The sequence below is a fragment of the Streptomyces sp. NPDC058257 genome, assembly GCF_042881845.1.
Classification (GTDB): domain Bacteria; phylum Actinomycetota; class Actinomycetes; order Streptomycetales; family Streptomycetaceae; genus Streptomyces.
The window spans coordinates 394,939-450,721 of the sequence record NZ_JBHVXJ010000003.1; the positions used below are offsets into that span (position 1 = coordinate 394,939).

54 protein-coding genes (1 of these 54 cut by a window edge) are annotated in these 55,783 nt (G+C 69.1%); 23 read left to right on the forward strand and 31 right to left on the reverse strand.

What is annotated here, in order from left to right:
- The 3 genes in view from ACFVXC_RS10765 to ACFVXC_RS10775 are tightly spaced (each overlapping or abutting the next) and all read left to right on the forward strand, a layout consistent with a single transcriptional unit that may run on beyond the window.
- Positions 1 to 401: the 3' portion of a PadR family transcriptional regulator gene (locus ACFVXC_RS10765; protein WP_389903767.1), read on the forward strand. It extends 127 nt beyond the left edge of the window; 401 of the gene's 528 nt are visible here — the last part of the coding sequence; its start codon lies off the left edge, out of view; its stop codon occupies positions 399 to 401.
- On the forward strand, positions 398 to 1,084 hold the full coding sequence (locus ACFVXC_RS10770; protein ID WP_389903770.1) for an ABC transporter ATP-binding protein: 687 nt from the start codon (positions 398 to 400) through the stop codon (positions 1,082 to 1,084). The genes ACFVXC_RS10765 and ACFVXC_RS10770 overlap by 4 nt, the downstream gene beginning before the upstream one ends.
- Complete coding sequence (locus ACFVXC_RS10775; protein ID WP_389903773.1) at positions 1,081 to 3,498, forward strand: FtsX-like permease family protein; 2,418 nt, start codon at positions 1,081 to 1,083, stop codon at positions 3,496 to 3,498. Before ACFVXC_RS10770 ends, ACFVXC_RS10775 begins: the two co-directional genes overlap by 4 nt.
- A gap of 37 nt (positions 3,499 to 3,535) precedes the next feature.
- On the opposite strand, the gene ACFVXC_RS10780 is transcribed toward ACFVXC_RS10775, so the two are convergent.
- Positions 3,536 to 4,492 carry a LysR substrate-binding domain-containing protein gene (locus ACFVXC_RS10780; protein ID WP_389903776.1) on the reverse strand — a complete coding sequence of 319 codons (957 nt, stop codon included), beginning with the start codon at positions 4,490 to 4,492 and terminating at the stop codon, positions 3,536 to 3,538.
- 173 nt (positions 4,493 to 4,665) lie between these two features.
- On the opposite strand from ACFVXC_RS10780, the gene ACFVXC_RS10785 reads away from it, so the two are divergent.
- Together ACFVXC_RS10785 and ACFVXC_RS10790 are read left to right on the forward strand one after the other, a co-directional pair.
- Positions 4,666 to 5,220: a peroxiredoxin gene (locus ACFVXC_RS10785; RefSeq protein ID WP_361181899.1), complete on the forward strand. Its 555-nt coding sequence runs from the start codon at positions 4,666 to 4,668 to the stop codon at positions 5,218 to 5,220.
- Between the two features lie 15 nt (positions 5,221 to 5,235).
- Entirely contained in the window at positions 5,236 to 5,766 is a 531-nt protein-coding gene (locus ACFVXC_RS10790) for an alkyl hydroperoxide reductase (RefSeq protein WP_389903779.1), read from the forward strand.
- A gap of 82 nt (positions 5,767 to 5,848) precedes the next feature.
- Here ACFVXC_RS10790 and ACFVXC_RS10795 read toward each other — a convergent pair whose 3' ends face one another.
- From ACFVXC_RS10795 to ACFVXC_RS10810, 4 genes are all read right to left on the reverse strand, one after another.
- Complete coding sequence (locus tag ACFVXC_RS10795; RefSeq protein ID WP_389903781.1) at positions 5,849 to 7,243, reverse strand: AI-2E family transporter; 1,395 nt, start codon at positions 7,241 to 7,243, stop codon at positions 5,849 to 5,851.
- Positions 7,244 to 7,368: 125 nt separating this feature from the next.
- Positions 7,369 to 8,118, reverse strand: a complete 750-nt coding sequence (locus ACFVXC_RS10800; RefSeq protein WP_389903783.1) for a lytic transglycosylase domain-containing protein — start codon at positions 8,116 to 8,118, stop codon at positions 7,369 to 7,371.
- A 392-nt stretch (positions 8,119 to 8,510) separates the two neighbouring features.
- The gene (locus ACFVXC_RS10805; RefSeq protein ID WP_389903785.1) at positions 8,511 to 9,833 is read right to left on the reverse strand and encodes a PhoH family protein; all 1,323 of its coding nucleotides are present in this window, start codon (positions 9,831 to 9,833) and stop codon (positions 8,511 to 8,513) included.
- Between the two features lie 319 nt (positions 9,834 to 10,152).
- Complete coding sequence (locus ACFVXC_RS10810) at positions 10,153 to 10,914, reverse strand: isoprenyl transferase (protein WP_389904425.1); 762 nt, start codon at positions 10,912 to 10,914, stop codon at positions 10,153 to 10,155.
- A gap of 219 nt (positions 10,915 to 11,133) precedes the next feature.
- On the opposite strand from ACFVXC_RS10810, the gene mgrA reads away from it, so the two are divergent.
- Positions 11,134 to 12,171, forward strand: coding sequence for an L-glyceraldehyde 3-phosphate reductase (gene mgrA, locus ACFVXC_RS10815; RefSeq protein ID WP_389903788.1), 1,038 nt, complete (start codon positions 11,134 to 11,136; stop codon positions 12,169 to 12,171).
- A gap of 47 nt (positions 12,172 to 12,218) precedes the next feature.
- Here mgrA and ACFVXC_RS10820 read toward each other — a convergent pair whose 3' ends face one another.
- Positions 12,219 to 12,734, reverse strand: a complete 516-nt coding sequence (locus ACFVXC_RS10820) for a hypothetical protein (RefSeq protein ID WP_389903790.1) — start codon at positions 12,732 to 12,734, stop codon at positions 12,219 to 12,221.
- 448 nt (positions 12,735 to 13,182) lie between these two features.
- Between ACFVXC_RS10820 and ACFVXC_RS10825 the strand changes: the two genes are divergently transcribed.
- Complete coding sequence (locus ACFVXC_RS10825; protein ID WP_389903793.1) at positions 13,183 to 13,560, forward strand: DUF192 domain-containing protein; 378 nt, start codon at positions 13,183 to 13,185, stop codon at positions 13,558 to 13,560.
- 277 nt (positions 13,561 to 13,837) lie between these two features.
- On the opposite strand, the gene ACFVXC_RS10830 is transcribed toward ACFVXC_RS10825, so the two are convergent.
- A complete protein-coding gene (locus ACFVXC_RS10830; protein ID WP_389903794.1) occupies positions 13,838 to 14,266 on the reverse strand; it encodes a winged helix-turn-helix transcriptional regulator in 429 nt (142 codons plus the stop codon).
- A gap of 74 nt (positions 14,267 to 14,340) precedes the next feature.
- Between ACFVXC_RS10830 and ACFVXC_RS10835 the strand changes: the two genes are divergently transcribed.
- Positions 14,341 to 15,516: a winged helix DNA-binding domain-containing protein gene (locus ACFVXC_RS10835; protein WP_389903796.1), complete on the forward strand. Its 1,176-nt coding sequence runs from the start codon at positions 14,341 to 14,343 to the stop codon at positions 15,514 to 15,516.
- Positions 15,517 to 15,556: 40 nt separating this feature from the next.
- Here the strand turns inward: ACFVXC_RS10835 and ACFVXC_RS10840 are convergent, their stop codons facing one another.
- A complete protein-coding gene (locus tag ACFVXC_RS10840) occupies positions 15,557 to 16,312 on the reverse strand; it encodes a class I SAM-dependent methyltransferase (RefSeq protein ID WP_389903799.1) in 756 nt (251 codons plus the stop codon).
- A 35-nt stretch (positions 16,313 to 16,347) separates the two neighbouring features.
- Between ACFVXC_RS10840 and ACFVXC_RS10845 the strand changes: the two genes are divergently transcribed.
- The 5 genes from ACFVXC_RS10845 (at position 16,348) to ACFVXC_RS10865 (ending at position 20,027) form a co-directional block, all read left to right on the forward strand.
- The gene (locus ACFVXC_RS10845) at positions 16,348 to 16,794 is read left to right on the forward strand and encodes a nuclear transport factor 2 family protein (RefSeq protein WP_389903801.1); all 447 of its coding nucleotides are present in this window, start codon (positions 16,348 to 16,350) and stop codon (positions 16,792 to 16,794) included.
- A 41-nt stretch (positions 16,795 to 16,835) separates the two neighbouring features.
- Complete coding sequence (locus ACFVXC_RS10850) at positions 16,836 to 17,393, forward strand: GNAT family N-acetyltransferase (protein ID WP_389903803.1); 558 nt, start codon at positions 16,836 to 16,838, stop codon at positions 17,391 to 17,393.
- Between the two features lie 173 nt (positions 17,394 to 17,566).
- Positions 17,567 to 18,121, forward strand: a complete 555-nt coding sequence (locus tag ACFVXC_RS10855) for a hypothetical protein (RefSeq protein WP_389903804.1) — start codon at positions 17,567 to 17,569, stop codon at positions 18,119 to 18,121.
- 86 nt (positions 18,122 to 18,207) lie between these two features.
- Positions 18,208 to 19,332, forward strand: a complete 1,125-nt coding sequence (locus ACFVXC_RS10860) for a sensor histidine kinase (RefSeq protein ID WP_389904428.1) — start codon at positions 18,208 to 18,210, stop codon at positions 19,330 to 19,332.
- Positions 19,329 to 20,027: a response regulator gene (locus ACFVXC_RS10865; protein ID WP_389903806.1), complete on the forward strand. Its 699-nt coding sequence runs from the start codon at positions 19,329 to 19,331 to the stop codon at positions 20,025 to 20,027. Before ACFVXC_RS10860 ends, ACFVXC_RS10865 begins: the two co-directional genes overlap by 4 nt.
- Positions 20,028 to 20,178: 151 nt before the next feature.
- Here the strand turns inward: ACFVXC_RS10865 and ACFVXC_RS10870 are convergent, their stop codons facing one another.
- The 12 genes from ACFVXC_RS10870 to ACFVXC_RS10925 form a co-directional block, all read right to left on the reverse strand.
- Complete coding sequence (locus ACFVXC_RS10870) at positions 20,179 to 20,358, reverse strand: hypothetical protein (RefSeq protein WP_389903808.1); 180 nt, start codon at positions 20,356 to 20,358, stop codon at positions 20,179 to 20,181.
- A 591-nt stretch (positions 20,359 to 20,949) separates the two neighbouring features.
- Entirely contained in the window at positions 20,950 to 21,624 is a 675-nt protein-coding gene (locus tag ACFVXC_RS10875) for an OmpA family protein (protein WP_389903811.1), read from the reverse strand.
- Positions 21,625 to 21,627: 3 nt separating this feature from the next.
- Entirely contained in the window at positions 21,628 to 22,233 is a 606-nt protein-coding gene (locus ACFVXC_RS10880; protein WP_389904430.1) for a hypothetical protein, read from the reverse strand.
- Positions 22,234 to 22,265: 32 nt separating this feature from the next.
- A complete protein-coding gene (locus tag ACFVXC_RS10885; protein ID WP_389903813.1) occupies positions 22,266 to 22,871 on the reverse strand; it encodes a pilus assembly protein TadG-related protein in 606 nt (201 codons plus the stop codon).
- Positions 22,871 to 23,188: a hypothetical protein gene (locus ACFVXC_RS10890; protein WP_389904475.1), complete on the reverse strand. Its 318-nt coding sequence runs from the start codon at positions 23,186 to 23,188 to the stop codon at positions 22,871 to 22,873. Before ACFVXC_RS10890 ends, ACFVXC_RS10885 begins: the two co-directional genes overlap by 1 nt.
- A gap of 371 nt (positions 23,189 to 23,559) precedes the next feature.
- Complete coding sequence (locus ACFVXC_RS10895; protein ID WP_389903815.1) at positions 23,560 to 24,450, reverse strand: DUF5936 domain-containing protein; 891 nt, start codon at positions 24,448 to 24,450, stop codon at positions 23,560 to 23,562.
- Positions 24,451 to 24,526: 76 nt separating this feature from the next.
- The gene (locus ACFVXC_RS10900; protein WP_389903818.1) at positions 24,527 to 25,471 is read right to left on the reverse strand and encodes a type II secretion system F family protein; all 945 of its coding nucleotides are present in this window, start codon (positions 25,469 to 25,471) and stop codon (positions 24,527 to 24,529) included.
- Positions 25,472 to 25,571: 100 nt separating this feature from the next.
- Positions 25,572 to 26,930, reverse strand: coding sequence for a CpaF family protein (locus ACFVXC_RS10905; RefSeq protein ID WP_389903820.1), 1,359 nt, complete (start codon positions 26,928 to 26,930; stop codon positions 25,572 to 25,574).
- A gap of 10 nt (positions 26,931 to 26,940) precedes the next feature.
- Entirely contained in the window at positions 26,941 to 27,270 is a 330-nt protein-coding gene (locus ACFVXC_RS10910; protein WP_389903822.1) for a TadE/TadG family type IV pilus assembly protein, read from the reverse strand.
- Positions 27,271 to 27,614: 344 nt separating this feature from the next.
- Positions 27,615 to 29,231, reverse strand: a complete 1,617-nt coding sequence (locus tag ACFVXC_RS10915) for a CpaE family protein (protein ID WP_389903824.1) — start codon at positions 29,229 to 29,231, stop codon at positions 27,615 to 27,617.
- Positions 29,232 to 29,473: 242 nt separating this feature from the next.
- Positions 29,474 to 30,187: a Flp pilus assembly protein CpaB gene (gene cpaB / locus ACFVXC_RS10920; RefSeq protein WP_389903827.1), complete on the reverse strand. Its 714-nt coding sequence runs from the start codon at positions 30,185 to 30,187 to the stop codon at positions 29,474 to 29,476.
- Between the two features lie 93 nt (positions 30,188 to 30,280).
- A complete protein-coding gene (locus ACFVXC_RS10925) occupies positions 30,281 to 31,192 on the reverse strand; it encodes a hypothetical protein (protein ID WP_389903830.1) in 912 nt (303 codons plus the stop codon).
- Between the two features lie 247 nt (positions 31,193 to 31,439).
- Between ACFVXC_RS10925 and ACFVXC_RS10930 the strand changes: the two genes are divergently transcribed.
- A complete protein-coding gene (locus ACFVXC_RS10930) occupies positions 31,440 to 32,453 on the forward strand; it encodes a chitinase (RefSeq protein WP_389903831.1) in 1,014 nt (337 codons plus the stop codon).
- Between the two features lie 143 nt (positions 32,454 to 32,596).
- On the opposite strand, the gene ACFVXC_RS10935 is transcribed toward ACFVXC_RS10930, so the two are convergent.
- Positions 32,597 to 33,973, reverse strand: a complete 1,377-nt coding sequence (locus ACFVXC_RS10935) for an Nramp family divalent metal transporter (protein WP_389903834.1) — start codon at positions 33,971 to 33,973, stop codon at positions 32,597 to 32,599.
- A 184-nt stretch (positions 33,974 to 34,157) separates the two neighbouring features.
- Between ACFVXC_RS10935 and ACFVXC_RS10940 the strand changes: the two genes are divergently transcribed.
- Positions 34,158 to 35,510 carry a M14 family metallopeptidase gene (locus ACFVXC_RS10940; RefSeq protein ID WP_389903836.1) on the forward strand — a complete coding sequence of 451 codons (1,353 nt, stop codon included), beginning with the start codon at positions 34,158 to 34,160 and terminating at the stop codon, positions 35,508 to 35,510.
- A 162-nt stretch (positions 35,511 to 35,672) separates the two neighbouring features.
- Here the strand turns inward: ACFVXC_RS10940 and ACFVXC_RS10945 are convergent, their stop codons facing one another.
- The 4 genes from ACFVXC_RS10945 to ACFVXC_RS10960 form a co-directional block, all read right to left on the reverse strand.
- The gene (locus tag ACFVXC_RS10945) at positions 35,673 to 37,163 is read right to left on the reverse strand and encodes a GntP family permease (RefSeq protein ID WP_389903839.1); all 1,491 of its coding nucleotides are present in this window, start codon (positions 37,161 to 37,163) and stop codon (positions 35,673 to 35,675) included.
- Positions 37,164 to 37,286: 123 nt separating this feature from the next.
- Positions 37,287 to 37,700, reverse strand: coding sequence for a RidA family protein (locus tag ACFVXC_RS10950; protein ID WP_383282350.1), 414 nt, complete (start codon positions 37,698 to 37,700; stop codon positions 37,287 to 37,289).
- 7 nt (positions 37,701 to 37,707) lie between these two features.
- Positions 37,708 to 38,466: an IclR family transcriptional regulator gene (locus ACFVXC_RS10955; protein WP_389903841.1), complete on the reverse strand. Its 759-nt coding sequence runs from the start codon at positions 38,464 to 38,466 to the stop codon at positions 37,708 to 37,710.
- Entirely contained in the window at positions 38,463 to 39,518 is a 1,056-nt protein-coding gene (locus tag ACFVXC_RS10960) for a sugar kinase (RefSeq protein WP_389904433.1), read from the reverse strand. The genes ACFVXC_RS10955 and ACFVXC_RS10960 overlap by 4 nt, the downstream gene beginning before the upstream one ends.
- Before the next feature lie 193 nt (positions 39,519 to 39,711).
- On the opposite strand from ACFVXC_RS10960, the gene ACFVXC_RS10965 reads away from it, so the two are divergent.
- Positions 39,712 to 41,019: an amino acid deaminase gene (locus tag ACFVXC_RS10965; RefSeq protein ID WP_389903843.1), complete on the forward strand. Its 1,308-nt coding sequence runs from the start codon at positions 39,712 to 39,714 to the stop codon at positions 41,017 to 41,019.
- 195 nt (positions 41,020 to 41,214) lie between these two features.
- Positions 41,215 to 42,876 carry an amidohydrolase family protein gene (locus ACFVXC_RS10970; RefSeq protein ID WP_389903846.1) on the forward strand — a complete coding sequence of 554 codons (1,662 nt, stop codon included), beginning with the start codon at positions 41,215 to 41,217 and terminating at the stop codon, positions 42,874 to 42,876.
- 41 nt (positions 42,877 to 42,917) lie between these two features.
- Here the strand turns inward: ACFVXC_RS10970 and ACFVXC_RS10975 are convergent, their stop codons facing one another.
- Positions 42,918 to 43,529, reverse strand: coding sequence for a hypothetical protein (locus ACFVXC_RS10975; RefSeq protein ID WP_389903847.1), 612 nt, complete (start codon positions 43,527 to 43,529; stop codon positions 42,918 to 42,920).
- Positions 43,530 to 43,584: 55 nt separating this feature from the next.
- Positions 43,585 to 44,031 carry an ATP-binding protein gene (locus tag ACFVXC_RS10980; RefSeq protein WP_389903849.1) on the reverse strand — a complete coding sequence of 149 codons (447 nt, stop codon included), beginning with the start codon at positions 44,029 to 44,031 and terminating at the stop codon, positions 43,585 to 43,587.
- A gap of 139 nt (positions 44,032 to 44,170) precedes the next feature.
- Here ACFVXC_RS10980 and ACFVXC_RS10985 point away from each other — a divergent pair, with 139 nt between their 5' ends.
- The 4 genes from ACFVXC_RS10985 to ACFVXC_RS11000 all read left to right on the forward strand — a co-directional run bounded on the left by ACFVXC_RS10985 (position 44,171) and on the right by ACFVXC_RS11000 (position 47,831).
- Positions 44,171 to 44,986 carry a helix-turn-helix domain-containing protein gene (locus ACFVXC_RS10985; RefSeq protein ID WP_389903851.1) on the forward strand — a complete coding sequence of 272 codons (816 nt, stop codon included), beginning with the start codon at positions 44,171 to 44,173 and terminating at the stop codon, positions 44,984 to 44,986.
- Positions 44,983 to 45,246 carry a DUF397 domain-containing protein gene (locus tag ACFVXC_RS10990; protein WP_389903853.1) on the forward strand — a complete coding sequence of 88 codons (264 nt, stop codon included), beginning with the start codon at positions 44,983 to 44,985 and terminating at the stop codon, positions 45,244 to 45,246. The genes ACFVXC_RS10985 and ACFVXC_RS10990 overlap by 4 nt, the downstream gene beginning before the upstream one ends.
- Before the next feature lie 185 nt (positions 45,247 to 45,431).
- Positions 45,432 to 46,361: a hypothetical protein gene (locus tag ACFVXC_RS10995; RefSeq protein ID WP_389903857.1), complete on the forward strand. Its 930-nt coding sequence runs from the start codon at positions 45,432 to 45,434 to the stop codon at positions 46,359 to 46,361.
- A 45-nt stretch (positions 46,362 to 46,406) separates the two neighbouring features.
- The gene (locus tag ACFVXC_RS11000) at positions 46,407 to 47,831 is read left to right on the forward strand and encodes an FG-GAP-like repeat-containing protein (RefSeq protein ID WP_389903860.1); all 1,425 of its coding nucleotides are present in this window, start codon (positions 46,407 to 46,409) and stop codon (positions 47,829 to 47,831) included.
- A 104-nt stretch (positions 47,832 to 47,935) separates the two neighbouring features.
- Here the strand turns inward: ACFVXC_RS11000 and ACFVXC_RS11005 are convergent, their stop codons facing one another.
- Positions 47,936 to 48,778: a trypsin-like serine peptidase gene (locus ACFVXC_RS11005; protein ID WP_389903861.1), complete on the reverse strand. Its 843-nt coding sequence runs from the start codon at positions 48,776 to 48,778 to the stop codon at positions 47,936 to 47,938.
- 137 nt (positions 48,779 to 48,915) lie between these two features.
- Entirely contained in the window at positions 48,916 to 49,806 is an 891-nt protein-coding gene (locus tag ACFVXC_RS11010) for a serine protease (protein WP_389903862.1), read from the reverse strand.
- Between the two features lie 255 nt (positions 49,807 to 50,061).
- On the opposite strand from ACFVXC_RS11010, the gene ACFVXC_RS11015 reads away from it, so the two are divergent.
- Both ACFVXC_RS11015 and ACFVXC_RS11020 read left to right on the forward strand, forming a co-directional pair.
- Positions 50,062 to 51,273, forward strand: coding sequence for a pyridoxal phosphate-dependent aminotransferase (locus ACFVXC_RS11015; protein ID WP_389903864.1), 1,212 nt, complete (start codon positions 50,062 to 50,064; stop codon positions 51,271 to 51,273).
- 90 nt (positions 51,274 to 51,363) lie between these two features.
- A complete protein-coding gene (locus ACFVXC_RS11020) occupies positions 51,364 to 51,774 on the forward strand; it encodes a hypothetical protein (protein ID WP_383282308.1) in 411 nt (136 codons plus the stop codon).
- A 75-nt stretch (positions 51,775 to 51,849) separates the two neighbouring features.
- Here ACFVXC_RS11020 and ACFVXC_RS11025 read toward each other — a convergent pair whose 3' ends face one another.
- On the reverse strand, positions 51,850 to 53,559 hold the full coding sequence (locus ACFVXC_RS11025; RefSeq protein ID WP_389903867.1) for an Ig-like domain repeat protein: 1,710 nt from the start codon (positions 53,557 to 53,559) through the stop codon (positions 51,850 to 51,852).
- A gap of 217 nt (positions 53,560 to 53,776) precedes the next feature.
- Entirely contained in the window at positions 53,777 to 55,621 is a 1,845-nt protein-coding gene (locus ACFVXC_RS11030; RefSeq protein WP_389903868.1) for a phosphoenolpyruvate carboxykinase (GTP), read from the reverse strand.
- Positions 55,622 to 55,783: the final 162 nt, after the last annotated feature.

Sequence of the window (55,783 nt, forward strand, 5' to 3'; positions counted from 1 at the left end):
CCATGTCCCGCCTCCTGAAGAACGGCCTCGTCGAGGTCGACGGCGTAGAGACGGAGGGTGGGCCCGAGCGCAAGCGGTACGCGATCACCGAAGCCGGGATCACCGATGTCGAGCAGTGGCTCGCCACCCCGGAGAAGCCCGAGCCCTACCTCCAGTCGACCCTCTACACGAAGGTCGTCCTCGCGCTGCTCACCGAGCGCGACGCCTCGGAGATGCTCGACGCCCAGCGCGCCGAACACCTGCGCCTGATGCGCATCCTCACCGACCGCAAGCGCAAGGGCGACCTCGCCGACCAGCTGATCTGCGACCACGCGCTCTTCCACCTCGAAGCCGATCTCCGATGGCTCGAACTGGCCGCCGCACGCCTCGGCAAGCTCGCCCTGGAGGTGCGCTCCGCATGACCCCCGCAGGTTCCCTCCTCACCGCCTCAGGCCTTCGCAAGACGTACGGTCCGACGACCGCGCTCGACGACGCCGGGTTCTCCATCCATCCCGGAGAGGTCGTCGCCGTCATGGGCCCGTCCGGCTCCGGGAAGTCAACGCTCCTGCACTGCCTCGCGGGGATCGTCAAGCCCGACTCGGGCTCCATCACGTACAACGGCCGCGAGCTCACGGGCCTGCCGGACGCCGCGCTGAGCGCCCTGCGCCGCAGCGAGTTCGGGTTCGTCTTCCAGTTCGGGCAGCTGGTCCCCGAGCTGACGTGCGTGGAAAACGTCGCGCTTCCGCTGCGCCTCAACGGAGCCAAGCGCAAGGACGCCGAAGCGACCGCCCGTACCTGGATGGAGCGCCTGGAGGTCGAGGGCGTCGCCGCCAAGCGGCCCGGCGAGGTCTCCGGCGGTCAGGGCCAGCGCGTCGCCGTGGCCCGCGCGCTCGCCACAAGCCCGCGCGTCCTCTTCGCCGACGAGCCGACCGGCGCGCTCGACTCGCTCAACGGCGAGCGCGTGATGGAGCTGCTCACCGACGCCGCACGCTCCACGAACGCGGCCGTGGTCCTGGTCACGCACGAGACGCGGGTCGCCGCCTACTCCGACCGCGAGATCGTCGTGCGCGACGGCAAGTCGCGGGACATGGAGCGGGCCATATGAGCCTCGACACCCACGCCAAGGCCCGTACGGGGCCTGCGGCGCCACTCCCCGGGCACACCGCGCCGACGGGCGTCCGTGCCTGGGTCCGCGATCTCGTGATGGGCATACGGTTCGCCGTCGGCGGCGGCCGTGCGGGCTGGGCCCGCACGATCATGACCGCGGTCGGCGTCGGCCTCGGCGTGGCGCTGCTGCTCGGCGCGGCCTCCGTGCCGAGCATGCTCCAGAGCCGGGAGGACCGCTCGGTGGCCCGCTCGGATTCGGGCCAGTTCGACGGCAAGACGCACAAGCGCTCCGACTCCACCGTCCTCACGCTCTCCGCCGACACCGACTTCCGCGACTCGACGGTGGTAGGCCGTACGGTGCGCGCCGAGGGCGAGCACCCCGTCCTGCCGCCCGGCCTGACGAAGCTGCCCGCGGACGGCGAGATGGTCGTCTCGCCCGCTCTGCGCGACCTCTTGAACAGCTCGGATGCCAAGCTCCTCAAGGAGCGCTTCGACCGGTACCGCATCACGGGCACCATCGGCGACGCGGGCCTCGTCCACCCTCAGGAGCTCTACTTCTACGCCGGTTCCGACGCGCTCACCCCGGCCAAGGGCGGCCACCGTGTCACGCAGTTCGGCTACAAGGAGCCGCCGGAGCCGCTGGATCCGATCCTGATCGTCCTTGTCGTCATCGGCTGCGTGGTCCTGCTGACTCCCGTGGTCATCTTCATCGGCACGGCGGTCCGGTTCGGCGGCGACCGGCGGGACAAGCGCCTCGCCGCGCTGCGCCTTGTCGGCGCGGACGCACGGGCGGTGCGCAGGATCGCGGCGGGCGAGGCCCTGTGCGGAGCGCTGCTCGGCCTTGCCTTCGGCTGCCTCGCGTTCCTGGGCCTTCGCGAGCTGCTCGGCGTGTTCGACGTGTGGAAGGTCAGCGCTTTCGCCACCGACGTGACGCCGGTGCCCGGCCTCGCGGTGCTCGTCCTGCTGACCGTCCCGCTCACCGCCTTCGTGGTCACGCTGATCTCGCTGCGCGCCGTCTCCATCGAGCCGCTCGGCGTCTTCCGCAGCGCGAAGCCCCGCAAGCGCCGGATCTGGTGGCGCGTCCTGATGCCGGTGGCAGGCATCGGCATCCTGCTGGCCTCGGGCCGCCTCGCGGGCAGCACGACCCCGCCGGTCTACGCCATCGGCCTGGGCGCGACGCTCACCCTGGTCGGCCTTGCCGCGCTGCTCCCCTGGCTCGTCGAGGCGGCCGTGGCCCGGCTTCGCGGTGGCCCCGTGCCCTGGCAGCTCGCCATCCGCAGGCTCCAGTTGAGCAGCGGCACGGCGGCCCGCGCGGTCAGCGGCATCACGGTCGCGGTGGCGGGCGCCATCGCCCTGCAGATGATGTTCGGCTCCATGCACAACGAATTCGACCGGGTCACGGACAACGACCCCGGCCGGGCCAAGCTCCAGGTGCGCGCGGATGTCGGAAACGGCGACCTCGCCGAGCAGATGATCGACAAGTTCCGTACCACCAAGGGCGTCAAGAACGTCATCGGCACGGTCGTCTCGTACGTCGTGAAGCCCGGCGAGCTGAAGAACGCCGACGACCTCAGGCCCACCACCGAGCTGACGGTCGGCACCTGCGCGAACCTGCGCGAGCTGGCAAGGATCAGCTCGTGCAAGGACGGCGACACGTTCGTCGTGCACTCCGGGGACTCCGAGATGAACAAGTGGGTCGACGAGGCGGCCCGCCCCGGCAAGCCCGTCGACCTGAACTCCGTCAGCTGGGACGAACCCGGCCACAAGCACGTCCCGTGGACGCTGCCCGCCGACTCGCGCACGGTCAAGGCCCGCCCCGACCCGGGCGGCGACCTGCACGACGGCATCTTCGCCACCCCCGGCGCGGTCGCCCCGGCCAAGCTGGTCGACGCCTCCACGAACGCCATGATCCAGATCGATCCGGACGTGCCGGACAACGAGGAGTACATCCGCAACACCGCGGCCCGCATCGACCCGTTCCTCAACGTGATGACGCTGCGCGCGGTCGAGCGGGACAAGCAGTACGCCTCCATCCAGACCGGTCTGCAGATCGGCGCGATGGCGACGATGGTCCTCATCGCGGCGTCCATGCTGGTGTCGATGCTGGAGCAACTGCGTGAGCGAAAGCGCCTGTTGGCCGCCCTCACCGCGTTCGGCACGCGCCGCTCGTCGATGGCGTGGTCGGTCCTGTGGCAGACGGCGATCCCGGTGGCGCTGGGCCTCGGCCTCGCCGTCGCGGGCGGCCTCGGTCTCGGGCTCGTCATGGTCCGCATGATCGAGAAGTCGGTCGAGGACTGGTGGATCTTCCTGCCCCTGACCGGCGCCGGGGCCGCGCTCGTCGCGGTCGTGACACTGCTCAGCCTGCCGCCGCTGTGGCGCATGATGCGCCCGGACGGCCTGCGGACGGAGTAACTCCCTCAAACGGGAGCGGGGCGTTGCCGGTGCGGGGTCACAACACCCGCACCGGCAACGGCTTCAGGGCCCCCCTCAGGGCGGCGGCGAGCGTCTCGTACTCCGCCCCGCGCGCGGCCCCCGTACGCATCGCCAGGGCGATGCGCCGGGTCGGGGCCGGATCGGCGAAGTACCCGGTGAGCAGCTGGTTGCTGCGGCTGGTCTCGACGCGGACCGCGGTGCGCGGAAGCAGCGTCACGCCGAGCCCGCCGGCCACCAGCTGTACGAGGGTGGAGAGCCCGGCGGCGGTCGTGGTCACCGGGGCGTCCGCGCGCCCGGCCTCCCGGCAGATGTCCAGGGCCTGGTCGCGCAGGCAGTGCCCTTCGTCGAGCAGCAGCAGGTTCAGCTCGCGCAGCGCGTCGCGCGAAATCCCCTCGCGCCCGCCGAGCCAGTGGTCGAGGGGTGTGACGAGCACGAAGTCCTCGTCGAACAGCGGCATTTCGGTGACCCCCGGCACGCCGAGCGGCACGGCGAGAAGGAGCAGATCGAGCCGCCCCGCGCCGAGCCCCTCGATCAGCGACGAGGTCTGCTCCTCGTGCACCTGGAGATCGAGGTCCGGGTACTTCTGGTGGACGAGCCCGATGAACGTGGGCAGCAGATAGGGCGCCACGGTCGGGATCACGCCGAGCCGCAGCGCTCCGGTGAACGGGGCGCGCACCGCGTCGGCCTCCTCCATCAGCGCCCCGACCTCCTCCAACACGGCCCTGGCCCGCACCGCGAGGCGCTCGCCCGCCGACGAGAGCAGCACCTTGCGGGTCGTACGCTCAAGCAGGGTGACCCCGAGCGTCTCCTCCAGAGCGGACACGGCGCCGGAGAGCGCGGGCTGGCTCATGCCGATCGCGGCGGCGGCGTCGCGGAAGTGCAGATGCTCGGCGACGGCGGCGAAGGCGCGCAGCTGGGCGAGGCTCGGCTGGCGGGCGCCGCGCTTGGCCGCGGGCTTGGCACTGGTGGCCACGGCACTCCTCCTTCTCACTCGTCCCCTTTACTACCGGGACTGATAGCCAGGTCCGATCAACACGACCCACTCTAGCTATTTCCATAATCAATGCACCCTGTGCCACCATCAACACCAGTCCAACCCCCCAGGAAACTCCCCAAAAGGGATTTTCTTTGCAGCAAGGAGAGCGCGTGCTCACTGTCGGTGACAAGTTCCCCCAGTTCGATCTGACTGCCTGTGTCTCGCTGGAGAAGGGCTCGGAGTTCCAGCAGATCGACCACAAGACCTACGAGGGCAAGTGGAAGATCGTCTTCGCGTGGCCCAAGGACTTCACCTTCGTGTGCCCGACCGAGATCGCCGCCTTCGGCAAGCTGAACGAAGAGTTCGCTGACCGTGACGCCCAGATCCTCGGCTTCTCCGGTGACTCCGAGTTCGTGCACCACGCCTGGCGCAAGGACCACCCGGACCTGACGGACCTGCCCTTCCCGATGCTGGCCGACTCGAAGCACGAGCTCATGCGTGACCTCGGCATCGAGGGCGAGGACGGCTTCGCCCAGCGCGCCGTCTTCATCGTCGACCAGAACAACGAGATCCAGTTCACGATGGTGACCGCCGGTTCCGTGGGCCGTAACCCCAAGGAGGTCCTCCGGGTCCTCGACGCCCTCCAGACGGACGAGCTGTGCCCCTGCAACTGGACCCAGGGCGACGAGACCCTGGACCCGGTCGCGCTGCTCTCGGGCGAGTGAACGGAGCCTATTGACATGGCACTCGACGAACTGAAGTCCGCCGTACCGGACTACGCCAAGGACCTGAAGCTGAACCTCGGCTCGGTCATCGGCAACTCGGACCTGCCGAAGCAGCAGCTCTGGGGCACGGTGCTCGCCTGCGCGATCGCCTCCCGCTCCACCAAGGTGCTGCGCGAGCTGGAGCCCGAGGCGAAGGCGAACCTCTCCCCCGAGGCGTACACCGCCGCCAAGTCGGCCGCGGCCGTCATGGCGATGAACAACGTCTTCTACCGCACGCGTCACCTGCTCTCGGACCCCGAGTACGGGACGCTGCGGGCCGGTCTGCGGATGAACGTCATCGGCAACCCGGGCGTGGAGAAGGTCGACTTCGAGCTGTGGTCGCTCGCGGTCTCCGCGATCAACGGCTGCGGCCAGTGCCTCGACTCCCACGAGCAGGTGCTGCGCAAGGCGGGCGTGGATCGCGAGACGATCCAGGAAGCCGTCAAGATCGCCGCGGTCATCCAGGCGGTCGGCGTGACGCTGGACTCCGAGGAGTCCCTGGCGTAAGGCCCACCCCGCCTCGGGCCCGACGAGAACGGCCCCGCTCAGCAGTCGCTGAGCGGGGCCGTTCTCGTCGCGCGCCTCTGGCCTACGTCTCCGAGCCCGACGAGCGGGCCGGAGGCTCCACCGGGGCGATGTCGGCCGCCGTCGCCCCGCGCGGCTGCGGCGCCTGCTTCAGGGCCGCCTCCCGCGAGTACGCCCGCAGATAACCCACCACCGTGTTCGTCACGGCCACCAGCGGTACGGCCACCACCGCGCCGCCGATCCCGCCGACGAGGCCACCCGCGGCCACCGAGAGCACGACGGCCAGGGGATGCACCCGTACCGCGCGCCCGAGGATGAAGGGCTGGAGGATGTGGCCCTCGATCTGCTGCACCGCGAGGACCACGACCAGGGTCATCACGCCGGTGAAGACGCCCTGGGTCACCAGGCCGACCACCACGGCTAGCGCGCCCGAGACCACCGCGCCCACCAGCGGGATGAACGCGAACAGGAAGATGAAGACGGCCAGCGGAACAGCCATCGGCACCCCGAGGAAGTAGATCCCCAGGCCGATGAAGATCGCGTCGATCAGAGCCACTATCACCGTGCCGCGCACATAGGCCGTCAGCGTGCGCCACGCACGCGGACCCGCCCCCGCGATTCCGGGCCGCGCGGGCGCCGGGACCAGCTTCAGGAACCACTGCCAGATGCGCTTGCCGTCGTACAGCAGGAACAGCGTCGAGAACATCGCGAGCAGGATGCCGGTCATGGCCTCCACGATCACGGTGACCCCTTCGAGCCCCGCCGACGTCAGCTCCTCCGTGTTCGCCCCGACCGCCTCGCGCAGGCTCTTGGCGATGTCGTTGATCTGGTCCTCGGTCACGTGGAACGGGCTGGTGAGCAGCCAGTTGCGCAGGTCGTCGATGCCGTTCTGGACCTGACTGGAGAGCGTGTCCGCGTTCTCCATGACCTGCCATACGACGAACCAGCCGACCAGCCCCATGATGACGAAGCCCGATACGGCCGTGACAGCCGTCGCGAGTCCCCGCGGCAGCCCGAGCCGCTTGAGCCTGACCACGGTCGGCTGGAGCATCGCGGTGATGAGCAGCGCGGCGACGAAGGCGAAGACGACGAGCTGCACGGCGGTGATGACCTTCATCAACACCCAGAGCGTGCCCGCGAGTACGAGAAGGCGCCAGCCTGCCTCGGCCGCCACCCGCATCCCCCACGGCACCGCCGAGACGGGGTCGGGCCGCGCCGACACGGCCGGCGCGTACGCGGGCGGGGCGGGCACGACCTGCTCCTCCTGCTCCGCGTCGGTGGCCGCGTGGGCCGCCGCGTCCCCCTCGGCGGCGGCGGCAGCGTCGTCGGCGGCCGACCGCCGCGACGTCCCGGGACCGTCCTCAGGGCCGGGATAGGGCTCGTCCTGCTGCCCCATCCGCTCGCCCATCCGGGAAAGCCCGGCACCGAGGCTGCCGATCCACTCTGGCACTCGCGACATGATCCGTCCTCTTCCCCCGTCTTGCCCCACCACTCCCCCCTGGAAGTTGTCGAAATGACCGTACACGGCAGAGACCCCCCACCGAAGGACGGTGAGGGGCCTTAGAAGGTTGAGCGATCAGCGGCTCAGTACCAGTTGTTCGCCTGCCAGAAGTCCCAGGCTCCGCACGGGCTTCCGTAGCGGTCGTTCATGTAGCCGAGACCCCACTTGATCTGCGTGGCGGGGTTCGTCTGCCAGTCGGCTCCGGCCGAGGACATCTTGGAGCCGGGCAGTGCCTGGACGAGACCGTAGGCGCCCGAAGAGGCGTTGCTGGCCTGGTAGTTCCAGGTGGACTCGTGGTTGACGATGTTGCTGAAGCACTGGAACTGGTCACCGGGGACCATCTGCCGTGCCATCGCCTGGACCTGCGAGACGGAGTACGAGGACTGCTTGGTGAAGTCGCCGGCGTCACGCGTGGAGGAACGGCTGGACTTGGTCTCGGCCTGCTCCTCGCGCTCCTTCTTGGCTGCCGCCTTGTCGGCGGCCTCCTGCTTCTCCGCCTTCGCCGCGGCCTTCTGCTTCGCGATGGCCGACTCCGCGGCCTGCTTACGCGCTGCTTCAGCCGCCGACTTCTTCGCCGCCGTGTCGGCAGCCATGGCCTGTGCGTCGGCCTGCTGCGTCAGGGACGCGGTCTGTACCTGGGCCTGCTGACCCGCGGGGATGTCTGCGAGGAGCGTCGCTTCGCTCGCCGTCGCCTCGAAGTCGTTGTCGTTCGAGGCGCCCGGGGTGCTGCCCGAAGCGACACCAACAACAGCGCCGACAGTGGTGACCGCGGTGGCGGATGCCACGGCGAATCCCCGGACCGAAATCCGGCTCACACGGTTTCCTTCCAGCATCGCCCGCATAGGTGACCTCGCGGACGCAATCGTGCCCCTGGACGCTGGCCTCCGCTTGGTTCTCGGTCACGGGAGGCACGGGCCCGGTGGGCAACTCCCGTGAGGGGAGTGCCGCGTGGTGCTTCGGGCGGCATGCGACGGCCACTATGAAGTTCTGGTGTTTCCGAGTTGCGGTACCGCTGGGGGTACAGGTGTGTCGCATGCGGGGCCTGACAGGACCCAGACTCTGCCCCAGCCGGAGGCCGCAAGGCAATTCTCCGTGCCGTGTGAAAGCTCACACCTCGTTTGCCCCAGGAGTTTTTCGGAAAAGGGCGGACGCCATGACGCCGCCCGGCTAGGCTCCTTCGCTTCGCCGGGCGGCGCCAACTACCGCGTAACCAGGGTGAACTGGTTCAGATCTGTCCGTCCTCCAGCATTTCGGTCACGAGCGCCGCGATCTGCGAACGCTCGGAGCGGGTGAGCGTGACGTGGGCGAAGAGCGGGTGGCCCTTCAGCTTCTCGACCACGGCAACTACCCCGTCGTACCGGCCCACTCGAAGGTTGTCGCGCTGGGCGACGTCGTGGGTGAGGACGACTCGGGAGTTCGCCCCGATCCTGGACAGAACGGTCAGAAGAACGTTTCGCTCCAGGGATTGGGCCTCGTCGACGATCACGAACGCGTCATGCAACGAGCGCCCGCGGATGTGGGTGAGCGGGAGCACTTCGAGCATGCCGCGCGCCGTCACCTCCTCGATGACCGCCTTTCCCGCCACCGAGCCGAGCGTGTCGAAGACCGCCTGCGCCCAGGGGCCCATCTTCTCGGCCTCGGTGCCGGGCAGATAGCCGAGCTCCTGCCCGCCCACCGCGTACAGCGGCCTGAAGACCATCACCTTCTGGTGCTGTCGGCGCTCCAGGACGGCTTCGAGCCCCGCACAGAGCGCGAGAGCCGACTTGCCGGTGCCCGCCCGGCCGCCCATCGAGATGATGCCGATGTCCGGGTCGAGCAGCAGATCGAGCGCGATGCGCTGCTCGGCACTCCTCCCCTTGAGGCCGAAGGCCTCGCGATCGCCGCGTACGAGACGGACGTTGCCCTCGGCCGTGACACGGCCCAGCGCCTTGCCCTTCTCGGACTGGATGGTGAGGCCCGTGTGGACGGGCAGGTCGGCCGCTTCCGGCACATACAGGGTGTCTTCCTCGAAGAGGAGGTCCACCTGTTCCCCGGAGAGGGTCAGTTCGGACATTCCGGTCCAGCCGGAGTCCGTGATGGCGAGCTCGGCGCGATACTCCTCCGCGAGGAGGCCGACCGAGGACGCCTTGATCCTCAGAGGCAGATCCTTCGACACGACAGTGACGTCGTATCCCTCTGCCTGGAGGTTGCGCGCGACGGCGAGAATCCGTGAGTCGTTGTCCCCCAACCGGTAGCCGGCCGGAAGCACGCCGGGATCGGAGTGGTTGAGCTCGACGCGCAGTGTCCCGCCCAGATCGCCGATCGGGATCGGCGCGTCCAGGCGACCGTGCCGGACCCGGCAGTCGTCCAGCAGGCGCAGGGCCTGCCGGGCGAAGTAGCCGAGCTCCGGATGGTGCCGCTTCGCCTCCAGCTCCGTGACCACGACGACGGGCAGCACTACTTCGTGCTCGTCGAAGCGGTACATGGAATTCGGGTCAGCGAGCAGAACGCTGGTGTCGAGAACATAGGTGCGCCTGTCGGGCATGCGGCGCTTCGTGCTGGTCACCACGGAAGGACGTACCCCCTCGGATGAGGTCGGGGAGCGACGGGAAGGATGCCGGGAGAAGTCCGGACCGGTCTCGTGCCGCAGTGCGCGGGCCGAGCTCCGGCCCTCCACTTCGTCCGTACTCACCGCACGGTCGTCCTGGTGCAAAGGGCCTCCCGGGCAGACGGCCCCATGCCGCCCGCTGAGATACGACATCCGTGAATCGGATGTCGACCTGGAAGGCTTATTCCCTCGAACACGTGCAGCCATGCCAGGGCATATGACGGCGCGTCCGTGAACTCTGGGTTACTCACGCCTCACCGACATGAGCACCTCGTGGGTGTCAGCCGCCGTAGCGTCGGTGGCGGGCCGCGTAATCACGCAGCGCACGCAGGAAATCGACCTTGCGGAAGGCCGGCCAGAAAACTTCACAGAAGTAGTACTCGGAGTGGGCCGACTGCCAGAGCATGAAGCCCGACAGGCGCTGCTCACCACTCGTTCGGATCACAAGGTCGGGGTCCGGCTGACCGCGTGTGTAGAGGTGCTTGGAGATCAGATCGACGTCGACGGCCTCGGCGACGTCCTCCAGGCTCGTGCCCTTGTCCGCGTGGTCCAGGATCAGCGAGCGGACCGCGTCGGCGATCTCCTGTCGGCCGCCGTACCCGACGGCCACGTTGACCAGTATCCCGGCGTTGCCGTGGGTGGACTGCTCGGCCTCCTTGAGGACGGCCTGGGTGCGGTCGGGCAGCAGGTCCTTCGTGCCCACGTGGTGCACGCGCCAGCGGCCGTCGGCCGCGAGGCCGCGGACCGTGTCCTCGATGATGCCGAGGAGCGGGATCAGCTCCTGCTCGGGGCGGTCGAGGTTGTCCGTGGAGAGCATCCAGAGGGTGACGACCTCGACGTCCGTCTCGGCGCACCAGCCGAGGAACTCCTCGATCTTGTACGCGCCCGCCTGGTGTCCCTGTTCGGTGGTCCCGCCGGACGCCTTGGCCCAGCGCCTGTTGCCGTCGAGGATGACCCCGATGTGCTTGGGCACCTGGTCGTGGTCGAGGCGGCCTTCCACCCGGCGTGCGTAAAGTCCGTACACCAGGTCGCGCAGGTTCACTTCTGTCAGCCCCTCCATGCAGATGGCAGTCCCCGAAGGCGAAAGCCTACCGCTGTGAGGGCATGCCTCTGCTCTCGGGTGAGCGCGCCTCCGCTCTCGCGATGATCCGGGACTGGCCCTCGGAAGACCGGGGGCCGGCCCTCAAAAGATCGGCGGCTGCCCCTGGGAAGATCCGAGCCTGGACATGGGAAGATCCGGAGCTGAAGTAGCTTCGTACCCATGAACGACACGTCTCTGTACCAAGCGGCAGCGGACCGTTACGACGCCATGGAGTACCGGCGCACGGGCCGCAGCGGCCTGAAGCTCCCCGCCGTCTCCCTCGGCCTGTGGCACAACTTCGGTGACGACAAGTCCCTGGCGAGCCAGCGCGCGATCCTGCGCCGCGCCTTCGACCTGGGCGTCACGCACTTCGACCTGGCGAACAACTACGGGCCGCCGGCCGGTTCCGCCGAGCTCAACTTCGGCAAGCTGTTCGCGCAGGACTTCGCCCCGTACCGCGATGAACTGGTCCTCTCGACCAAGGCGGGCTACCTCATGCACCCCGGCCCGTACGGCGAATGGGGTTCGCGCAAGTACCTGCTTTCGTCCCTCGACGCCTCCCTGAAGCGGATGGGCGTCGACTACGTCGACATCTTCTACTCGCACCGCTTCGACCCCGACACCCCGCTGGAGGAGACGATGGGCGCGCTCGCGTCCGCCGTCCAGCAGGGCAAGGCGCTGTACGTGGGCGTCTCCTCGTACAACAGCGAGCAGACCGCCGAAGCGGCGCGGCTGCTGCGGGAGATGGGCGTTCCCGCCCTCATCCACCAGCCCTCGTACTCGATGATCAACCGCTGGACCGAGGACGACGGCCTGCTCGACACCCTTGAGGGTGCGGGCATGGGCTGTATCTCGTTCGTGCCGCTGGCACAGGGTCTGCTCACGAACAAGTACCTCAAGGGCATCCCGGAGGGCTCGCGCGCCACGCAGGGCAAGTCGCTCGACCCCGACCTCCTGAGCGACGAGGTCGTGCGCCGGCTCAACGGCCTGAACGACATCGCGGCCCGCCGCGATCAGTCGCTCGCGCAACTGGCGCTCAACTGGGTGCTGCGCGACGAGCGGATGACCTCCGCGCTCATCGGCGCCTCCAGCGTGAAGCAACTTGAGGAGAACGTGGCGGCGCTGGCCGGTCCGAAGCTCACGGACGAGGAGCTCACCGAGATCGACACGTACGCGGTCTCCACGCCCGGCACCAACATCTGGGCCGGGCGGAGCTGACGGTCACTTCCGTGTAGACGGTCGCGTCCCCTGTATAGGGGACGCGACTAGTGGGTGCGCGGGCGCTTGAACCAGGCGCCCGCCGCACCCTGGGCGAGCAGGATGACCGAGGCGGCCGAGCCGAGCAGGCCCAGGAGGCCGCCCGGGTTTCCGGAGGCGAGGCCGCCGAGCCCGAAGGCGATCTGCACGCTCATCAGGACGATGCAGGTCACGCGGACGCCGTTACCCGCGTTCTTGAACGTGAAGGCAAAGCCACCGGCCACCAGGAGGCACAGGTTCACGCCTGTGGCCGCTCCGGCCGTCTGTGGATCGCCCGAGGCCGCGATACCGATCGTGCCGAGCAGGACGAGTCCGCTGAGGACCCAGACGACTATCTGTGCGGCGCGGACGACGCCGGGCATGTTCTGCGGGACGACGGGCCCGTATCCGTATCCGTATCCATACGCGGGGTCCTGCGCCGGGCCGGGGTAACCGGGGAGTCCCGACGGGGGGTTGGCCGGATTGGCCTGGTTGGCCTGGTTGGCCTGCGGGTCATGGGGTGGCGAGGGGAACTGATTCGACATGTCCCTGACCATATCCGGAGGCTCCAGCTCCGTGCGGGGCTGGCCCGTGGCGCGGGCGGCGTGGGGACGGAGCCGGGGCGGAGCGGGGAGCGAGCCGGAGCGGAGCCGGAGCGGTGTGGAGGTCCGGCGTCCGGGCATAAAAAATCGGGCCGGTCCATGGGGGGGAGATGGACCGGCCCGAGGGGGGGTTTCCACCATAACCCTTCGTAAGTGATGCTGCGCGCATTGGCGCTCGACAACTACTCTCCGAAATCGACTGACGACTCCGGGCCCCTGCTCTCCCAACGAATTTTGGCCCCGGCGACAGATTTCGGCCCCACACGGGCTGTAGCCCACAGGAGGGACGGGGCGCGGGTGCCCGCTTGACGCGGCGGGCGTGCTGGACCTCACGAGCCGGACGGGTCGGGGCTTGACGAGCCGGGCGGGCGGGCCGCTAGCTTCGGCTCGTATGGCGACGCTTCTGCTCCCGACCGGCCGGACGATTCCCCTGGAGATCGCGGGGTCCGCCGGTGCGCGGCGGCGCGGGCTGCTCGGCAGGGACAGAGTGACCGGGGCGCTGCTTCTGAGCCCGGCGAACAGTGTGCACACGGTGCGGATGCGGTTCGCCATCGACGTGGCGTACCTGGACCGGGAGCTGCGGGTGCTGTCCGTGCGGACGATGCGTCCAGGGCGGATCGGGCGGCCACGGCTGCGGGCCGGGCATGTCCTGGAGGCGGCGGCGGGGGCGATGGCCGGGTGGGGCGTGCGCCGGGGTGCGCGGGTCGAGGTGCGGGCCGGTGATTCCGATGACCCCGGTGGCCCGGTTGGCTCCGGCGGGAAGGGATGAGGGCGAGCGGCGTCGCGCGGTCCCCTCCACCGCGCGACGCCGCACACGTGACTGGATTTGCTCACGCGAATTCGCCTTGGTCTGAACTTACGTGATGCGCGCGCCCGGATCGAGCGGGTCTCGATAACGATGCGGAATCAACGCAACCCATTTGGGGATCACTTGGGGCCATCAGGGATCACTTGGCTAACGATCGACGAGCCACGCAACCACTCACCCGGGTTTTCCGTCAGGCACTGTCCGCGCTCTACCGTCAGGCGCTGTCCGCGTTCTACCGTCAGGCGGCCGTGCCTTCCTTCTTGCACTCGCGGTTGGCCACCAGCTGCTCCATGTGCTCGTCGCCCCACACACCCAGCGGAATCAGCGCCTCGTTCAGGGACAGGCCGAGGGCGGTCAGCGAGTACTCGACCTTCGGCGGTACCTCCCGGTACACCTCGCGGTGCACGATGCCGTCGGACTCCAGCTCGCGCAGCTGCTGGATGAGCACCTTCTCGCTGATTCCGGTGATGTGCCGCCGGAGCTCGCCGAAACGGAGCGTCCTGCCCGCGTAGAGCGCCCAAAGGATCATCGGCTTCCACTTGCCGCCGACGACGTCGACAGCGGCGTCGAGCCCGCAGACGTACAGCTCCTTGCCCTCCTTGCCGCCCTCCCCCTTGCCGTTCCCCTTGCCGCTCTCCGAATTGCCCTCCGTGCCGTGCTTCGGCATGGTCCACTCCTCGTGTCCGCAGAGCCACTTACCCGATCGACAGTACCGATCGACAGTACTGAAGGAGACCTCCGATGAGCGCCCCTGCCGCTGTCACGTGGAGTGCTGCCAACGCCCGGCGCATGGAACGGCAGTTCCTTCGGACACCGGCGAAACCGGGCGAGGCCGGGCCCGGTGAAGTCGTCGACGCGATGCTCGCCGCGCAGGCACAGGTGTCGTCCGCCGCCGAGCTGTCGGTGGGGCTGCGGATGGACGGGGCGACCCGGCACGACGTACGCGACGCACTGTGGGGCGAGGAGCCGAGTCTGGTCAAGACGTACGGGCCGCGCGGCACGATCCATTTCCTGCCGACCACCGAACTCCCCCTCTGGACGAGTGCGTTGTCCGCGATCCCCGGCGGGCCGAGCCCATTCAAGGCGGGCGATCGGCTGACTCCGGCCCAGACGCAGGAGATCGTGAACGCGATCGGCGAGGCGTTGGACGGGGTCCGGCTGACCATCGACGAACTCGGCGATGAGGTGGTGGCGCGTACGGGTCCTTGGGCGGGCGAGCTGGTTCTGCCCGCCTTCCAGGGGATGTGGCCGCGCTGGCGCTCGGTCATGCATCTGGCGGGCCACCGCGGGGTGCTGTGCTTCGCGCCGAACCGGGGCCGCAAGGTGACGTACACCCGCCCCGCCTACGACTCGGGAGAGCCGCCGCTCCCCGCCGAGGTGGCCACAAGGCGCCTACTGCGGCGCTTCCTCTACGCGTACGGGCCCGCGACGCCCAGTGAGTTCGCCAAGTGGGCTGCTGCGCCGGGCGGTTGGTCGAGCGACCTCTTCGCCTCGCTGGCCTCCGCCGGGGAGATCGAGGCGGTGGAGATGGACGGGGTGCCTTCGGCGTGGGTGGTCGCGGATGACACGGAGTTCCCGGGGGACCCGGTGCGGGGCGTGCGGCTGCTGCCCTACTTCGACGCGTACGTCATCGCCTCGCACCCGCGCGAACGGCTCTTCCCCGGACGGGCCTACGAACGGGCGCTGGCAGGGGGCCAGGCAGGCAACTTCCCTGTGCTGCTGATCGACGGGGTCGTGGCGGGCGTCTGGCACCAGCGCCGCTCCGGGCCCCGGCTGACGGTCACGGTCGAACCGCTGGGCTCGCTGAGCGCCGCGCGGGAGCGGGAGCTGGCGGGGCAGGTGGAGCGGGTGGGGGAAGTGCTTGAGGGGCGGGCGGAGCTGGTGGTGGGAGAGGTGACCGTGGGCGCCCACGCGTAGGTCGTACGGTTCTTGGCGCTCGGGGGTGTTGAAGCGCCCCCTAGCGCTTCTGGGCGTCGAAGAGGTGCCGTGTGCTGTGGGCGACGAAGGGCCCCTCCGCCTCGATCCGCTCGTGCAGCTCCCGCAGCCGCGTCCCGTACCTCTCCACCGAGAAGTCCGGCACCATCCACACGACCTTCCGCAGGAAGTGGACGACGGCACCGATGTCGTGGAACTCCATCCGGAGCCGCTCGGACCGCAGGTCGACGATCTCCAGGCCCGCCGCCTCCGCCTCGGCACGCTCCCCGTCGGGGTGACGTCCGTTGCGGACTTCCTCGGCCTGGGGCCCGAGGAAGTACTCGACGACCTCGAAGACGCTGGCGGGGCCCACGTGCTGGGCGAAGTACGTCCCCCCGGGGCGCAGCACGCGCGCGATCTCGTCGAAATGCGCCTTCACCGGATGCCTGCTGGTGACCAGGTCGAACGCCTCCGCCGCGAACGGCAACGGCGCGTCCTGCGCGGAGGCCACGACCACCGCACCCCGTGGATGCAGCAGCCCGGTGGCCTTGGCGACGTTCGGCGACCACCCCTCCGTGGCGACGGCGAGCGGCGGCAGCGCGGGCGCGGAGGCGAGGACCTCACCGCCGCCGGTCTGGATGTCGAGGGACGCGGTGGCCTGCCCGAGGCGCTCCCCCATGGCGTGGGCGTACCGCCAGGAGGGCCGCTCCTCCGTGGCCCGCCCCTCGAACCAGGAGAAGTCCCAGCCCTCGGTCGGGGCCGACTCCGCTTCCGCCACAAGTACGTCGAAACTGCTCATGGAGCGATCTTCGCACCGCACGGGGCGCGATTCACGTGGATTACTCGGGTACGCCCACCACCACACCCACCCGCTCCCAGGTGGAGGACCTGCTGGACCGCGTCGGCGAGGGCGACCCCGAGCACATCGCCGCGCTGTACGCCGACGACGCGGACGGGAAGCTGAGCTGGCCGCAGGCCGAGCACGGCCGCGCCGCCACCCCGTGGATCCGCCACCGCGCCACCGGCGCCGACGCCGCCGCCCACTACCGCGAGCTCGCCGAGCATCACGTGGCCGAGGAGGCAGCGACCCGGGTCGAGCACGTCCTCGTGGACGGGGTCCACGCCGTCGTACCGGGCGGGATCCGCCAGACCGCCCGGTCGACGGCCACGCCCTACCGGGCCCGATTCGCGATGCACCTCACGGTGGAGGACGGACTCATCACGCGGCATCACGTGTACGAGGACAGCCTCGCGGCGACACAGGCCTTCGAGGACCGGTAAATCGCGGGCGCGGCAGCCGAGTTCGCGATTACCGTGCCGCGATGAGTGAACACGATCTTGTGAGGCCGCGGCTGCGGCCCGCCCGCGAGGATGACCTGGACCTGCTCGGCCGGTTCCTCACCGACCCGGAGGCCAGTGGGGAGTTCCAGTGGCAGGGGTGGCGGGACTCCCGCGCCTTTCGGCGGCGCTGGGACGAGGACGGCATGCTCGGCGATGACAAAGGCGTACTGATGGTCGTCTCCGGCGATGAGACCCTCGGCCTTGTGTCGTGGCGGAAGGTCGTGGTCTTCCGGACCTCGTACTACTGGAACATCGGCATCCAGTTGCTGCCGGAGGCCCGCGGACGCGGCATCGGCACCCAGGCCCAGCGGCTGCTGGTGCGCTACCTCTTCGCGCACACCCCCGTGACGCGCGTCGAGGCGGACACCGAGGCCGAGAACATCGCCGAACAGCGAGCGCTGAAGAAGGCGGGCTTCACCCACGAGGGCGTCTGCCGCAGCGTGTTGTTCCGGGACGGGCAGTGGCGGGACGGAGTGCGGTACGCGGTCCTGCGGGGCGACGCGGGATGGCGGGACGACGACGCGGGGCGGGCGGGGTAGCGCCATGACAGCGGCCACCGGCACCGGCCTCCGTTCACAGGCTGTGATGCGCCACGTCGGCATCTGAACGGCCTGTCTCCACCTGCGGCGGTGGGTGGTCCTTGGGGAAACTCCACCCGCGGCTCCACCCATGGGCCCAGGTGCGTACCGGCCCGTGACGACAGGCTGGATGCATGACGACAACCGACTGGATCACCGACATCGCCCTCCTCCTCATCGTCTTCCGGCAGTTGCGGGAAGGCCGCCTGGACGTCAAGTCCTACCTCATCCCCCTGGGCATCGTGTCCTACGTGGCCCAGACCTATCTGAGCAGCGTCCCCACCGCGGGCAACGACCTGGTGCTGATCGGCACGCTGGTCGCCATCGGCGCGGCCCTTGGCATAGCGGGCGGCATCTACACCCGTATCCGCAGTGTCGGCGAGCATCTCTTCATCAAGGCGGGCGCCGTCTCCGCCATCCTGTGGGTGCTGGGCATGGGGGCACGCATGGGCTTCCAGCTGTGGGTCGACCACGGCGGCGCCGACAACCTGGCCCGGTTCAGCGCCACCCACCAGATCACCACAGGAGACGCCTGGGTGGCCGCGTTCGTACTCATGGCGCTCACCGAAGTGGTCACGCGTCTTGCCACGATCTTCATCCGCGGCCGCATGGTCACCCGTGCGCAGCAGCAGCAGCAGCCGGCCGTGGACGGGCGCAGCGCGGTGGTCACCGCGGACCAGGCACTCTGAGGACGGGTTATCGTCGCGCCGTGTTCGATTCCGTCAACTCCTCCGCCCCTGGGCCGGCCACCGAACGGGAGCCCGGCCCTCGGGCCATGCCCCGGCACGACGCCCCGCTCCAGTGGGTCATCACCCTGCTGATCATCGCCATCGCGGTCGCCACTGTCCGGCCGGTGGGCGTCAGTGGCCGTGGCCTTGCCGTGGCCGCCCTGCTCGTGGTCAACTCCGTCGCCCTGATGGCCAGGCATCTGCCGCCCGGTTTCCCACCCCGGGCAGGCCTGGCCTGGCTGACCACCGGTGTCGTGGCGGCTGCCGCCCTGCTGCAGGTGAGCACCAGCGGCGCCGGCTACCTCTTCGCCTACTTGCTCACCGGCCACGCCGGCTTCCGTCTCGCCCTCAAACCGGCCCTGGCGGTCGCGGCCCTGTCCAGCCTGCTGTGCGGCGGCGTCCTGTACTTCTACCTCGGCCCCGAACACCAGGTGCTGACCTGGACCTTCGGCCTCGGAACCGGCGTCCCGGTGGTAGCCGGAATCCTGAGCCGCAGCAAACAACAGGCCGTGGAAGCGATGGTCGAGGCCGTCGACTCCACCGCGCGGGCCGCGCAGGCCGAAGCGCGGACAGCCGTGCTCACCGAACGCGGTCGCATCGCCCGGGACGTCCACGATGTCCTTGCGCACTCACTGGCCGGGATCAGCATGCATCTGGAGCTGGCGGACGCCCTGATCGACACCGGCGACCTCGACAAGGTCCGCGCGGCGCACGACAAGGCGCACAGCCTGGTCAAGGAGAGCTTGAAACAGGCCCAGTGGACGGTGCACGCGCTGCGCGAGGACTCCCTTCCGCTGCTGGAGAGCCTGACCGCCATGGTCGAATCGTCCGGTCACCGTGACGTCCTCACGGTCACCAGAACCGTCCGTGAGCTGCCGGCCCAGGTCACCCAGAATCTCCTGCGCATCGCACAGGAGGCGCTGACCAACGCGGCCCGGCACGCTCCCGGAGCCAAGGTCAGCGTGGAGTTGACCTTCGACGCCGCCTCGACCGTACTCACCGTCCGCAACGGACCCGCGACCGGCGAGGTGACCGCCGGTGTGGGCAGTGGAATGGGACTGATAGGAATGCGCGAACGCGTCGCCCTGCTGGGCGGCACCACCGCCGCGGGTCCGCTCACCGAGGGACCGGACCGGGGCGGCTGGCAAGTGGAGGCAGTGATCCCAGGATGACGACGAACGAACCGACCCAGGACCCGCAGAACTCAGCGAACTCGGAGAACCCGCAGCCGTTGAGGGTGGTCGTCGCCGATGACCAGGCCGCCGTCCGCGAGCCCTTGGCCGCGATGCTCGACATGACAGCGGACATCGAGGTCGTGGCGGTCGCCGCAGACGGCGCGGAGGTGCTCGCCGCCGTGGCCGCCGCACCGGTAGACGTCGTACTGATGGACCTGCGCATGCCTGTCATGGACGGCACCGAGGCCACCCGCCGGCTGAGCGAGGAGCACCCGCGGACGGCCGTGGTCGTGCTGACCACCTTCGCCGACGACGACTCGATCCTGGCCGCCCTGAGCGCCGGTGCCCGCGGCTATCTGACGAAGAACGCGGGGCGCCAGGACATCATCCGCGCGATCCGGGCCGCCGCGGCGGGGCAGGCCGTGCTCGACCGCGAGGTCCAGAACCGCCTCCTGGCCACCGTACGTACGCGCCCGCCGACCGGCACACAGCCACTCCCCCGGGACCTCACCCGCCGCGAACGCGAAGTCCTCACGCTCATAGGCCAGGGCCTGCCCAACCGGGCCATCGCCGAGAAACTCTTCATCAGCGAGGCCACGGTCAAGACCCACATCAACAACCTGTTCGCCAAAGCCGGTTTCCAGGACCGCGCCGACGCCGTCCGTCGCGCCATCGCGGCGGGCCTGGCATGACCCGGCCGCCCGGGGGGCGGATTGCAGGAAAGTCCCACGGGAGGCCGCATGGGGTGGGGCCGGGGTGGGGCCGGGGTGGGACTTTCGTGCAATCCGTCCCTTTCCCGGGCGTGGGGGGTGCCTTCACTGGAGCGCGTGGCCAGTCGGCCCGTCAGCTGGGGGTGACGGCGGCTGCCAGCCCGTGGGGGTTCGGGATCTTGCCGGGGCCCTGGCTGGGCCAGTCGCTCGGGGACGGACTACGCCAGTCCTCGCGTCGCTCCTCGCGCCAGCTCCCGTCGCGGCACACGTAGGAACGGGTGCGGGTGCTGAGTTCCCATTCACCCTCGTCCACGCAGGGCTCCTTCGGTTGAGGCGGGATACGCCATTGCCACCGCCACCGGCCACCAGCCTGCTCGCACCTCACTCGCGAACCGTGCCGGGTCTCGCCCGCCTTGCCCCGCTCGCTCGACCGGCAACTGGGGTTGGCCCAAACCCACTTCGCGTCCTTCTCCGGGGTCATGGTCACCGTGGGCAGCGGGCCGGGCTGTTGCGGGCAGCCGGTGGACGTCGCGCTCGGCGGCGGCTGCTCGGTACCCGCCCAGACGCACAGCATCCCTCCCTCACCCCGGGACTCGCCGGCGGAGGGCTCGGCGGCCCCGCTCCCACATGCCGTGATCAGCACCATGGCGCCGGAGCTGAACAAGACGCCGAGTATCCTTCTCCGCCTCCGCCTCATGCGGGACACGCCATTCGTGACGATTGCGCGTACGGGCTGGTTCGCCACCGCTTGAGGCGACCAGCGTGCGTCCTCCTGCATGAACGGGACCTCGCCTGAGTAGGTCCCCCGCCCGGACGCCCCGAGACTGGCAGCCGTCACGGCCCGGAGGGGGCCGCACCTCCGCCGCCCAGCGCTGGGGCCAGGGACCGTGGGGCGGCCGGACGGTCAGTCCTGACTCCCGGAAGGGGCTGTGCCCGTGTCGGCGCCGGAACCCCTCGGGAAGGACACCTCGACGCGGCGGTTCTTCCTGCGGCCCTCCTCTGAACCGTTGTCCGCGATCGGATAGTCCTCGCTGTAGCCGCGTACGGAGTACGTGACCTCAGGGCCCAAGTAGCCGGCCATCTTGTCGTGCACGGTCTCCGCGCGTTCGCGCGACAGCTTCTTGCCGTGGCTGTACGAACCGAGGTTGTCCGTGAAGCCGAACACCCGGACGTTCGTCGCCTTTTGGGCCTTCGCCTCCTCGGCGATGGCCTTGATCCGCGCGTTCGCCTCCGGATTCAGCTCGGGACTGTTCTTGGTGAACAACACCTCCGCCTGCAACGCGAACTTCACGTCCGTGTTGGTGTCCTCGCGGCGCTCCTCGCCACCGAGGTCTTCGACCACGGACTTGATGTCAAGCACCTTCGCCGGGGCCAGCGTCGCTCCGTCGGCCAGCTTCAGCCCTGGGCTGTTGGAGTCGACCTCCTGGGGCGATGTGGTGGTCGTGCTGCCTGGGGGTGCGCTGGGGTCGTCGTCAGCGAAGGCGGGGGTGCCTGTCAGGAAGACCAGGGCCGTGAGGGTGGCGGTGGCTGTGGCGAGGGGGCGGGTGCGGGTTCGTGGTCGTGGTCGTGGGTGGGCCATGAGTCACTCGCCCTCTGAGATCTCTATGGGGGCGGGGGGCATGGCACCTACCTGGAAATCGACCTTGGTCGTCTCAGCTGGAGGCGAAGGAAATTGGACGTACCAGTCGGCGGACTGGCCCGCTGCCACCCCTCCCCCGTCGAACTTAGTGCAGAGGCAGCGCCCTTCCGTATCACGAAGGACGAGGTACTTCTTCTTACCCTCTTGATCAACGAGAGCCGCCCCCGCCAAGGAGGCTCCGTTCTTGCGCAACTCCTGCTCATCCCCGCGCCAGTTGTCGGCGATCCAGAACTTTCCGCCGCCGTTCTTGATCTGACCACTGACGGTCAGAAAGCCGCCCTCATCGCGATCAGCAGAGGTGACGGTGAGCGATACGCCATCGTCACCTCGCACCTCGGCCAACACCTTGGCTGTAGTCGGCGCTTGGGGGTCATCCTTGTTCTCGTCGTCCCCACTGTCCTTTGCGGGCTTGGAGGAGGAGTTGCCACCTTCCGACTTGGGCTTGTTGTCCTCCCCTCCTCCGCAGCTGGCCACCATGAGGACCAGCCCAGTAGTGATCGCCACAGCGGTCATTGCCCTGCGGGTCTTTATGATGCGCCGAGTGTTCATCGGTACAGCTTCCTTCTTTCGTCGGTCGCTCATCAGTCGGCCAAGTGGACGGAGAAGAGAACGGACGCGTCCGGGAGATCGGCCAGGTCGAAATCATCCGGATCGATCTCGAAAGAGTCGCCGCCGTCGCACTCAAATTCCACGGCTTTCTCCGGGGCGGCCGCCGGAGCAAGATCGCAGCGCGGCTTGACGATGGCGGTGGCCTCGGCCTGGGCATGCTGAGACTCCGTGCCCGGAATGATCGAGTCACCCACCGTGTAGTTGGTCTCGATCTTCGCCCGGAAACCGGGATAGCCGTTCACTTCTGCCGACCCAAAGCCGATGACAGACGAGTCGTTGTCCGCAGCCAACGCCTCCGCCGCCCCACGGGCACCATCACCCGTGAACTTGTCGCCACCAAGCCAGTCGAGCCATTCGTCACCCTCCCCGATGGATCCCCCCAGACCATCAACGAGTTCGCCCCTGGCATCCTGTGCCGCAGCCAATGCCGCCGCGTCGGCGGCTGATTGCGCGCCATTGCGTGCAGATGCGGCCTGGGCGAAAGCGAAGAACGCAAACGCAACGAAGAGCAGAATCCCCGTCATCCAGATATAGATGGGGAGAGTCTGCCCTCGGTCACTCTGCAGAGCCTGCGGCATCAACCGCCTGTGACGTCGGTAACCGCGTCCCGAATCGCGCCGGAGATCATGCCGTCCAGGCCGATCTGATCGATCAACGTAAAGATCCCCGCGATCAAAATCATCAACCCCGCATACTCCACAAACCCAGCCCCCGCGTCCCGTTCCCTCCCCCGAACCCGGGAAGCCACGGTTACGGTCCAGTCGACCCAGACTCTGAGTACGCGATCTTTCAGCACGATGGCCCCTTCTCTCCCACCCGATACACGAACTGTCGGCACAATCAATTCCGACGTCGCTGTCGTCATAGGCAACGTACGCGAGATCACGTGACCCATCAGCCACTCTCCGCAACCAATGCCGTTTGAGACGCGCAAGTTGGCGAGTTCCCTTCCCCGGTGGCGAGGTCATCACGCACCCCGGAGGCGTGTGGCAGAGATCCGTGACCGAGCGGTCGGCGACTCGATGCGTTCCACGACTTCCCCTCCAGTGAATACCGTGAACTCGCCTTTTGCAAAGGTAAGTTGCGGGAGCAGGACCCCGATGGGGCCGCCCCCGGGGTCATAGCACCCTTCCCGCCCTTCGAGTGACTGTCCCACATCAGGTTGCAGCCGCGAAGAGGTTTCGCTGAGTGGCTTGATATCTGCTCCCGCCGCGAGGCGCACCGTACTGCTCCGAGCGCCGCCCACCGCATCGATCACAGCACCCCTCACTTCCCCAGGATCGAGCCGAAGTCCGACCCCGAGCCGAGGAACATGCCCGCCGCGATCAGGATCATCGTGGCCGGAAGCATGAAGACCAGCGTCACCATCGTCGCCTTGGGGATCGTCTTGGCCGCCCTGCGGCGTGAGTTCTGGGCGTCCGTGCGCCTCATGTCCGTGGCCAGTTGGATGAGGGTGTCCGCGATGGGCGAGCCCAGTTCCTCGCCCTGTTGCAGCGCCGAGACGAACTGCGACACCTGCTCCGACGCGTTCCTGCGGCGCAGTTCGTCGAACGCCTGGCGGCGGCTGACCCCCATGTCCATCTGGCGCAACGTGATCCTCAACTCGTCCGCCCAGGGCCCCTCGTAGCGCTCCGCCACCCGGTCGAGCGCCTGGCGGAAGCCGAGGCCCGCCGATACCACCACCGCGAGTACGTCCAGGAAGTCCGGCAGCGTGCGGTCGATGACCTCGCGGCGTTCCCGTATCGCCTGCCAGATCAGCGCGTCCGCCGCCATCACTCCGAAAGCGAGAGTGAGCAGGCCGAAGAGCGGGGAGCCGTTCGAGAGGAAGACCAGGCCCATCACTACGCCGAAGAGGCCGTACACCGCCCGGCGTGCCGCGTAGCGGTCGATCGTCAGGCCTCCCGGGTTGCCCGCCATGTCGATCCTGCGGCGCTTGGCGTCCACCCGTTTCGGGCCCATCAGGCGCAGGACGAGCGGCGCGAAGCGCATGCCCAGGCGGTCCACCGCCGAGCCCGCCGTCGAGACGCGCGTGGCTCCGATCTCCAGAGCTATCGCCAGGTCCGAGGGGAGCTTCACCTCCGCGCGGTACATGCGTACGCCTTGGCAGACGCCTGCCACCGCGAGTCCCATCACCCCTGCCAGAGCCAGTGCCAGCAACGTAGATCCCCTCCCCTCTGTTGTCTGTTGTCTCTTGCTCTCTTGTCTCTTCTCTCGTTTCTCGTCTCTCTGTTTTCTAGACTTCGATCTTGCCCAGGCGTCTGATCACGAAGAAGCCCACCGCGTACAGGCCCAGTGAGATCAGGATCAGCATCTGTCCCACCGGGGAGCCCGTCACCCTCGCCAGGGCGCCCTCATTGGAGGAATTGATCAGGAGCAGGGAGCCCAGGCCCAGGAGCGGGACCGTGAACGCCGTCGCGTGGACCTCCGAGAGCATCGTGCGGACCTCCCTGCGGGTCTCTTTTCGGTCCTCGAGGGTCTGGGTGAGGTTCCGCAGGGAGTTCACCACCGAGCCGCCCGCCTTGTTGGAGAGCACCAGGGTCGTCACGAGGACTATCAGTTCGCGGGACGGGAGGCGTTGCGCCAGTTCTCCCAGGGTGTCGTCGATCGAGCGGCCCATGCTCAACTGGTCCGCCACCATGGAGAGTTCCTCCCCGGCGGGGGCCTCCAGTTCCTCCGCCGCCATGGCCAGTGACGTGCGTAGCGCCAGGCCTGCCGCTGTCGCGTTCGCCAGGATGCGCGCTACGTCCGGGAGTTGGTTGATAAACGCTTCGATCCGCTTCTGGCGTTGCCAGTTGAGGAAGACCACCGCGCTCCATATGGCCACGATTCCCGCGATCGGGCCGAAGAACGGGGCCAGGGTCGCCGCAGCCATCAGCCAGAGCGCGGCGACTACCGCCACGACGTAGACGAAGAACTCGCCCGCCGTCAGGTCCAGTCCCGTCGCCGAGAGGCGCAGGTGGATGGAGCGGCCCAGGCGCGTGCGGCGCAGGCGTCGGTCCACTGCCGAGAAGCGGCGGCCCCGGCCGCCGGGGTCGCCCTTGCCGGGGCCGATCGACAGGCGGTCGACCAGTGCCTGGCGCTGGGCGCGCCCCGACGCGTACGTGTGGACTCCCGCGACGGCGAGTGTGCCTGTCAGGATCGTGGCGCCGAGAGCCAGGAGGGCGGCTTGGTTCGCCATCAGACGGTGGCCTCTCTCGTACGCGCCCTCGTACGCGCCCTCGTACTCCGCCTCATCCGCACACACGCCCTCGTGCCCATCCGCGCACACGCCCTCGTGCTCATCCGATCGCCTCTCGTGTGTTCAGTACGTCGATGGCCTGCGTCACGCCGAAGCCGGGCGGCACCGGCTCGCCCGCCAAGTAGAGGCGCTCCGCGACGGAGCGTGGCAGCGGCAGGTGCTCGAAGTAGCCCTGCACGCGGCGGTCCGATCCCCCGCCGCCCGGCTGGCTCGGCACGAAGCGGGTCGCCGGGGCGATCCGGAACTGTTCGCGGCCGTGCGAGACGAGGAGGACGATCTCGGCGACCTTGCGGGAGCCGTCCGCGTGCCTGGCCAGCTGGACGACCACGTCCACCGCCGAGTTGATCTGGTCCTTCAGGGCCTCGAAGGGGATCTGGACCTCCGACATCGAACCGAGGGTCTGGAGGCGCATCAGCGCGTCCTCCGCCGTGTTGGCGTGGACCGTGGCCAGGGAGCCGTCGTGGCCCGTCGACATCGCCTGGAGCATGTCGAGCGTCTCGCCGCCTCGGACCTCACCGACGATGATGCGGTCGGGGCGCATACGGAGGCTGTTGCGGACCAGGTCGCGGATGGTGATCTGGCCCTTGCCCTCGACGTTCGGGGGGCGGGATTCGAGGCGGATCACGTGGTCCTGCTGGAGTTGCAGTTCGGCCGAGTCCTCGATGGTGATGATGCGCTCGTGGGCCGGGAGGAGGCCGGAGAGCGCGTTGAGGAGCGTCGTCTTTCCGGAGCCCGTGCCGCCGCTGACGATGATGTTGAAGCGGGCCCGGACGAACGCGGAGAGCAGGAGCAGCATGTGCTCGTCGAGCGAGCCGAGGCCGATGAGCTCGTGCAGCGTGTACGCGCGGGGGAAGCGGCGGATGGTGAGCGTCGGGCCGGTGAGGGCGAGCGGCGGGATGATCACGTTCACTCGCTCGCCGGTGGGCAGGCGGGCGTCGACCATCGGGTTCGACTCGTCCACGCGGCGGTTGACCGTGGAGACGATGCGTTCGATGGTCTGCATGAGCTGGTCGTTCGACGCGAAGCGCAGCGGGAGTTGTTCGACGCGTCCGGCGCGTTCGACGAAGATCGAGTCCGGGCCGTTGACCATGATTTCCGTGATGGAGGGGTCGGCGAGGAGCGGTTCGAGTACGCCGAGTCCCAGGGCCTCGTCCACGACGCGGCGGATGAGCTGGGAGCGCTCCGAGGTCGAGAGGACCGGGCCCTCTCGGCTGATGATGTGGCCCATGACGCGTTCCAGGCGGACCCTGCGGTCCGCCGTGGTGAGGGACGACATCTCGGCGAGGTCGATCTCTTCGAGGAGCTTGGAGCGGTAGACGGCCACGAGGCCGTCGTCGCGGCTGGGGCCGCCGCCCTTGCCGGGGTCGTTCGGGGTCGCTACGCGGTCGCGGAGGCTCATTTCTTCTCTCTCAGCTCCCGTCTTCGGCGTCGTCGTTGGGCATGGTGGCCGACTTCGCGACGGACCAGCCGGCGTCCACGAAGGGCAGGAGGGTGGGGACTTGGACGGTGACCTCCGCCGTCGTCGTGGTGCCGCCCCCGCTGAGGGCGACCTGGGCGTCGAGGCTGCCGTCCATCGCCGCCAGGCCCGCGGCCTCGCCGCCCTCGCCCTGCGATGCGACACGCGCTGCCGCGCGGGCGCCGGAACCTGCCTGGTTGACGGCGTAGCCGACCAGGCCGAGCTGGATGGTGGCCAGGCCTATGAGGAGCAGGATGGGCAGGAAACCGGCGAATTCGAGCATGGATACGCCCTGGTCGTTCCAGGGGCGGTTCCTTCTCTGTCCTTGCCTACGGGGGCTCTGCCTACGGAGGCTCTGTCCCCGAGGGCTCTGCCTACGGAGGCTCTGTCCCCGAGGGCTCTGCCTACGGCGGCTCTGTCCCCGGGGGCCCTGTCCCCGAGGGCCTTGTCCCCGGGAGCAGAGCCCCCCGGAGCAGAGCCACCCGGAGTAGAGCCACCCGGAGCAGAGCCACCCGGAGCAGAGCCACCCGGAGCAGAGCCCCCCGGAGCCATCCAGCCCGCCCGGCGTGCGAGGACGAACTCGGCGGAGCCGGTGATCGGCGGTGCGCGCGAGCCGGTGGCAGCCCCTCACCCGTCCTCCCCCTCCTTCGCCGCGCCCGCCTCCCCGCTCACCGACCAGCCCGTGTCGATCCCGGGGAAGAACAGCGGGACATCCGCGTCCACGTGGGCCTTCCACACCGCGCCGTCGTCCGTGCAGGCCACCGTCGCGCCCTGCCACGCCGACGGCAGATGCTCCTTCGCGGCGGCCGTGCACGCCGCCGCTCCGCCCTCGCCCACCGCGTACGCCGCCGTCGCCGCGCGCGCCGCCTCGTCCGCGGCGTTGCCCGCGAGGGAGAACGTGTAGCCGTACAGCGCGCACTGCCACAGGAGCCCCATCACGGCGAGCAGGAGGGGGAACATTCCTGCGAACTCCAGAGTCACGGCGCCCCGGTCGCTCCCGGCGGCCCGCTTCCGGAGCGCCAGTGCGCCGCCCCGCTTGCTCCCGCCGGACGCCGCCGGGTCCACCAGGCCCAGCTCGCCCGCCAGCGCCCACAGCGCCTGTTTCACCGAGGACTTGCTGTCGAGGTCCTGCATGCGGCCCGCGTCGACCGCACCCTGAAGCTCCTTGAAGTTCGCGGGGATGGTCGTACGGGCCACCCTCGTACCCGTCACCCGTTCCACCAGGGAGGGCTGGATGTCCGCCGCCTTGCCGTGGCGGTTGACGACCGTGAGTGTCTCCTCCGCCTTGCGGATCTGGAGCCGGTCCCACAGGCGCACCATGCGCTTGGCGGCGCGTACGCAGACGACGTCCGGGGTGACCAGGAGGATGGCCTGGTCGGCGAGTTCGATGGCGGCCGCGCTGGCGCCGGTGACGTACGTACCGCAGTCGACCAGTACGACGTCGTAGCGGGTGCGCAGGGCGCTGAGCGTCTGGCGTGCCACCCGGTCGGTGATCTCCTCGCCCTGTTCGCCCTCGCCGGGGGCGAGGAGGAGGCCGATGCCGGTCTCGTGGGTGTAGACGGCGTCCTGGAGGACGCGGGGCGTGATGTCGGTGATCGTGGCGAGGTCGGCGATGGAGCGGCGGAACTGTACGTCCAGGTAGGAGGAGACGTCCCCGGACTGCAGGTCCAGGTCGAGGAGGGCGACGCTGCGGCCGGAGGCGCGGGCCGCGAGGGCGAGCTGCACGGTGGCGAGGGTCGTCCCCACACCTCCCTTGGCCCCGCTCACCGCGACGACGTGCCCGCCGCCCGGGGTCTCCCCCTGCCCGGCGTAGAGCTCCATGCCCGCGCTGCCGAGGTGCCTGCGCATGCCCGCCGACCAGGCCGCCGCCGCGTGCACCCGCTCGGCGAGCGCGTCGTAGTCGAGCGGGAAGCCGACGATGCCGCGTGCGCCGGAGTCCATCGCGGCGGTCAGCAGGCCCGGACTCGTGTCGGCGGTGATCAGGACGACGCCGACCGCCGGGAAGCGCAGGACCAGGTCGCGGATCAGGTCCAGGGCCGGGACGGGGCCGATGCGCTCATGGATGAGGACCACTTCGGGGAGCTCGTCCAGGGACTCCGCGGCGAGCCTCGCCAGGGTGTCGAGGAGAGCGGTCGAATCCGCTACGGGGAGGGCGGGCTCGGCCTCCGGCAGTTGCCCGATCAGCGTCGAGAGGGCTCGGGCTGCGTCCATGTCCCCTACGGCGGGGAGGATGCGGGTTGTCATACGACGCTCCCGGGGTCATCGGCACCGGGGCGGATGCCCCGTTCATGCCCGCTCGGCGGTAGGTGCTGACGAACAGGCCTTTCCCGCCCACGCGTCCGGGCGCCCCGCGTCACTTCCCGGACGGACAGACTCTCCCCGCCCACCCTCCCGAGCTCCCGGCAGCGCGGAGTGCTCGGGAGGGCGGGCGGAGATCCGCCGCGCTGCGGCGGTACAGACGTGCGTCGCCTCATCCGCGGGGCCCCCTACTTGTCCTCGTCGAGTGTGTAAGTCCTGTCACCCCGCGGGATGGCGCTCTCCTCGCCCTGTCCGACGAGGGCGAGCCGCACATGCGTGGCGAACGACTCCGCGTACGCGACGCGCTGCGCGTCCGCCGTGTCGAGGGCGAACGTGATCGGCACGGCCTCCGTCGCCGTACGCCGGCTGCTGCGGTCGTCCTGCTCCGGGTCGAGCGCCGTCAGCTTGCCCACGTCGATCACCTTCGCGGACTCGACGATGACCTTCGACTGGTCCTTGGCGTTGTCGGTCTCGCCCTTGAAGGTGGCGTAGATGTTCACCGTCGCGCCCGGCGTGATCTTGCCCGCGACGCCGGTCGCCGCATCGATCATGATCGCGATCTCCTGCTGCCCCGGGTCGAGTTCGGGACGGTTGACGATCATGTCCGTCTGGAGCAGCGAACCCTTCCGCAGCTCCGTCACCGCGATCTTGCCGCGCACCTGGCGGAGGTCGGTGACCGCGTTGTCCGAGAGCCAGCGCTCCGGCATCTCGACCTTCTCGAACTGGTCCGCGCTCAGTTCCTTGTAGGGGGCGATGTCCCCCTTCAGCTTGTACGCGGCCACCTCGGGCCCCACCTTCGAGTTCACGTCCCGGATCACCGACAGGACGCCCGCGAACGCGCCGAACGCGGCCAGGACCGACAGGACCAGCAGGATGACGCCGCGGCGCTGGCGTGAGTTCATGAACCGGACTACCTCGATCGGGTGCGGATGGCTACGGACAGTGATCGGTGTGGTGCGTGTTCAGTTCGGGTTCGTACCCAACCGGGCCGGGCCCTACGTCCCGCCTCGCGGCAGCGCACGTACGGCGGAGGCAGTGGGAGAGGCGGCGGCCGAAGCGGGTGCCGCCCGTTCAGGAGGCGGCGGCAGTGGCGCGGCGCAGAAGCCGCAGCGGTCGCCGATGAGTTCCAGTCCGCACCAGTGGCAGTCGTCCCGCCTGACGGACGACACCAGTTGATAGAGCACGGAGATGTCGGGGATCGCCGCGGCGAACTCGACGAGCTTGCCCGTCGCCCACCAGCGCGCGGACTCACCCGGCAGGCGCGCCTCCGTCACCCCCTGCGTCCGCCATGCCGGGGCGAGCGTCCCGGTGACCCAGTCCGACGCCAGCTGCCCGGTCGCGTACAGCATCTTCGTGCCGAAGCCGGGGCCGGGGAGCGTCGCGTCACCCGCCACCTTGATCAGCTGCGGGCGCGGGGTCGCGAGGACGGCGAACTGGGCTCCGGGCACCCATGACTTGGCGTGCGACTGGAGAGTGACCGGGACGCGGTCCAGCTTCGCCACCGAGCCGAGCAGGGCGCCCGCGTAGATGTAGTGGGAGAGGAGCCGGGACGCCGACGCGAGTACGCCGGGGCTGAAGTCGCAGATCGACAGCTGGCGGAGCTGGAGCGCGAGGACCGCGAGGCCGAGCGGCGGCAGGTCGGGGCGGAGGATCGCGATGCGGTCGCTCTCCAGGACGGAGCGGATCGCGTGCATGCGCTGCACGACGGCGGGCGGCGCCGACGCGGGGCAGAGAACGATCACATAGCCGTGGTGCTCGATGAGCGTGTGCATCTCGGTCAGCGCCTGGTCCAGGGAGTACGTCCGTGACGACTGGACGGCGCTCTGGAGGACGGCCGCGGACGGGGTGTGCCGGTCGGGCGACGGCAGCACCAGGTCGGGGCCTGTGACGGCTATGGCGGTCGGCATGCGTACACCCCCCTGGCTTCGTGCACTTCTGCCTCAGCACCATATCCAGGTCAGTGCCACCTCAACACCCAACTTCCCACTGTTCACATTGAGGTTGGCCGGACTGCCGGGGTCCGGGTGATGCCAGAGGTCTTGACAACTCAATTGGTCTGGACCAGCTTGTACGACCACTGGACCAGGTCGTACGAGGTTGTACGAGCAAGTGAGAGCTCTCCGCATGCCCCAACTCCCCCCACCGGAGGCAGAAGTGGATCACGTACGCGGCAGTACACGCAGGAAGGCAGGGTCGGTCATCGGTCTGGCAACGGCACTCGCCCTGGCGCTCACCGGCCTGCTGACCGGCGGCGCCGACAACGCCGAAGCCGCGAACCGCGCAGTGCCCAAGCACGCGGTGACCGGCTACTGGCAGAACTTCGACAATGGCGCCACGGTGCAGAAGCTGAGCGACGTACAGGACGAATACGACATCATCGCGGTCTCGTTCGCGGACGCGACGAGCACGCCAGGCGAGCTTGCCTTCCATCTCGACTCGGCCGGGCTCGGCGGATACACGGTCGATCAGTTCAAGGCCGACATCAAGGCCAAGAAGGCGGCCGGGAAGTCCGTGATCCTCTCGGTCGGCGGCGAGAAGGGCGCGGTGTCGGTCAGCGACTCGGCGTCCGCGACCGCCTTCGCCGACTCGGCGTACAAACTCATGCAGGAGTACGGCTTCGACGGCGTCGACATCGATCTGGAGAACGGGCTCCACTCGGATTACATGGCGCAGGCGCTGAAGTCCCTCGCCGGAAAGGCCGGTTCCGGGTTCGTCCTGACCATGGCGCCGCAGACGGTCGACATGCAGTCGACGTCGAACGAGTACTTCAAGACGGCGCTCGCCGTGAAGGACATTCTCACGGTCGTCAACATGCAGTACTACAACAGCGGTTCGATGCTTGGCTGCGACGGCAAGGTATACAGCCAGGGAACTGTCGACTTCCTCACCGCGCTCGCCTGCATCCAGCTTGAGGGCGGCCTCTCGCCGTCGCAGGTCGGCATAGGCGTACCGGCCTCCTCGAAGGCGGCGGGCGGCGGCTATGTCTCGCCGTCCGTCGTGAACCAGGCGCTCGACTGCCTGGCGAAGGGCACCAGCTGTGGTTCCTTCAAACCGTCCAAGACGTACCCCGACATCCGGGGCGCGATGGCCTGGTCGACGAACTGGGACGCGGCCGACGGCAGTTCCTGGTCCAAGGCGGTGGGCCCGCACGTCCACGGCCTGTCGTGACGGTTTGTCGTGACGCCCTGTCGTGACGGTTGGTCGTGACGCCCTGTCATAACGGCCTGTCGTAAACGGGCATTCGCCCCGCCACGACCGCAGCGCCGCCGCTCCCCCGGCGGCGCTGCTGCTCCATCGGCCCGGCTCGCCCGCTACCAGGGCAGGTCGCGCACCTGCTGCACGCACAGGACGAGGAAGAGCAGACCGGCCGCCGCGAGCATCACGTTGCTCAGCAGACCGTTGCGCCATTCCTTGGGCGTACGGGAGGTGTTGAGCAGCCAGAGCAGCGTGAGCGCGAGGAACGGCATGAAGAACGCGCCGAGCACGCCGTAGGCGACGACCAGGCCGAACGGCTGGTCGAGGAAGAGCAGGCCCATCGGCGGGAAGGTGAGCCAGAGCAGGTACGCCCGGAAGGGGACCGACTTCTCCCGCTTGCCCGCCGCCACCTCCTTGACCATCTCGTCAGCGCCCTGACCGCCCCCGGTGGCCGTCTCAGTGGCCCTCTCAGCGGCCTTCTCGGCGGCCTTCTCAGTGCCCGACGCGTCACGCTCGCGCTTCAACCGCTCCACGAAGTCCGCGAACATCAGGCTCACTCCGTGCCACACGCCCATCAGGGCCCCGAAGGATGTGGCGAAGAAGCCGATCAGGAAGAGGTTCGCGGTGACCGCGCCGAACTTGTCCTCCAGGACGTTGCCGAGGTCGATGAGGCCCCGGTCGCCGGAGGTGAGCGCGATGTTCGTGGAGTGCAGGAGCTCGGCGCCGATGATCATCATCGCGACGACGAAGACGCCGGTCGTGATGTACGCGACGCGGTTGTCGAGCCGCATGACCCTCAGCCAGCTGATGTCGGTCCAGCCCTTGGAGTTCACCCAGTACCCGTACGCGGCCATGGTGATGGTGCCGCCGACGCCGCCGATCAGGCCGAGCGTGTAGAGCAGCGAACCGTCCGGCAGGGCGGGCACCAGGCCCGCGAAGGCGTTGCCGAGGTCAGGGGCGACGCGGATGGCGACGTACACGACGATCAGGAACTTCATGCCGATGACGATCGTCATGACCTTCTCGAAGACGGCGTACCGGTTGAACCAGACGAAGGCGAGACCGAGCACGCCGCAGAGGATCGCCCAGACCTTCAGGCTCGGCCCGTCCGGGAAGAGCGCGACGAGCGGCAGGGCGCTCGACGACATCGCCGTGGCACCGTAGACGAAGCCCCAGATGACGACGTAGATCGCGAAGTACCAGGTGGTCCACTGCCCGAGGCTGCGCCAGCCCTCGAAGAGGGTGCGCCCGGTGGCCAGGTGCCAGCGGCCCGTCGCCTCGGCGAGCGAGATCTTCACCAGACAGCCGATGATCGCGGCCCACATGAGCGTGTAGCCGAATTTGCTGCCCGCGATCAGTGTCGCGACGAGGTCACCCGCGCCGACGCCGGTAGCGGCGACGACGATGCCTGGGCCGATGTACTTCCAGCTCGGCTTGCGGAGCCGGGGCGCCGCATCTCCGGTGGCAGCGTCACTGCCTGTCGTTTCAGCCATGCCGATCAAGAAACCGCATGGCGGCGCGTGACACAAGGGGTTGGCCGAAGACAGCGTTGACCGGAGCATGCCATGCCTCCACGATGGGGCCGCGCAACCCGCACCGCACACCCCGCAACCCCGCACTCCGTACTCCGCACCGCACGCGTCGCACTGAACCACCCCCCACCCCTCAGGAGACTTCATGCGGCTTCGCATACGCGGCAGAAGACCCGCCGCCCTCGCAGTCCTCTTGGCCCTCGCCGTGGCGGCGCCCATCACCGCCAACGCGTCACCCGACTCCACCGACCGCCGGACCGCATCGCGCGACACGGCCCCGGCGGCGACCGACGACGAAACGCGCCAGTACGAGATCCCCCTCGGCGACGACAAGGCCGCGCGCACCGCGCTCGCCCGCACCGGCGTCACCATCGACGAGGTCGACGCCCGCGCGGTGGTCGTCTCCGCCGACGGCGGCGAGGCGGCCCGGCTACGGGACGCGGGCTACGAGCTCAAGGCCCTGGCCGGGCCACCAAGGCGTACGAACGGCCTGCCGGTCGAGGCCAAGGACTTCCCGCCCGCCGACGCGAAGTACCACAACTACGCCGAGATGAACGCGGAGATCGACCAGCGCATCGCGGCCCATCCGACCCTGATGAGCAAGAAGGTCATCGGCAAGTCCTACTCGGGCCGGGACATCATCGCCATCAAGATCAGCGACAACGTCTCGACCGACGAGGCCGAGCCCGAGGTCCTCTTCACCCACCACCAGCACGCCCGCGAGCACCTGACCGTCGAGATGGCGCTGTACCTGATGCGCGAACTCGGCGACGACTACGGCACGGACGCGCGCATCAAGAAGATGGTCGACGAGCGCGAGATCTGGATCGTGCCGGACATGAACCCGGACGGCGGCGAGTACGACATCGCGACCGGCTCCTACCGCAGCTGGCGCAAGAACCGCCAGCCCAACAGCGGTTCGTCGAACGTCGGCACCGACCTGAACCGCAACTGGAACTACAAGTGGGGCTGCTGCGGCGGCTCATCGAGCTCCACCGGTTCGGAGACCTACCGGGGCAAGGCGGGCGAGTCCGCCCCCGAGGTGAAGGTGGTCGCCGACTTCGTGCGCAGCCGCGTCGTCGGAGGCAAGCAGCAGATCAAGGCCGGTATCGACTTCCACACGTACAGCGAACTGGTCCTGTGGCCCTACGGCTACACGTACAACGACACGGGCCCCGGCCTGACCAAGGACGACCGCGACGCCCACGCCGCCGTCGGCACCAAGATGGCCGCGAGCAACGGCTACACGCCCGAGCAGTCCAGCGACCTCTACATCACCGACGGCACCATCGACGACTGGCTCTGGGGCAACCAGAAGATCTTCAGCTACACCTTCGAGATGTACCCGTCGTCCGCGGGCGGCGGCGGCTTCTACCCGCCCGACGAGGTGATCGAGCGGGAGACGAACCGCAACAGGGACGCGGTGCTGCAACTCCTGGAGAACGCGGACTGCATGTACCGCTCCATCGGCAAGGAGCAGCAGTACTGCACCGGTTGAGCAGGCCGGTTCAGGGGCCGCCGGAGGGCGGCCCCTGAGAAGTACGAGCAGGAGAAGTACGAGCAGGAGAAGTACGAGCAGGAGATCTCGCACCGGACGACTCGCGCCGGACGACTCGCGCCGGACGACTCGCGCCGGGCGACTCGCGCCGGGCGGCTCGCGCTAGACGAACAGACTCACCACGGCCGCCATCGCGAACCCGGCGAGGGAGAGCACCGACTCAAGGACCGTCCACGTCTTGAGCGTGTCCCGCTCCGAGATGCCGAAGTACTTCGACACCATCCAGAAACCGCCGTCGTTCACGTGCGAGGCGAAGATCGAGCCCGCCGAGATCGCCATGATGACCAGGGCGACGAACGCCTGCGAGTGGTCGCCCTCGGAGAGGAGCGGGGCCACGATGCCCGCCGTCGTCACGATCGCGACCGTCGCCGAGCCCTGGGCGACGCGGAGCACCAGGGAGAGCAGGTAGGCGAGGACGATGATGGGCAGGCCCACGTCCTGGAAGGTGTCCGAGAGGGCGCCGGCCACGCCGCTCGCCTTGAGGACCGCGCCGAAGATGCCGCCCGCGCCGACCACGAGCAGGATGTTGCCGACCGGCTTCAGGGACGAGGTCGAGACCGTCTCCAGGGACTTGCGCGACCAGCCGCGCCGGATGCCGAGCAGGTAGTACGCCATCAGCAGGGCGATCGTCAGGGCGACGAAGGGGCTGCCGAAGAACTCGATGACGCTGCGCGGGGTCGAGGGGTCGAAGGCGATGGAGGAGAAGGTCGCGAGGAGGATCAGGAACAGCGGCGTTCCGATGATCGCGAACACGATGCCCAGCGGCACCGGCTTCTCGCTCGGCTGCACGCCCGCGGCGCGCTGCTCGGCGACGACCGCCGCCTTCGCCTCGTCGGCTGCTTCGACCATGTCCTGCGGGACGGGCACGAAGATGCGCTTGCCGATCCACGCGGAGTAGACCCAGGCCGCGATGACGGCCGGGATGCCGCAGACGATGCCCATCAGGATGACCCAGCCGAGGTCCACCTTGAGCAGACCGGCCGCCGCCACCGGGCCCGGGTGCGGGGGCAGGAACGCGTGGGTCATCGAGAGGCCCGCGAGCAGGGGCAGGCAGTAGATCAGGATCGACTTGCCGCTGCGCTTGGCGGCGGCGTACACGATCGGCGCGAGGACGAAGATGCCGACGTCGAAGAAGACCGGGATACCGAAGATCAGGCCCGTCAGGCCCATCGCCAGGGGCGCCCGCTTCTCACCGAAGAGGCCCAGGAGACGTGAGGCGAGGACCTCCGCGCCGCCCGACACCTCAAGGATCGCGCCGAGCATCGTGCCGAGGCCGATGATGATCGCCACATGGCCGAGGATGCCGCCCATGCCGGACTCGATGACCGAGACCACGTCGGACTTCTGGACCGTGCCGAAGAGTTCGGTGACGGAGAGACCGGCCGAGAGGCCGACGACTATGGAGACCGCGAGCAGCGCCACGAAGGGCTGCAACCGCACCTTGATGATCAGGAAGAGCAGAAGCAGGATGCCGAGCGCGGCGACGGTCAGCAGACCGGCCGTGCCGTCGATCAGGGTGAGGATGCCACCGGTGTGCGATGGCTCTTCGGCGGGGGCGGCGGCCGCGAGCGCGGCGAAGGAGGACGGGGACATCGTTGACCTCGTAAGTGCATGGGGCTTTCGGGGCAGGGGGGATCACGGCGCGGCGCCTCGGGGGGAGTTGGCGCCGCGCCGTGAAGACGTACGGCTTGCGGGATGCTCGGAACGCCGGGCGGATCAGCCCAGGACGGCGAGCGCGTCGATCTCGATGAGCAGGCCCGCCGGGAGGCCGACGTAGACCGTGGTGCGGGCGGAGGCGGGGGCCTTGAGGCCCTGCTCCTCGAAGTACTCGTTGTAGATCTTGTTCATCTCGGCGAAGTGGTCCACGTCCGTGAGGTAGACGCGCATCATCATCACGTCGTCCCAGGTCGCGCCGCCCTCTTCGAGGATGGCCTTGACGTTGGCGAACGTCTGGAGGGTCTGCTCGCGCAGGGTGGGGCCCGCGGGGGTGGGGGCCTTGCCCTCCTCTGCCGGCAGGAAGCCGACCTGACCGGCGACCTGAAGGATGTTGCCCTTCTTGACGCCGTGGGAGAACTTCGCGGGCGGGGTGGTGTGGGTGGCCGGGGTGAGGCCGGTCTTCTCGGTGGTCATGACGTGCTCAGGCTTCCTTGAGGGGTGACTTGCCGGAGTACTCCCGGCTGATGGCGTCCGCCGTACGGCGCACCAGCGGGAGCAGCGTGAGGAGTTCGTCGGCGGTGACGACGACATTCGGCGCGGAGACCGACATGGCGGCGACGACCCGGCCGTCCGCACCGCGGATGGGGGCCCCGATGCAGTTGATGGACTCCTCGTGACCACCGAGGTCGGTGGCCCAGCCCTGTTCGCGCACGGCGCTGAGCTCCTTGAGGAACGCGGCGGCGTTGGGCGTCGAACGGGACGTGTACGTGGGGTAGTCGAGCTTCTCCGCGACGGCGCGGCGCTCGGCCTCGGGAAAGTCGGAGATCAGCAGCTTGGCGACGGCGGCGACCGTGATCGCCACCGGCTTCCCGATGCGCGAGTACATCCGCACCGGGTAGCGGCTCTCGACCTTGTCGATGTAGAGGACTTCCTGCTCCTCGTAGACCGCGAGGTGGACCGTGTGGCCGCACTTCTCGTTGAGGGCGAGGAGGTGGGGGTGCGCGATCTCGCGTACGTCGAGGTTCTCGACGGCCTCCTGGGCGAGCGCGAAGAGGCGGGCGCCGAGGCGGTAGCGCTGGTCGGACTGGCGGTAGACCAAGCCGTGTTCGTGGAGTGTGCGAAGCAGCCGCAGGGCGGTGGACTTGTGCACTTCGAGGCGCTCGGCGACCTGGCCGAGGTCGGCGGGGCCCTCGGCGAGCAGCGGCAGGATGGACAGGGCGCGGTCTACGGTCTGACTCATGTACGTGCCTCCTCCTTGGCCTCAGTGTTCACGGGGACATCGGCCACGGGCTCGACGGGGGTGCCGTCCGTCCAGCCGGGGCCGAGACGAAGTGTGCCCCAGGCGTCGGCGTCCAGTGCGGCGAGACGGTCGGCGTCCTGCCTCGCGGGAGGCGTGGCGAGGTCGCCGGGGACGGTGAGCGCGGCGGCCGCCATGAGGTGGCCGTGGCGCAGGCGCTGGTCGGCGGGGAGTCCGCGCAGGGTGGCCGAGAGGAACCCGGCGGCGAAGGCGTCACCGGCGCCCACGGGGGCGACGACGTCGACCTTGAGCGCCGCCTGGAAGACGGCGGGCTCCCCGTGGGTATGGATGGTGGCGCCGTGGCTGCCCTGCTTGACGACCAGGGTCGCGGGCTCGGGGAGCGCGGCGCGGATGGCTTCGGGGCCGCCGGTGACGCCCCACGCGTCGGCGGCCTCGTCCTCGCCGACGAAGACGAGGTCGGCGCCGCGGGCGATGTCGAGGAGGACACGGGGCGCGTCGCTCGCTCCACCGCTCCACAGACCCGGGCGGTAGTTCACGTCGAACGACACCAGGGGGCGGCCGGGGCGGCGTGCGGTCAGCTCGCGCAGGAGCGCCAGGCAGTCGGCGGAGAGGGCGGCCGTGATGCCGGAGAGGTGCAGGATCCGGGCGGCGGCGAGCGCCGTGTGGTCGACGCTGTCCGGGTCGGGGGACATCGCGGAGGCGGCGGATCCCGCGCGGTAGTAGAGGACCTCGTGGGCGTCGGTGTCGCGGTCGTCGGCGGTGCGGAAGTAGATGCCGGTGGGGCAGTGCGGGTCGCGGCGCACGGCGCTGGTGTCCACTCCGTAGCGCGCGATCGCCTCGACGAGGTGGTCGCCGAAGCCGTCGGCGCCGACGCGGCTGACCCAGCGGGCGCGGTGCCCCGCCGCGGCGAGCGCGCAGGCGACGTTCGACTCGGCGCCGCCGATTCCGCGGTCGAAGGAGGGTACGTCGGCGAGGCGGCCGGCGCGTGTGGGCAGGAACGTGACCATGGACTCACCGAGCGCCACGACGTCCATGACGTCCACGCCGCCCGACACTCCACCTGCGGTCACCTTCGACACGTCCGCTCCAACCCCTTGCTGTCCTGTTGCCGTCCTGGCCGACCGTCCGGATCCGTTGACCCGGCGTTGGCTCGGATGTTAGACAGCAGTAAGCGACATACGCAATGACCGTTGCGCATTATGCAACGCACCTTTTCGAGGAGGCGCCATGGCCGCCGACAGCGCAGCCGACCGCACCGACGGACGTCTGGCCCAGGAGCTCGACCGGCTCACCCGAGAGCGGGTCGACCACCGCTTCAAGGGCCTCCCGCCGGACGCGCAGGGGCTGACGGTCGGCGAGCTCGCGGCCCAGCGCCGGAACCTCTTCACGGACGGCTTCACCACCCCCGTCCTCGCCCTCTCCGCCGAGCGCCTCGAACACAACCTCGCGCTGATGGAGACGTACTCCGAACGGCACGGCCTCGCCTTCGCCCCGCACGGCAAGACCTCCATGGCGCCGCAGCTCTTCGCGCGTCAGCTGGAGCGCGGCGCGTGGGGCATCACCCTCGCCGTGCCGCACCAGGTGCGGGTCGCGCGGGCCTTCGGGGTGGATCGGATCTTCCTCGCCAATGAGCTGGTGGACGCGGCGGCGCTGCGCTGGATCGCGGGCGAGCTGGACGCGGACCCCGCGTTCCGCTTCATCTGCTACGTCGACTCCGTACCCGGCGTCGCCCTGATGGACGCCGCTCTGCGCGCGGCGGGCGCGACGCGTCCCGTCGACGTCGTGGTGGAGCTCGGCGCGGGCGACGGGGCGCGCACCGGCGTGCGTACCGAGGACGAGTGCGTCGAGATCGCCAACGCGGTCGCGGCCGCGGACACGCTGCGTCTGGTGGGCCTCGCCGGGTACGAGGGCGAGGTGCCGGACGCGACGTCCGAGCGGGTCGAGGCGTGGCTGCGCCGGCTGACCTCCCTGCTCGTGGAGTTCGACAAGGCGAACCGGTTCGCGGATCTGGACGAGGTCGTCGTCAGTGCGGGCGGCAGCGCGTGGTTCGACGCGGTGGCCAATGTCTTCGCCGAGATTCCCGAACTCTCGCTTCCCGTTCTGAAGTTGCTCCGCTCCGGGGCGTACGTCTCGCACGACGACGGTCACTACCGTCACCTGACGCCTTTCAACCGCGTCCCGGACGAGGGCGCGCTGCATCCCGCCTTCCGGCTCTGGACGCAGGTGGTGTCCCGGCCGACGTCGGAGCAGGCGTTCACGAACGCGGGCAAGCGGGACGCCGCTTACGACATCGACCTGCCCGAGGCGCAGGTCGTCCACCGGGACGGGGTCGACCGGCCCGCGACGGGGGTCACGGTGACGGGCCTCTCCGACCAGCACGGGTGGGTCCGGACGACCCCGGAGGCGGATCTCGCCGTGGGCGACTGGGTGGGCCTCGGGCTTTCGCACCCCTGCACGTCGTTCGACAAGTGGCAGCTGATTCCCCTGGTCGAGGGCGACGGAACGGTCGTGGATTACGTCCGGACGTACTTCTGACCTTCGGTCGGGGGGTGCGGATTCCTGAACCGCCGCTCCGCGGCGGGTGTCTCCCGCCCACCCGCCCGAGCACCCCGCATCGCAGGGTGGGCGAACAGACCAAAGACCGCCGCCCGAGGACCCCGCACGGGACAGTCGCCGACGGTGGCCCGCACGGGTGGTGCGGGTGGGAGCCACAACCCGGCCGGAGGCCGGGTGCACCACAACGCAGCCGCAGCCAAGCGGCAGACACGGAGAGGCACCCCCATGGACCTGGTGATCCGGGACGCACGCGTCATCGACGGCACCGGAGGTGCCTCGTACCGAGCCGACGTCGGCGTACAGGAGGGACGGATCACCGAGATCCGCAGGGAGGGCGAAGGCCCCCGGCTCACGGGGGCCAAGACAGTAGACGCCCAAGGCCTAGCGCTAGCGCCCGGTTTCATCGACATGCACGCCCACAGCGACCTCGCCCTCCTGCGCGACCCGGACCACAGCGCGAAGGCCGCCCAGGGCGTCACCCTGGAGGTCATCGGCCAGGACGGTCTCAGCTACGCCCCCGTGGACGACCGCACCCTCGCCCAGGTCCGCCAGGCCATCACCGGCTGGAACGGCGACGGCAGTGACGTCGACTTCGACTGGCGCACGGTCGGCGAGTACCTGGACCGCCTCGACCGCTCCCACGGCGGCCAGGGCATCGCCGTCAACGCGGCCTACCTCATCCCCCAGGGCACCGTCCGCATGTACGCGGTCGGCTGGGACGACCGCCCGGCGACCCCCGCCGAGGTCGAGCGTATGAAGCAGCTCGTCGCGGAGGGGATGGAGCAGGGCGCCGTGGGCATGTCCTCCGGGCTCACCTACACCCCCGGCATGTACGCCGACGACTCCGAACTCACCGAGCTCTGCAAGGTGGTGGCCCAGTTCAACGGCTACTACTGCCCCCACCACCGCAGTTACGGCGCAGGCGCCCTCCAGGCGTACGAGGAGATGGTCGACCTCACGCGCACCGCGAACTGCCCCCTCCACCTCGCGCACGCCACCATGAACTTCGGCGTGAACAAGGGCAAGGCGCCCGACCTGCTCGCCCTCCTCGACACCGCGCTCGCGAACGGCGCGGACATCACGCTCGACACGTACCCCTACACCCCCGGCTGCACGACCCTCGTCGCCATGCTGCCGAGCTGGGCGAGCGAGGGCGGGCCCGACTCGATCCTCGCCCGGCTCCAGGACGACGCGACCGCCGAGAAGATCCGCCACCACATGGAGGTCATCGGCGCCGACGGCTGTCACGGCGTACCGATCGAGTGGGACAGGATCGAGATCTCCGGCGTCTCCGACCCCGGTCTCGCCTCCTGCGTGGGCAAGACGATCGCCGAGTCCGCCACCCAGCGCGGCGAGGAGCCCTGGATCACCGCACGCCGTCTCCTCATCAACGACAAGCTGGGCTCGACGATCCTCCAGCACGTCGGCCACGAGGAGAACGTCCAGGCAATCATGCGTCACCCCGTACACACCGGCGGCAGCGACGGCATCCTTCAGGGATTCAAGCCGCACCCGCGCGCGTACGGCACGTTCCCGCAGTACCTCGGCCGCTACGTACGCGAACTCGGCGTCCTCACCCTCGAAGAGTGCGTCGCCCACCTCACGTCGCGCCCCGCGGCCCGCCTCCGGCTGCCCGACCGGGGCATCGTCCGCGAGGGCTACCGCGCCGACCTGGTCCTCTTCGACCCGGAGACGGTCGCCGCGGGCTCCACCTTCGACGCTCCCCGCACCCTCCCGACCGGCATCCCGCACGTCCTGATCGACGGCAAGTCCGTGATCGAGGACGGGCGACGCACGGACATCCTCGCGGGACGTGCCGTGCGCCGCACCCCGTAAGCCCCGCCGCTACTCCCCTGCTCCCCTACTCCCCCACTCCCTCACTTCTTCTTGCCCTTGATGTCGATGTGGGCGTTGAACTTCGCGCCCGCGATGGTCACGAACACGTTGCCCTGCCGTCCGCGCGTGGCCAGCGTGTCCCCGACCTGGCCCTTGCCGAGGGCCTCCTTGTCCTGGATGGCGGTCGCGTAGAGCTTCGTGAACTGGTCGTAGCGCTCTGCGGTCAACTCGGAGGCGTCCTCCCACTCCTGCCGGAAGTAGGCGTACTCGGACTCCGTCATGCCCGAACCGAAGGTGAAGTTGGGATGGTTGGCCTGCTCGTAGTGGTGCCTGCACAGGTCGAGGAGCAAGCCTGCCCCGCTCTTCACTCCGACCGCCTTCACCAGGGAATCGGCCTGCTTCTCGATCTCCGCCTTGCGTTCCGCCACCCGCTCAGCGCGCCGCTGTTCGCTCACGTCGTCATCGATGGTCTTCTTGGCCGCCGCCAGTCCGTTGTTCTTGTCCTCGTAGGTGGCGATGCGGACGGAGGCTTCGCGCTTGCGCTGCGGGATCAGCCCCCAGGGAAGGTCGACCGACTCGCTGTACTCCGAGAGCAGGTCCGTCGCTTCTGTCTCGTCGTTCGCGTACTCCACATGCCCGATCATCTTGGTCATGGTGTCCCCTTCGCCTCCCGCCGGTCCGTCCGGCGGCAAGTGCGCGGGCAACGTCTCACCGACGGGGCCCGGCGTCACCGGGTGGCGGCCCGTCCGGTTGCGGCAGGTCGTGACAGCCGCTACTTCCCGTCGGGGGCAGCGCCAGCTCGATCCACACCGTCTTGCCGATCCCGTACGGCCGGGGGTACGACCCCCACGCGTCGGCCAGCAGCTCCACCAGGGCGAGGCCACGCCCCGACTCGTCGTCCGGCCCCGCATCCCTCGGACACGGCAGCACGTCACTCGCGTCCGCCACCTCCACCCGGAAGACGTCCCCGTCCAGCACGCACCGCACCCCGACCTCACGCCCCGCCGGGGCCCGCCCGTGCCGTACGGCGTTGGTCACCAGCTCGCTGAGCAGCAGTACGGCCACGTCCACCACGTCGTCCGGGACCTTCCAGGCCCGTGCCTGCTCGGCCAGCAGCCACCGCGCCCTGCCGACGCTGCGCGGATCGCGCGGCATCCGCCACTCAATCTCTCCCGGCGAGGTGAAGTTGTGCGTTCCATGCCTCATACGCTGCCGGGCCGGGCATAGCCTTCTGGAGTATCGACGCGGGTACAGAACGTAACCGTACCCACAGTGCACCAGAGGAGCCCGCACCATGACCGAGGTGAACTCCCAGCCGCCGATGGCCTGGCGTTACTGCGGCAACCAGGTCAAGCGGTGGCGGGAACAGGCGGGCACTACCCGTGAGGAGCTGTGCAAAGAGACCGGCTATCACTACGAGTACGTGAAGTCGATGGAGAACGGCCGCCGCAAGCCGACGCTCCGGCTGCTCCAGATCGCGGACGAGATGTGCGATGCGCACGGGCTGTTGCTGTCGGCGCAGGACTATCTGAAGCCGGAGCCGTTTCCGGCGCGGTCGCAGGAATTCATGCAGGCGGAGGCCGAGGCCATCGCCATCCATTCGTACGAGCCGCTGCTGATCCCCGGCTTGTTGCAGACCGAGGAATACGCACGGGCGCTGATCAGCGAGAGCTGTCCGCCGCTGGACGACGAGACCGTCGAGGAGCGGGTGAACGCGAGGCTACGCAGGCAGGAGGCGCTGCGGGCGCGACCGTCCGTGGTCTTCGGTTTCGTGGTGTACGAGGCTGCGTTGCGGACCATGGTGGGCGGCCGGGAGGCCATGAAGCGGCAGCTGCAAAGCCTCTGGGAGGCGCTTGAGTTGCGGAACGTTTCAGTACAGGTTCTACCGGCGGGAAGCTGCCCGGCCCTCGCACTCAATGGTTCGCTGGCACTGCTGGAAACCCCCGACCACGAGCATTACGCTTACATCGAAGGACAGGAGACCAGCGCCCTCTACGCCGATCCAGGCAAGGTCAGTTCACTGACACAGCTCCATGGCATGATCCGAATGCAGGCCCTCAGCTCTGAGGAGTCGGCGGAGTTCATCAGGAGACTGGCGGAGGAGCTATGAGCAACCAGCTTGCCTGGTTCAAGTCCAGCTACAGCGATAGCGAGGGCAGCAACTGCATCGAAGTAGCCCTGGAATGGCACAAGTCCAGCTACAGCGACAGCCAGGGCGGCAACTGCGTAGAGATAGCCACCTGCCCCCACACCATCCACATCCGCGACTCAAAGCTCGGCGAAACCGGCCCCACCTTCACCATCCCCGCCACCGCATGGGCCCAGTTCACGGCCGAGCTCCGGGACGCGGGATCCGAGCGCCTTTTCTGAGGAATGGGCGGTGGGTCTCAACCCACCCGCCCTCCCAAGTGCCTCGCTCGCCACGGAAGATGACTTTTCGTGACCGGCTTGCCACGTACCGTCGCGAAGCTCTAGCGTTCGCATAACGAACGACCCCGGCCGGTGCTACCAACACCAAACCGGGGTCTGACCTTCAAGATCGTAGGAGCGATCTCGTGGCTATTGAAGAGCCTAACTCTGCCCTGCCCGTCCCCGCTCACCCCCAGGCCAAGCCCGGCTACGGCAAGCATTCCGTGTCCGGCCAAGGGCCGCGCCGCGCGAGCGACTTCGACCACCTCCCCGTACGCGAGGCCTACCTCGCCGCGTACATCGACCGGCTGCCCGAAGGCGCCGCGATCGACATCAAGACCCTCGCCAGGGAGCAGCCCCGCTACGGCCAGCAAGCCGTACAGACGGCGTTGAACTCCCTGACAGCCGCTGGTCATTACCGGCGCGTGCGCGTACCGCTCGGTGACGCGCTGACCCAGTGGGTGTTCCGCACGTACTTCAGCCGCACGGCCCGGGACGTCGAGTGGTGGGCACGGTTCCTGACCGGCGACGTACCGGATACGGATACGGATACGGATACGGATACGGATACGGATACGGATACGGATACCGCCACTGATCCGATGGCGCGGGAAGTGCGTTCGGAGGCGTACGACGCGCTCGCCCGGCTCGGGGCGGCCGACAACCGGCTGACGCTCTCGGCAGCCGAATGCGCCGCTCTCGAAGAGCTCGCCTCGCAGTGGCTGACGCGCGGGACCACCCCGGAGCGGATGCTGCGCGCCCTCACCGCCGGGCTGCCGGAGCAGGTGCACTCCCCCGGAGCCTTCGTCCGCCGCAGGCTGCGCGACAAGCTGCCGCCGCAGCTCGCCGCCGCACGGCGTCAGGTCCTCGTGGAGTGCACGGGCTGCGGTCTGCCGGGCCTCCCCGAAAGGCTGCCGGACGGGCTCTGCAAGGGCTGCCGGGGGCAAGGCGGCGGAACCGCACTGGCGCAGGGCCCCGCCACCGTACTGCCGCCCCACGAGGTACGTCTTCGCGCGGCGGCACTCAGAAGCCGTACCAGCCTTCCGCCCGCCTCGTACAACTCTTCGACTCCTTGAAGTGTCTATGGCACCGTCCAGCACAGCTCCAAGGAGTGAACCTTCATGCCCCTGCCCTTCCGCACCGTTGTCGCAGCCGCGGCCGTCACCGCGCTGACCGGCGGTCTGTTCGTCGTCGGTCCGGTGGCGTCGGCCGCCGCTGCTCCTGCCAAGCTCGCCGACGACTTCAACGGTGACGGGCACCGTGACATCGCGGTCGGCGCGCCGTACAAGACCGTCGGCGGGGCGGAGGCCGCGGGTGAGGTGGTCGTGGCCTTCGGGGCGGCCGACGGTCTGACCACCGACAAGGCCGCTCTCACGCAGAGTTCCGCGGGAGTGCCGGGTACGCCGGAGGACAGTGACAATTTCGGAAGTTCGATCGCCGCCGGTGACCTGGACGGCGATGGATACGCGGATCTCGTCGTGGGTGCCGACGGCGAGGACGTCGGGGACTACGAGGGCCAGGGCAGCGTCACCATCCTGTGGGGCGGCACCAAGCCGTTCACCACCAGCACCACGACCACCGTGGAGAATCCGGAGAAGTGGCAGGCCCACGGCTACGACGTCGCGGTGGGGGACTTCACCGGCGACAGCGGCGCGGACCTCGCGGTGATCGAGCCCGGCGCGGCCGTCGTCTACAAGGGCGGCTTCGCCCGGGAGAGCAAGCCTGCCCCCGCGTACACCCTGTCGGTCCCCGGTGCGGGTCTCCGGTACACGGAGGCCGCCGTGGGCGATGTCAACGGGGACGGCAGGGACGATCTGGCCGTGACCGGCGATGCCGGCAACGGACGTCCGGGCACTGACATCTTCACGGGCCAGGAGGGCCGCCCGAACCGGATCCAGCGCGTGGACGACGGAGACACCGCCGTCGCCCTCGGTGACATCAACGGCGACGGCTTCGACGACATGGCCTCTTCCCTGACCTGGCCCGAGTTCTTCTCCGTCGACGACCCCAGCAACGGTTCCGGCTATGTCACCGTCCGCTACGGCAGCCTGACGGGCTTCGGCGAGCCGGTGACCCTGCACCAGAACAGCACCGGTGTGCCCGGTGCCAACGAGGACGGCGACAACTGGGGCGCCTCGGTGGCGATCGGTGACATCACCGGCGACGGCAAGGCCGAACTGGTGGTCGGCGCCAACGGCGAACAGCTCGGCGACCTGGACAACGCCGGTGACGTGACCGTGTTCCGCGGTTCCGCCTCCGGTGTCTCGCAGTCCGGGGTCGTACGCATCTCCCAGGACTCCACCGGAGTTCCGGGCGCCGCCGAGGCCGGGGACCTCTTCGGTGCGCAGGTCCGGATCGCCGACTACGACAAGAACGGCAAGGGCGATCTCGCGGTGACAGCCTCCTTCGAGAACGACCGCAGCGGTGGCCTGTGGACCCTTCCGGGCACGTCGTCCGGCCTCACCGGTTCCGGCTCCAAGTCCCTCAGCTCGGCCGACTTCGGCCTCGCGAGCGGCTCGCGGTTCGGCGAGACGCTGCTCGACTAAGGCTTGGCTGTCACTCGACCGGGACTCGGCCGAGAAACGGCCTCCCTCCCCGTCACCGACGGGGAGGGAGGCCAAGTACGCCGGGAGGGCGAACCGCGAACCCGCTACCTCCGAGCAGCGGCCGGACGCGGCAGCTTGCAGCCCTTGCGGCCGAGGTCGATCTTGCTGTCGTGCCCGACACACGGCACGATCCCGTACGTCTCCTGCGCGTAGTTGATGTCCTTGCGGACCGTCACGTTGCCGTGCCGGTCGACCTCACAGGGGTTGTCGAGGGTGCAGCGCTCGCCCGCCTCGTTGCCCGTGTTGTTGACGGCGGTCACCTTGCCGGTCCTGTGGTCGATCACCGGTGACCCCGACGTGCCGCCGATCGTCTGGCAGGCGGGGGTGTAGCGGACCGAGTCCTTCCAGGTCCACTCGCCCTCCTTGAGCCGGTACACGAACCCGTCGATCTTGCAGGTGTACGTCTTCTTCCAGTACCCGGAGACGACCGTGATGTCCCGCCCCTTGACCGGATGGGCGTCGTCGATCTCCAGCGCCTTGATGCCGTACTTCTTCTTGATGTCGCCGTAGCTGGTGGTGAGTTGGTACAGCGAGATGTCGGTGTCGGTCATCGTCGCGTACGAGACCTTGCTCGCCGTGAGCGTCGCCTTCTCCGCGCCCTTGGCGTCGAGCAGCTTGAAGGTGCGGGTGGACGGCTGGTCGACGATGACCTCGCCCGCCGTCGGGAACCCGCTCTCCAGACAGTGGCCGTTGGAGAGGACGAGCGCGGGATCGTCCGCCTTCGACTGAGGCATACGGACGACGGAGCCGGAGCAGTTGCTGAGCGCGACGGTCCCCGCGAAGTCGACGCCTTTCGCCGCGGCCTCCCCTGCCGCCTGCGCCGACGGCGCGGAGCCGAATCCTACGAGGGTGAGGGCGAGTAACCCGCCCGCGAGAGCCTTCTTCATGTGGTGCCCCCTTGTAGCTGTGCCCTGTATGACTCCCGATTGCGGAAAAGTCCCACCTCCTCCCGGCAACGGCCCAGGCCACCAGAGGACGAGGTGAGACTTTTCCGCAATGGGCCGACCGAAGCAGCGTGCCGCCGCTACGGCTTGGGGAGGGTGCAGCCTGCGCGGTTCAGGTCGATCTTGTTGCCGGCCGCCACGCACGGCACGATGCCGTACGTCTGCTGGGCGTAGTTGATGCCCTCGCGGACCGTCACCTTGCCGTTCTCGTCGACCTCGCACGGGTTGTTGTCCGTGCACCGCTCGCCGCTCTCGTTGCCGGTGTTGTTGACGGCGACGACCTTGCCGGTCGCGTCATCGACCACCGGAGAGCCCGAGGTGCCGCCGATCGTCTGGCAGGCGGAGGTGTAGCGGACCGAGTCCTTCCAGGTCCAGCTCCCCTCCTTGAGGCGGTACGCGAAGCCGTCGACGCTGCACTTGTACATCTTCTTCCAGTAGCCGGAGACGACGGTGATCGCCTTCCCCTTCTCCGGGTGCGCCGCGTTCAGCTCAAGGGCCTTGATGCCGAACTTGCTCTCGATCTGGCTGTACGTGCTGGTGAGCTGGTAGAGCGAGACGTCCGTGTCCGTCATCGTCCCGTAGGCGATCTTGCTCGCCTTGACCGTTCCGGCGTTGCCGCCACTGGAGTTGAGGAGCGTGAAGCTCCGCGACGACGGCTTGTCGACGATGACCTGACCGGGGCCCGGGAAGCCGCTCTCCAGGCAGTGGCCGTTGGACATCACGAGTGCCGGGTCGCCGGGCTGCGAGTTCGGTACACGGACGACGGAGCCGGAACAGTTGCTCAGCGCCACCGTGCCCGCGAAGTTGACCGCCTTGGCCTTCGCCTTCACGGGCTTCTGCTTGGTCTGCTGCGTCTGCTGCGTCTGCTGCTTGGCGGGCGTCCGCGCGGCGTCGCTGACAGCCGTCGCGGGTGCCGCCGTCGCGCCGATGAGCGCCACGGCGAAGATCGCGCCGACGAGAGGCTTCTTCATGTGGGGTCCCCTCCGTTGACCATGTGACCGAAGGTGATTCGGTTTTGTCATGCGCATTGTTGGGGCTGCCGGGCGCGAGGACAAGACCGCATACGGACACAACTGACCGCTGACAGGACACCCGGACGGGCCCGAACGCACCCGGACACACGGACGCACCCGAACGCACCCGAATGCCACGTACGGCACCGTCCCGTCCCCGACGTGGCGGAAAACACGAGGCGGGTCTCGTTACGCGGCCGTAAGCTCGCGGACATGCAGGTCATCCAGTCGACGAAGCTCGCCAACGTCTGTTACGAGATCCGGGGCCCGGTGCTCGAGGAGGCGATGCGGCTGGAAGCGGCGGGCCACCGCATCCTGAAGCTCAACACCGGCAACCCCGCGGCCTTCGGGTTCGAGTGCCCGCCCGAGATCCTTGAGGACGTCCTGCGCAACGTCGGCGACGCGCACGGCTATGGAGACGCGAAGGGGCTGCTCGCCGCCCGCCGCGCGGTGGTCATGCACAACCAGACCCTGGGCATCGAGACCGACGTCGAGCACGTCTTCATCGGCAACGGCGTCTCCGAGCTCATCGTCATGGCCATGCAGGGTCTGCTCGACGACGGCGACGAGGTCCTCGTACCCGCGCCGGACTATCCGCTGTGGACGGCCGCGGTCTCGCTCTCCGGCGGCACCGCCGTGCACTACCGCTGCGACGAGCAGGCGGACTGGATGCCGGACCTCGCCGACATCGAGCGCAAGGTGACCGACCGCACCAAGGCGCTCGTGATCATCAACCCGAACAACCCGACGGGCGCCGTGTACAGCGAGGAGATGCTGCGCGGCCTGACCGACATCGCGCGGCGCCACAACCTCCTGGTCTGCTCGGACGAGATCTACGACAAGATCCTCTACGACGACGCGGTCCACACCCCCACCGCCGCCGTCGCCCCCGACCTCCTCACCCTCACCTTCAACGGCATGTCGAAGGCCTACCGGGTGGCCGGTTACCGCGTCGGCTGGGTGGCCATCTCGGGGCCGAAGGCGCACGCGTCCTCGTACATCGAGGGCCTGACGATCCTCGCCAACATGCGCCTGTGCGCGAACATGCCGGGTCAGCACGGCGTGGTCGCCGCACTGAGCGGGCGGCAGACCATCAACGACCTCGTGCTTCCGGGCGGCCGACTCGTGGAGCAGCGCGACACCGCGTACGACCTGCTCACCCAGATCCCCGGCGTGAGCTGTGTGAAGCCCAAGGGGTCGCTCTACCTCTTCCCGCGGCTCGACCCGAAGGTCTTCAAGATCAAGGACGACCGCCAGATGGTCCTCGACCTGCTCCGCACCGAGAAGATCATGGTCGTCCACGGCACCGGCTTCAACTGGCCGGAACCGGACCACTTCCGGGTCGTCACGCTGCCCACGACGACGGACCTGACCGAGGCCGTCACCCGGATCGGCAACTTCCTGGACGGCTACAGCCAGCCCTAGGACCTCACGCTCACACAGAACGACCGCGCTCAACTTTAGACAGAATCTAATGTAGGATGGCTTTCAAGCTACCCGCCAGGAGGCCATCCCATGTACGAGCCGATCCGCACCAAGTCGGTCCATGCCATGGCCGACCCGGGCGACTTCCCGCACCGCTCCCGCGAGGAGGAGCTGGACATCCAGCTCGCCGCGCACCTGGCGGCACTCCTCGCCGTCACGGACGAGCTGCGCGCCCTCGCGCCCGCCACCGACCTGGACGACGCCGCCGAGCAGCTGTCGTCCGAGGTGGCCCGGTTGCGCGGCGGGCTCCCGCCCGTCCGCTCGGCCGTGGTGACCGCGATCCACGAACCGCACCTCACCGCCCTGCACCAGCGCGCCCACGCCCTCGCGGGCCGCGCCCTGGTGGTGGCCGCGTCCCGTGCCGACACCGCGGCGGCGATCCTCGCCGCCCGTCGCATGGACGCCCACGCCGGCGCCGCCCACCTCGTCGGCGCCCACTGACGGCCCCGGTCCGCGGCCGGGAAGGCCACGGACCGGGCGCCACCACCGGAGACGACAGCTGGGGGTACCCGTCGCCTAGCCGGTGATCTTCACAGTGGCCTGGGCCGACGATCCGCCGTGCAGGGCATCGCCCTCGTAACTCACCGCGTAGACCGTCTTGCCCTTCTTGTTCGGCAGGTCCCTGATCCGGAACGTGCCGTCCGCCGCCACCGAAGCCGATGTCAGCTCACCCGTCGTGCCGAGCCTGTCGGTCCGCGTCACCTTCAGCGCGATCCCGGACGGCAGCGCACGCCCCTGACCGGTCAGCTGGCCCGCGATCTCGACGCCGTCCTCGCGGGTCGCCTCGGCGGGAGCGGTCAGCTCGATCACCGTCGCCGCCTTCGCCACGTCGACGGTGACCGTGACGTCCTCGGCGGGCCGGTGCGTGACATCACCGAGGAACCGCAGCGTGTACGTCGCCTCGCCGAGCCTGTCCGGTACGTCGAGGACGGTGAAGCTGCCGTCGGCCGCGACCTTGGCCGCCGCCACCTCCTGCGTGCCATCCGCGTCCTTACGGACCGCGGCGACCTTCACGGGCTCCGCGGGAGCGGGCCCGTCAAGCTCCAACTTGCCCCGGATGCCGAGCGGTTCACCGACGACGGGCTTGGAGGGCGTGGTGCCGAGCGTGCCCGTGAAGCGCGAGTCGTACTGGGCGGCCGGGGGCTTGATGACGTGCAGCCAGTGACCGTAGGAGCCGTCCGATGTCACCGCGAAGAGCCGTGAGCCGTCCTTGGTCCAGTCGAGCCCTCGCGGCACGACCCGCGAGCCGTCGAGCTCTCCCTCGAAGGCGAACTCGATCGGCGTGGTGCCGTCCGCCGGGTCGGCGGACTGGATCAGCAGGTCGGGCGTGCTGCCGGAGGCCACGGCGCCCCGCGCCACGTACTTTCCGTCGCCGCTGAACGCCACCGCCGATGCCTTCGCACCCTCGGCCGGCGACTGGTAGCCGGTCGGGGCGTCCGCCAGGTCGGAGGCGTCGAGCAGCCGGGTGCCGTACGCCGCGTCCGCGACGGCGATCCGCTTGCCGTCGGCGCTCTGGGCGATGTCCTTCAGGTCGAGCGCGCCCTTGCCCGCGGCGTCCGCGAAGCGCCGCTGCGGACCGCGCACCAGGGTCTCGCCGCTCGCGTCGAACGTGGTCAGGAAGGGGTTGGCCGCGCTACCCGCGCCCGCCTGCCCCATCACGAGCCGGTCCGGCGCCTCGGGCCCCGCCGCCAGCCGCATCCGCCCCGTGGTGCTCCAGCCGGTGGCGACGGGATAGGTGTCGCCAACCTTGTTGAGCGTCGTGTTGCTGTCGCTGCTGTCGCAGTACGAGTTGGTGTACGGCGTCTCCGTGACCCACGTCTTTCCGCCCGCCACGGCGATCTCACGGCCGCAGTACACGTCGTACGACGTGTACTTGGCGCCGCTCCTGGCCTGCGTCGCCGTGTCGAAGGTCAGGATCCGGTCGGACTGGGACACGTTCAGGGTCGCGCCGTCCGCGCTGAGCGCCATACCGGAGGCCGCCTTGTCGGTGGGGAGCGAACCCACCTTCTGGCCCTGGAAGTTGTAGACCTGGACCTGGCTCGCCCCGCTGGCCCTGCTGCCGTCCGTGAGATAGACGCGCTCGTGCGCGTCGTCCACGACCATCGCCCCGAACGAGGAGATCGGCAGCTTGGCCACCTCGTCCGAGGGAGTGGCGGCATACGCGGCGGGCGTCCCGACGGCGACCACCCCCGCCGAGCCGAGTACCACCGCGAGCGCGGCACCCATCCCCCGTCTTAACCGCTGAGACTTCTTCAACTTGGCCCCCCACAGGCTTTCCTGGGCGGCACGCGTCGATCAGCGGCCCCCCGTCCGGGGCCATTGAAACATGTGAGGGCCAGGTGAAGGGAGGGTGTGCAAGATGCGTACACATACGGAAGGGCCCCGCACGCCGTTGTGCGGGGCCCTTCCGGAATGCGCGGAGTACGCGGAGTACGCGGGAGCGTCAGCCGAGACGCCGCACCAGGGCGCGGTACTCGTCCCACAGTTCCTTGGGCGTGTGGTCGCCGAAGGTGTTCAGGTGCTCGGGGACCAGCGAGGCCTCGTCGCGCCAGACCTCCTTGTCGACCGTGAGCAGGAACTCCAGGTCGGCGGCGGGCAGGTCGAGACCCTCGGTGTCCAGGGAGTCGACCGTCGGCAGGATGCCGATGGGGGTCTCGACGCCCTCGGCCCTGCCGTCGAGCCGGTCGACGATCCACTTCAGGACGCGGGAGTTCTCACCGAAGCCGGGCCACACGAACTTGCCCTCCGCGTTCTTGCGGAACCAGTTCACGTAGTAGATCTTCGGCAGCTTGGACTGGTCCGGCTTGTCCGCGCCGACCTTGACCCAGTGGGCCATGTAGTCGCCCATGTTGTAGCCGCAGAAGGGCAGCATGGCGAACGGGTCGCGGCGCAGCTCGCCGACCTTGCCCTCGGCGGCGGCGGTCTTCTCGGAGGCCACGTTGGCGCCGAGGAAGACGCCGTGCTGCCAGTTGAAGGACTCCGTCACGAGCGGCACCGCGCTGGCGCGACGGCCACCGAAGAGGATCGCCGAGATCGGCACGCCCTTGGGGTCCTCCCACTCGGGCGCGATGATCGGGCACTGCGAGGCGGGCGTGGTGAAGCGGGCGTTCGGGTGGGCCGCCGGGACGCCCGACTCCGGGGTCCAGTCGTTGCCCTTCCAGTCGGTGAGGTGGGCGGGGGTCTCCTCGGTCATGCCCTCCCACCAGACGTCGTTGTCGTCGGTGAGCGCGACGTTCGTGAAGACGGAGTTGCCCCACAGGGTCTTCATGGCGTTGGCGTTGGTGTGCTCGCCGGTGCCGGGCGCGACGCCGAAGAATCCGGCCTCGGGGTTGATCGCGTAGAGCCGGCCGTCCTCGCCGAAGCGCATCCAGGCGATGTCGTCACCGATGGTCTCGACCGTCCAGCCGCGGGTCGTCGGCTCCAGCATGGCGAGGTTGGTCTTGCCGCAGGCAGAGGGGAAGGCGGCCGCCACGTACTTGCTCTCGCCCTGCGGGGGCGTGAGCTTGAGGATCAGCATGTGCTCGGCCAGCCAGCCCTCGTCGCGTGCCATGACGGAGGCGATGCGCAGGGCGTAGCACTTCTTGCCGAGCAGGGCGTTGCCGCCGTACCCGGAGCCGTACGACCAGATCTCGCGGTCCTCGGGGAAGTGCGAGATGTACTTCGTGGAGTTGCAGGGCCACGGCACGTCGGCCTCGCCCGCTTCGAGCGGCGCGCCCAGCGTGTGCACGGCCTTCACGAAGAAGCCGTCTTCGCCGAGCTCGTCCAGGACGGCCTGGCCCATGCGGGTCATGGTGCGCATGGAGACGGCGACGTACGCGGAGTCGGTGATCTCGACGCCGATCGCGGACAGCGGGGAGCCGACCGGGCCCATGCAGAAGGGCACGACGTACATCGTGCGACCGCGCATCGAGCCGCGGAACACGCCCTTCTCTCCCGCGAAGATCTCCCGCATCTCGGCGGGGGCCTTCCAGTGGTTGGTCGGGCCCGCGTCCTCTTCCTTCTCCGAGCAGATGAAGGTGCGGTCCTCGACGCGGGCGACGTCGGTCGGGTCGGAGGCCGCGTAGTACGAGTTCGGGCGCTTGATGGGGTCGAGCTTCTTGAACGTGCCTCTGGCCACGAGCTCCCCGCACAGGCGCTCGTACTCGGCCTCGGATCCGTCGCACCAGACCACGCTGTCCGGCTCGGTCAGTTCGGCGATCTCGTTCACCCAGGAGACGAGCTCCCGGTGGTCGGTGGGGATGGTGCCCAGGGAAGCTGAAAGAAGGGGAGCCGCGATGTCGCGCGCCACGATTGCTCCTATACGAGGGGTTTTGGTTTGTTTGCCCCGTGGGGGCTGCGACCCGGACGCTTCACTTATCGACCCTCTGGCGCTCATCCGGTGCCGACCGCACTCATTTGATCATCCGATGCTTCCGCGCATATGTCCAGAGGGCCTCACACCTGAGCGGCG

Coding starts and splice junctions, on each gene's coding strand:
- ACFVXC_RS10915 (WP_389903824.1), bottom strand. CDS start 29,231: ATGACAACCCGCATCCTCCCCGCCGTAGGGGACATGGACGCAGCCCGA.
- ACFVXC_RS10890 (WP_389904475.1), bottom strand. CDS start 23,188: ATGGGTCACGTGATCTCGCGTACGTTGCCTATGACGACAGCGACGTCG.
- ACFVXC_RS10795 (WP_389903781.1), bottom strand. CDS start 7,243: ATGTCGCGAGTGCCAGAGTGGATCGGCAGCCTCGGTGCCGGGCTTTCC.
- ACFVXC_RS11020 (WP_383282308.1), top strand. CDS start 51,364: ATGTACGAGCCGATCCGCACCAAGTCGGTCCATGCCATGGCCGACCCG.
- ACFVXC_RS10820 (WP_389903790.1), bottom strand. CDS start 12,734: ATGTCGAATCAGTTCCCCTCGCCACCCCATGACCCGCAGGCCAACCAG.
- ACFVXC_RS10880 (WP_389904430.1), bottom strand. CDS start 22,233: ATGAACACTCGGCGCATCATAAAGACCCGCAGGGCAATGACCGCTGTG.
- ACFVXC_RS10875 (WP_389903811.1), bottom strand. CDS start 21,624: ATGGCCCACCCACGACCACGACCACGAACCCGCACCCGCCCCCTCGCC.
- ACFVXC_RS10860 (WP_389904428.1), top strand. CDS start 18,208: ATGCCCCGGCACGACGCCCCGCTCCAGTGGGTCATCACCCTGCTGATC.
- ACFVXC_RS10940 (WP_389903836.1), top strand. CDS start 34,158: ATGCGGCTTCGCATACGCGGCAGAAGACCCGCCGCCCTCGCAGTCCTC.
- ACFVXC_RS10790 (WP_389903779.1), top strand. CDS start 5,236: ATGGCACTCGACGAACTGAAGTCCGCCGTACCGGACTACGCCAAGGAC.
- ACFVXC_RS10850 (WP_389903803.1), top strand. CDS start 16,836: ATGAGTGAACACGATCTTGTGAGGCCGCGGCTGCGGCCCGCCCGCGAG.
- ACFVXC_RS10900 (WP_389903818.1), bottom strand. CDS start 25,471: ATGGCGAACCAAGCCGCCCTCCTGGCTCTCGGCGCCACGATCCTGACA.
- ACFVXC_RS11005 (WP_389903861.1), bottom strand. CDS start 48,778: ATGAAGAAGGCTCTCGCGGGCGGGTTACTCGCCCTCACCCTCGTAGGA.
- cpaB (WP_389903827.1), bottom strand. CDS start 30,187: ATGAACTCACGCCAGCGCCGCGGCGTCATCCTGCTGGTCCTGTCGGTC.
- ACFVXC_RS11025 (WP_389903867.1), bottom strand. CDS start 53,559: ATGGGTGCCGCGCTCGCGGTGGTACTCGGCTCGGCGGGGGTGGTCGCC.
- ACFVXC_RS10885 (WP_389903813.1), bottom strand. CDS start 22,871: ATGCCGCAGGCTCTGCAGAGTGACCGAGGGCAGACTCTCCCCATCTAT.
- ACFVXC_RS10840 (WP_389903799.1), bottom strand. CDS start 16,312: ATGAGCAGTTTCGACGTACTTGTGGCGGAAGCGGAGTCGGCCCCGACC.
- ACFVXC_RS10835 (WP_389903796.1), top strand. CDS start 14,341: ATGAGCGCCCCTGCCGCTGTCACGTGGAGTGCTGCCAACGCCCGGCGC.
- ACFVXC_RS10910 (WP_389903822.1), bottom strand. CDS start 27,270: ATGCTCGAATTCGCCGGTTTCCTGCCCATCCTGCTCCTCATAGGCCTG.
- ACFVXC_RS10935 (WP_389903834.1), bottom strand. CDS start 33,973: ATGGCTGAAACGACAGGCAGTGACGCTGCCACCGGAGATGCGGCGCCC.
- ACFVXC_RS10800 (WP_389903783.1), bottom strand. CDS start 8,118: ATGCTGGAAGGAAACCGTGTGAGCCGGATTTCGGTCCGGGGATTCGCC.
- ACFVXC_RS11015 (WP_389903864.1), top strand. CDS start 50,062: ATGCAGGTCATCCAGTCGACGAAGCTCGCCAACGTCTGTTACGAGATC.
- ACFVXC_RS10975 (WP_389903847.1), bottom strand. CDS start 43,529: ATGACCAAGATGATCGGGCATGTGGAGTACGCGAACGACGAGACAGAA.
- ACFVXC_RS11000 (WP_389903860.1), top strand. CDS start 46,407: ATGCCCCTGCCCTTCCGCACCGTTGTCGCAGCCGCGGCCGTCACCGCG.
- ACFVXC_RS10985 (WP_389903851.1), top strand. CDS start 44,171: ATGACCGAGGTGAACTCCCAGCCGCCGATGGCCTGGCGTTACTGCGGC.
- ACFVXC_RS10775 (WP_389903773.1), top strand. CDS start 1,081: ATGAGCCTCGACACCCACGCCAAGGCCCGTACGGGGCCTGCGGCGCCA.
- ACFVXC_RS10945 (WP_389903839.1), bottom strand. CDS start 37,163: ATGTCCCCGTCCTCCTTCGCCGCGCTCGCGGCCGCCGCCCCCGCCGAA.
- ACFVXC_RS10825 (WP_389903793.1), top strand. CDS start 13,183: ATGGCGACGCTTCTGCTCCCGACCGGCCGGACGATTCCCCTGGAGATC.
- mgrA (WP_389903788.1), top strand. CDS start 11,134: ATGAACGACACGTCTCTGTACCAAGCGGCAGCGGACCGTTACGACGCC.
- ACFVXC_RS10960 (WP_389904433.1), bottom strand. CDS start 39,518: ATGGACGTCGTGGCGCTCGGTGAGTCCATGGTCACGTTCCTGCCCACA.
- ACFVXC_RS10965 (WP_389903843.1), top strand. CDS start 39,712: ATGGCCGCCGACAGCGCAGCCGACCGCACCGACGGACGTCTGGCCCAG.
- ACFVXC_RS10925 (WP_389903830.1), bottom strand. CDS start 31,192: ATGCCGACCGCCATAGCCGTCACAGGCCCCGACCTGGTGCTGCCGTCG.
- ACFVXC_RS10980 (WP_389903849.1), bottom strand. CDS start 44,031: ATGCCGCGCGATCCGCGCAGCGTCGGCAGGGCGCGGTGGCTGCTGGCC.
- ACFVXC_RS10905 (WP_389903820.1), bottom strand. CDS start 26,930: ATGAGCCTCCGCGACCGCGTAGCGACCCCGAACGACCCCGGCAAGGGC.
- ACFVXC_RS10770 (WP_389903770.1), top strand. CDS start 398: ATGACCCCCGCAGGTTCCCTCCTCACCGCCTCAGGCCTTCGCAAGACG.
- ACFVXC_RS10990 (WP_389903853.1), top strand. CDS start 44,983: ATGAGCAACCAGCTTGCCTGGTTCAAGTCCAGCTACAGCGATAGCGAG.
- ACFVXC_RS11010 (WP_389903862.1), bottom strand. CDS start 49,806: ATGAAGAAGCCTCTCGTCGGCGCGATCTTCGCCGTGGCGCTCATCGGC.
- ACFVXC_RS10950 (WP_383282350.1), bottom strand. CDS start 37,700: ATGACCACCGAGAAGACCGGCCTCACCCCGGCCACCCACACCACCCCG.
- ACFVXC_RS10955 (WP_389903841.1), bottom strand. CDS start 38,466: ATGAGTCAGACCGTAGACCGCGCCCTGTCCATCCTGCCGCTGCTCGCC.
- ACFVXC_RS10855 (WP_389903804.1), top strand. CDS start 17,567: ATGACGACAACCGACTGGATCACCGACATCGCCCTCCTCCTCATCGTC.
- ACFVXC_RS10865 (WP_389903806.1), top strand. CDS start 19,329: ATGACGACGAACGAACCGACCCAGGACCCGCAGAACTCAGCGAACTCG.
- ACFVXC_RS10830 (WP_389903794.1), bottom strand. CDS start 14,266: ATGCCGAAGCACGGCACGGAGGGCAATTCGGAGAGCGGCAAGGGGAAC.